51 protein-coding genes (2 of these 51 cut by a window edge) are annotated in these 57,671 nt (G+C 58.1%); all 51 read left to right on the forward strand.

Going from position 1 to position 57,671, the window contains the following annotated elements:
• Positions 1–293 carry the final stretch of a translation elongation factor 4 gene (gene lepA, locus NSND_RS02810; RefSeq protein ID WP_080877514.1) on the forward strand. It extends 1,519 nt beyond the left edge of the window, so 293 of the gene's 1,812 nt are visible here — the last part of the coding sequence; the start codon falls outside the window, past its left edge; it ends in the stop codon at positions 291–293.
• Positions 290–1,069 (forward strand): signal peptidase I, encoded by a 780-nt coding sequence (gene lepB / locus NSND_RS02815; RefSeq protein WP_080877844.1) that lies wholly within the window; start codon positions 290–292, stop codon positions 1,067–1,069. Before lepA ends, lepB begins: the two co-directional genes overlap by 4 nt.
• Complete coding sequence (gene rfaE1, locus NSND_RS02820) at positions 1,030–2,103, forward strand: D-glycero-beta-D-manno-heptose-7-phosphate kinase (protein WP_200810464.1); 1,074 nt, start codon at positions 1,030–1,032, stop codon at positions 2,101–2,103. The genes lepB and rfaE1 overlap by 40 nt, the downstream gene beginning before the upstream one ends.
• Positions 2,084–2,875: a 3-deoxy-manno-octulosonate cytidylyltransferase gene (gene kdsB, locus NSND_RS02825; protein ID WP_080877515.1), complete on the forward strand. Its 792-nt coding sequence runs from the start codon at positions 2,084–2,086 to the stop codon at positions 2,873–2,875. Before rfaE1 ends, kdsB begins: the two co-directional genes overlap by 20 nt.
• 17 nt (positions 2,876–2,892) lie before the next feature.
• On the forward strand, positions 2,893–4,494 hold the full coding sequence (locus tag NSND_RS02830; RefSeq protein ID WP_143833363.1) for a CTP synthase: 1,602 nt from the start codon (positions 2,893–2,895) through the stop codon (positions 4,492–4,494).
• A gap of 305 nt (positions 4,495–4,799) precedes the next feature.
• Positions 4,800–5,621 carry a 3-deoxy-8-phosphooctulonate synthase gene (gene kdsA / locus NSND_RS02835; protein ID WP_080877517.1) on the forward strand — a complete coding sequence of 274 codons (822 nt, stop codon included), beginning with the start codon at positions 4,800–4,802 and terminating at the stop codon, positions 5,619–5,621.
• The gene (locus NSND_RS02840; RefSeq protein WP_143833364.1) at positions 5,600–6,637 is read left to right on the forward strand and encodes a KpsF/GutQ family sugar-phosphate isomerase; all 1,038 of its coding nucleotides are present in this window, start codon (positions 5,600–5,602) and stop codon (positions 6,635–6,637) included. Before kdsA ends, NSND_RS02840 begins: the two co-directional genes overlap by 22 nt.
• Before the next feature lie 45 nt (positions 6,638–6,682).
• Positions 6,683–7,297 carry a CDP-diacylglycerol--glycerol-3-phosphate 3-phosphatidyltransferase gene (gene pgsA / locus NSND_RS02845; RefSeq protein WP_013249088.1) on the forward strand — a complete coding sequence of 205 codons (615 nt, stop codon included), beginning with the start codon at positions 6,683–6,685 and terminating at the stop codon, positions 7,295–7,297.
• A gap of 48 nt (positions 7,298–7,345) precedes the next feature.
• Positions 7,346–7,960 carry a glycerol-3-phosphate 1-O-acyltransferase PlsY gene (gene plsY, locus NSND_RS02850; RefSeq protein ID WP_080877518.1) on the forward strand — a complete coding sequence of 205 codons (615 nt, stop codon included), beginning with the start codon at positions 7,346–7,348 and terminating at the stop codon, positions 7,958–7,960.
• A 352-nt stretch (positions 7,961–8,312) separates the two neighbouring features.
• Positions 8,313–8,918 (forward strand): glycerol-3-phosphate 1-O-acyltransferase PlsY, encoded by a 606-nt coding sequence (plsY, locus tag NSND_RS02855; RefSeq protein WP_235000167.1) that lies wholly within the window; start codon positions 8,313–8,315, stop codon positions 8,916–8,918.
• Between the two features lie 127 nt (positions 8,919–9,045).
• Positions 9,046–10,578 carry a DDE-type integrase/transposase/recombinase gene (locus tag NSND_RS02860; protein ID WP_080877520.1) on the forward strand — a complete coding sequence of 511 codons (1,533 nt, stop codon included), beginning with the start codon at positions 9,046–9,048 and terminating at the stop codon, positions 10,576–10,578.
• A 1,364-nt stretch (positions 10,579–11,942) separates the two neighbouring features.
• The gene (locus NSND_RS02870) at positions 11,943–13,097 is read left to right on the forward strand and encodes a hypothetical protein (protein ID WP_080877522.1); all 1,155 of its coding nucleotides are present in this window, start codon (positions 11,943–11,945) and stop codon (positions 13,095–13,097) included.
• The gene (locus tag NSND_RS02875; RefSeq protein WP_200810466.1) at positions 13,094–15,370 is read left to right on the forward strand and encodes a ThiF family adenylyltransferase; all 2,277 of its coding nucleotides are present in this window, start codon (positions 13,094–13,096) and stop codon (positions 15,368–15,370) included. Before NSND_RS02870 ends, NSND_RS02875 begins: the two co-directional genes overlap by 4 nt.
• Positions 15,367–16,470, forward strand: coding sequence for a patatin-like phospholipase family protein (locus NSND_RS02880; protein ID WP_080877524.1), 1,104 nt, complete (start codon positions 15,367–15,369; stop codon positions 16,468–16,470). Before NSND_RS02875 ends, NSND_RS02880 begins: the two co-directional genes overlap by 4 nt.
• Positions 16,471–16,860: 390 nt before the next feature.
• Entirely contained in the window at positions 16,861–17,220 is a 360-nt protein-coding gene (locus NSND_RS02885; RefSeq protein ID WP_080877525.1) for a hypothetical protein, read from the forward strand.
• A gap of 151 nt (positions 17,221–17,371) precedes the next feature.
• A complete protein-coding gene (locus NSND_RS02890) occupies positions 17,372–18,649 on the forward strand; it encodes a TolC family protein (RefSeq protein ID WP_080877526.1) in 1,278 nt (425 codons plus the stop codon).
• Positions 18,650–18,664: 15 nt separating this feature from the next.
• Positions 18,665–20,347 (forward strand): efflux RND transporter periplasmic adaptor subunit, encoded by a 1,683-nt coding sequence (locus NSND_RS02895; protein WP_080877527.1) that lies wholly within the window; start codon positions 18,665–18,667, stop codon positions 20,345–20,347.
• A 13-nt stretch (positions 20,348–20,360) separates the two neighbouring features.
• Positions 20,361–20,717: a hypothetical protein gene (locus NSND_RS02900; protein WP_080877528.1), complete on the forward strand. Its 357-nt coding sequence runs from the start codon at positions 20,361–20,363 to the stop codon at positions 20,715–20,717.
• Between the two features lie 67 nt (positions 20,718–20,784).
• The gene (locus NSND_RS02905) at positions 20,785–23,955 is read left to right on the forward strand and encodes an efflux RND transporter permease subunit (RefSeq protein WP_080877529.1); all 3,171 of its coding nucleotides are present in this window, start codon (positions 20,785–20,787) and stop codon (positions 23,953–23,955) included.
• 29 nt (positions 23,956–23,984) lie between these two features.
• Positions 23,985–24,473 carry a FixH family protein gene (locus NSND_RS02910; RefSeq protein ID WP_080877530.1) on the forward strand — a complete coding sequence of 163 codons (489 nt, stop codon included), beginning with the start codon at positions 23,985–23,987 and terminating at the stop codon, positions 24,471–24,473.
• A gap of 344 nt (positions 24,474–24,817) precedes the next feature.
• A complete protein-coding gene (locus NSND_RS02915; RefSeq protein WP_080877531.1) occupies positions 24,818–25,111 on the forward strand; it encodes a hypothetical protein in 294 nt (97 codons plus the stop codon).
• A 115-nt stretch (positions 25,112–25,226) separates the two neighbouring features.
• Positions 25,227–25,868, forward strand: coding sequence for a TIGR04283 family arsenosugar biosynthesis glycosyltransferase (locus NSND_RS02920; RefSeq protein WP_235000146.1), 642 nt, complete (start codon positions 25,227–25,229; stop codon positions 25,866–25,868).
• Positions 25,869–26,101: 233 nt separating this feature from the next.
• Entirely contained in the window at positions 26,102–26,380 is a 279-nt protein-coding gene (locus NSND_RS02925; RefSeq protein WP_143833366.1) for a hypothetical protein, read from the forward strand.
• A 124-nt stretch (positions 26,381–26,504) separates the two neighbouring features.
• Positions 26,505–26,807 carry a metal-sensitive transcriptional regulator gene (locus tag NSND_RS02930; protein WP_080877534.1) on the forward strand — a complete coding sequence of 101 codons (303 nt, stop codon included), beginning with the start codon at positions 26,505–26,507 and terminating at the stop codon, positions 26,805–26,807.
• Positions 26,808–26,873: 66 nt separating this feature from the next.
• Positions 26,874–27,068 (forward strand): mercury resistance system transport protein MerF, encoded by a 195-nt coding sequence (gene merF / locus NSND_RS02935; RefSeq protein WP_080877535.1) that lies wholly within the window; start codon positions 26,874–26,876, stop codon positions 27,066–27,068.
• 64 nt (positions 27,069–27,132) lie between these two features.
• On the forward strand, positions 27,133–27,819 hold the full coding sequence (locus NSND_RS02940; RefSeq protein WP_080877536.1) for a cytochrome c biogenesis CcdA family protein: 687 nt from the start codon (positions 27,133–27,135) through the stop codon (positions 27,817–27,819).
• A gap of 16 nt (positions 27,820–27,835) precedes the next feature.
• Positions 27,836–30,241: a heavy metal translocating P-type ATPase gene (locus tag NSND_RS02945; protein ID WP_080877537.1), complete on the forward strand. Its 2,406-nt coding sequence runs from the start codon at positions 27,836–27,838 to the stop codon at positions 30,239–30,241.
• Positions 30,242–30,502: 261 nt separating this feature from the next.
• The gene (locus NSND_RS02950) at positions 30,503–30,943 is read left to right on the forward strand and encodes a heavy metal-responsive transcriptional regulator (protein ID WP_080877538.1); all 441 of its coding nucleotides are present in this window, start codon (positions 30,503–30,505) and stop codon (positions 30,941–30,943) included.
• Complete coding sequence (locus NSND_RS02955; RefSeq protein ID WP_080877539.1) at positions 30,940–31,314, forward strand: carboxymuconolactone decarboxylase family protein; 375 nt, start codon at positions 30,940–30,942, stop codon at positions 31,312–31,314. The genes NSND_RS02950 and NSND_RS02955 overlap by 4 nt, the downstream gene beginning before the upstream one ends.
• Before the next feature lie 96 nt (positions 31,315–31,410).
• Positions 31,411–32,028 carry a sigma-70 family RNA polymerase sigma factor gene (locus NSND_RS02960; RefSeq protein ID WP_159450600.1) on the forward strand — a complete coding sequence of 206 codons (618 nt, stop codon included), beginning with the start codon at positions 31,411–31,413 and terminating at the stop codon, positions 32,026–32,028.
• Positions 32,029–32,199: 171 nt separating this feature from the next.
• Positions 32,200–32,418, forward strand: coding sequence for a cation transporter (locus NSND_RS02965; protein WP_080877541.1), 219 nt, complete (start codon positions 32,200–32,202; stop codon positions 32,416–32,418).
• On the forward strand, positions 32,415–32,795 hold the full coding sequence (locus NSND_RS02970) for a cupredoxin domain-containing protein (RefSeq protein ID WP_080877542.1): 381 nt from the start codon (positions 32,415–32,417) through the stop codon (positions 32,793–32,795). The genes NSND_RS02965 and NSND_RS02970 overlap by 4 nt, the downstream gene beginning before the upstream one ends.
• 13 nt (positions 32,796–32,808) lie before the next feature.
• Positions 32,809–35,238, forward strand: a complete 2,430-nt coding sequence (locus tag NSND_RS02975) for a heavy metal translocating P-type ATPase (RefSeq protein ID WP_080877543.1) — start codon at positions 32,809–32,811, stop codon at positions 35,236–35,238.
• Positions 35,239–35,980: 742 nt separating this feature from the next.
• Positions 35,981–37,324 (forward strand): TolC family protein, encoded by a 1,344-nt coding sequence (locus tag NSND_RS02980; protein WP_200810468.1) that lies wholly within the window; start codon positions 35,981–35,983, stop codon positions 37,322–37,324.
• Entirely contained in the window at positions 37,321–38,577 is a 1,257-nt protein-coding gene (locus tag NSND_RS02985) for an efflux RND transporter periplasmic adaptor subunit (protein ID WP_200810469.1), read from the forward strand. The genes NSND_RS02980 and NSND_RS02985 overlap by 4 nt, the downstream gene beginning before the upstream one ends.
• A gap of 6 nt (positions 38,578–38,583) precedes the next feature.
• Entirely contained in the window at positions 38,584–42,162 is a 3,579-nt protein-coding gene (locus NSND_RS02990; RefSeq protein WP_080877544.1) for a CusA/CzcA family heavy metal efflux RND transporter, read from the forward strand.
• A 96-nt stretch (positions 42,163–42,258) separates the two neighbouring features.
• Positions 42,259–42,603, forward strand: coding sequence for a hypothetical protein (locus tag NSND_RS02995; RefSeq protein ID WP_080877545.1), 345 nt, complete (start codon positions 42,259–42,261; stop codon positions 42,601–42,603).
• Positions 42,604–42,650: 47 nt separating this feature from the next.
• Complete coding sequence (locus NSND_RS03000; RefSeq protein WP_080877546.1) at positions 42,651–42,995, forward strand: hypothetical protein; 345 nt, start codon at positions 42,651–42,653, stop codon at positions 42,993–42,995.
• Positions 42,996–43,058: 63 nt separating this feature from the next.
• Positions 43,059–43,289: an SHOCT domain-containing protein gene (locus tag NSND_RS21885; protein WP_143833367.1), complete on the forward strand. Its 231-nt coding sequence runs from the start codon at positions 43,059–43,061 to the stop codon at positions 43,287–43,289.
• The gene (locus NSND_RS03010; RefSeq protein WP_200810470.1) at positions 43,276–43,737 is read left to right on the forward strand and encodes a hypothetical protein; all 462 of its coding nucleotides are present in this window, start codon (positions 43,276–43,278) and stop codon (positions 43,735–43,737) included. The genes NSND_RS21885 and NSND_RS03010 overlap by 14 nt, the downstream gene beginning before the upstream one ends.
• A complete protein-coding gene (locus NSND_RS03015) occupies positions 43,728–44,369 on the forward strand; it encodes a class I SAM-dependent methyltransferase (protein ID WP_080877548.1) in 642 nt (213 codons plus the stop codon). The genes NSND_RS03010 and NSND_RS03015 overlap by 10 nt, the downstream gene beginning before the upstream one ends.
• A gap of 197 nt (positions 44,370–44,566) precedes the next feature.
• Complete coding sequence (gene glgP, locus NSND_RS03020; RefSeq protein WP_080877549.1) at positions 44,567–46,420, forward strand: alpha-glucan family phosphorylase; 1,854 nt, start codon at positions 44,567–44,569, stop codon at positions 46,418–46,420.
• Positions 46,413–46,667, forward strand: a complete 255-nt coding sequence (locus tag NSND_RS22005) for a DUF2933 domain-containing protein (protein WP_143833368.1) — start codon at positions 46,413–46,415, stop codon at positions 46,665–46,667. Before glgP ends, NSND_RS22005 begins: the two co-directional genes overlap by 8 nt.
• A complete protein-coding gene (locus NSND_RS03030; RefSeq protein ID WP_080877551.1) occupies positions 46,660–47,334 on the forward strand; it encodes a methyltransferase family protein in 675 nt (224 codons plus the stop codon). The genes NSND_RS22005 and NSND_RS03030 overlap by 8 nt, the downstream gene beginning before the upstream one ends.
• A gap of 29 nt (positions 47,335–47,363) precedes the next feature.
• Positions 47,364–50,198: a glycoside hydrolase family 57 protein gene (locus NSND_RS03035; protein ID WP_080877552.1), complete on the forward strand. Its 2,835-nt coding sequence runs from the start codon at positions 47,364–47,366 to the stop codon at positions 50,196–50,198.
• Between the two features lie 137 nt (positions 50,199–50,335).
• On the forward strand, positions 50,336–50,512 hold the full coding sequence (locus NSND_RS03040) for a YHS domain-containing protein (protein ID WP_080877553.1): 177 nt from the start codon (positions 50,336–50,338) through the stop codon (positions 50,510–50,512).
• A gap of 304 nt (positions 50,513–50,816) precedes the next feature.
• Positions 50,817–52,046 carry a heavy metal translocating P-type ATPase gene (locus NSND_RS03045; RefSeq protein ID WP_200810471.1) on the forward strand — a complete coding sequence of 410 codons (1,230 nt, stop codon included), beginning with the start codon at positions 50,817–50,819 and terminating at the stop codon, positions 52,044–52,046.
• 100 nt (positions 52,047–52,146) lie between these two features.
• On the forward strand, positions 52,147–54,852 hold the full coding sequence (locus tag NSND_RS03050) for a calcium-translocating P-type ATPase, SERCA-type (RefSeq protein ID WP_080877555.1): 2,706 nt from the start codon (positions 52,147–52,149) through the stop codon (positions 54,850–54,852).
• Between the two features lie 920 nt (positions 54,853–55,772).
• Positions 55,773–56,783 carry a hypothetical protein gene (locus NSND_RS03055; RefSeq protein ID WP_080877556.1) on the forward strand — a complete coding sequence of 337 codons (1,011 nt, stop codon included), beginning with the start codon at positions 55,773–55,775 and terminating at the stop codon, positions 56,781–56,783.
• On the forward strand, positions 56,780–57,553 hold the full coding sequence (locus NSND_RS03060) for a transporter (RefSeq protein ID WP_080877557.1): 774 nt from the start codon (positions 56,780–56,782) through the stop codon (positions 57,551–57,553). Before NSND_RS03055 ends, NSND_RS03060 begins: the two co-directional genes overlap by 4 nt.
• 14 nt (positions 57,554–57,567) lie before the next feature.
• Positions 57,568–57,671: the start of a tetratricopeptide repeat protein gene (locus NSND_RS03065; protein ID WP_080877558.1), read on the forward strand. 325 nt of this gene lie beyond the right edge of the window; the window shows 104 of its 429 coding nt (coding positions 1–104); it begins with the start codon at positions 57,568–57,570; its stop codon lies off the right edge, out of view.

Raw genomic sequence — 57,671 nt, forward strand, 5'->3', positions numbered from 1 at the left:
AAGAGCGGGCGTATCAGCGCGGGCGGCAGGTCGCGGAAAAAATGAAAGAACTGATTCCCAAGCAGATGTTCGAAATCGCCATCCAGGCGGCGATCGGCAACAAGATCATCGCGCGGGAAACGATCGGCGCCATTAAAAAGAATGTCACCGCAAAGTGTTACGGCGGCGACATCTCGCGCAAGCGAAAACTCTGGGACAAGCAGAAAGAAGGCAAAAAACGCATGAAAGCGGTCGGACGGGTGGAAGTGCCCCAAGAAGCGTTCCTGGCCATCTTGAAGGTGGGCGAGGAATGAGTCTCGACCCCAATCCACGCCCCGACGACAGCTCCTCAACGACGGGACCGGTAACGCCCCCCGCACCCTCGGAACAAGCGACCCATGCCCCCACGGTCGTCGCCGTCGGTCAGCCGGCCCACAAGTCGATCCTGCGAGAATACGCGGAAGCGATCATCATCGCGATGTTGCTGGCCTTTGCCATTCGCGTCTTCGTAGTGCAGGCCTTCAAGATTCCCTCCGGCTCGATGATTCCTACGCTGCTGGTGGGTGATCATATTCTCGTCAGCAAACTGTCTTATGGCCTGCAATGGCCGACCGACTGCAAGATTCAGCCGGGGTTTCCGCCGGTCACCTGCTACTCCTCACGGACGCTCATTCCCTTCGGATCGATCCAGCGCGGCGATATCATCGTATTCCGGTTTCCCGAAGACGAAGATAAGGACTTTATCAAACGCGTCATCGGTCTTCCCGGCGATACCATTCAGGTGCGGAATAAAGTCGTGCACATCAACGGGATGCCGTTCGACGACCATGCCTTCACGCAACACACTGATCCCCCCGTGCACGACGGGCGCATCAGTCCGCGCGACAATTTCGGCCCTGTGACAGTGCCGGAGGACGCGTATTTCGTGATGGGAGACAATCGGGACCATAGTCTCGATAGTCGCTTCTGGGGCTATGTCCGCACGGAAAAAGTGCGCGGCAAAGCATTTCGCATTTACTGGTCGTGGAGCGGCCAAGGATCATGGACGGAATGGGTACGATGGGAAAGGTTAGGAAAAGCCATCCAGTAGGGCGAACCGGACAGACCGGGACGTCGAGCGGGCAACCGGGCGAGGACACGACGCTTGATCACGTCGCACTCAGCGCTTACGTCCAACGTTTCTCCCAAGCCAAAGTGCTGGTGATCGGGGACTTGATCCTCGACCACTACGTCTGGGGACGGGTGAGCCGGATTTCTCCGGAAGCGCCCGTGCCGGTCGTCCACGTTGAATCGGAATCCCTCAAGCTGGGCGGCGCAGCCAACGTCTTCAACAACATTCTCGCACTCGGCGGGCAGGCGGATATCTGCGGCGTGATCGGTGCCGACGAAAGCGGGCGGTTGCTCTTAAAAGAACTGGGCGGGCGCCGGCAGGGCCGCGGCGGCGTGGTCATCGACCAGAGCCGGCCGACGACCAGAAAATCCCGGGTGGTCGCCCACAATCAGCAAATCGTTCGCTATGACGTCGAACGCCGCACGGAACTCTCGGCCCTGCTGCAACGGCGCATTCTCCGGTATGTGGAATCGCGCTTGAAAGAACTCTCCTGCCTGGTCGTCTCGGACTATGCGAAGGGGGTCGTCACCGCGTCGCTCATGACAGAGTTGACTCGACTGGCGGGGCAGCGCAAAATTCCCATCGTGGTCGATCCCAAGGTGGAACATTTCAGCTATTACAAAGGTGTCACCGTCATCACCCCCAATCATCTCGAAGCCACCCAGGCTGCCGGCGTGCAAGGGGAGGACGACAAGGCGATTACAAAAGCCGGTACGATTCTTCGGCAGCGATTGGGATGCCAAACCGTTTTGGTGACGCGGGGTGAACGCGGGATGAGTGTGTACCAGGCTCATGGCGACCATTGGCATATCCCCACGCGCGCCCGACAGGTCTATGATGTCACCGGTGCCGGTGATACCGTCGTCGGAACACTCGCGCTGGCGCTCTCGACGGGCGCAAGCATGCGTGACGCAGCGGTGCTTGCCAACCAAGCCGCCGGGGTCGTCGTCGGCATGATCGGTACCGCTACGGTTACGGCCGCGCAACTCACGGATGCCCTGGGACAGAACTGAAGTGAAACGTTCGGTGACGGTGGTGATTCCAGCCCGGTACGGTTCTTCACGATTCCCGGGCAAACCGCTGGTCGAGTTGCTGGGCAAACCGATGATCCAACATGTCTACGAGCAGGCACAGGCTTGTCGCACGGTCGATGACGTTCTGGTCGCCACGGATGACGAGCGCATCAAAACGGCTGTGCAGCGCTTCGGCGGACAGGTCGTGATGATGACGGAGCCCTATCGCACCGGCACCGACCGCGTCGCCGCCGTCGCCGACAGCCGCACCGGCGACTGTTTCGTCGACCTGCAGGGAGACGAGATCCTGCTCCATCCCGATCTCATCACCGACCTGGTCGAGCCGTTTCTGGCCAGCGAGGCCACGATGGGCACCTTGAAACGACAGATCGATTCCGATCAGGATCTCCACAACCCGGGCGTGGTCAAAGTCACTACCGATCGCGAGGGTTATGCCTTGTATTTTTCCCGCGCGCCGATTCCGTTGGTGCGGGACGATCCTAAGCGGGCTGCGGTGCCGGGACTGCATTTCATTCACCTGGGCGTGTACATCTATACCCGGGAAACATTGCAACGTCTGACGGCCTTGCCGACAGGGACTTTGGAAGAGGCCGAAAAACTCGAACAACTGCGCGCCTTGGAAAACGGAATGCGTATCCGCGTGTGGGAAACCACCCACGGTTCCTTGCGCATCGATAGCCCCGAGGACGTGCCCGGCGCACTGAAACAACTTCACAGCCGTGCAACCGGACTCGGCATCACTCACTCATGACGAGAGAAGGTGCCACGATGAGCAAACTGATTTTTGTGACCGGCGGTGTCGTATCGTCGCTCGGAAAGGGGCTGGCTTCTGCATCCATCGGCAATCTGCTGGAAAGCCGCGGGCTGAAGATCACGTTCCTCAAGCTCGATCCCTACATCAACGTCGATCCGGGCACCATGAATCCGTACCAGCACGGAGAGGTCTACGTCACGGAGGACGGGGCGGAAACCGACCTCGATCTGGGCCACTATGAGCGGTATACCTCCCTGACTCTGACACGCGAGAACAACTACACCACCGGCCGTATTTACCACGCCGTCATCACCAAGGAACGGCGCGGCGATTACCTGGGCGGAACGGTGCAAGTCGTGCCCCATGTCACGGACGAGATCAAGCAATGCATCATGCGCATTTCGCAAGGCATGGACGTCACGATCGTCGAGATCGGCGGGACCGTCGGCGACATCGAGAGCCTGCCGTTCCTGGAAGCCATCCGGCAAATTCCCTACGACGTCGGACGGGACAACGTCCTCTACGTGCACCTTACGCTGGTGCCCTACATCGGAGCCGCCGGCGAATTGAAAACCAAGCCGACGCAGCATTCCGTGAACAAGCTGCGTGAAATCGGTATTCAACCGAACATCCTCCTGTGCCGCACCGACCGCTATCTTCCGGCGGAGCTCAAGGCGAAAATCGCCATGTTCTGCAACGTGGAAAAAGATGCGGTCATCACGGCTAAGGATGTCGAGACCATTTACGAAGTGCCCATCGTGTTTCGCAAAGAGGGCCTGGATGAACTGATCGTCCGACTGCTCAAGCTGGAAACCGGCCCGCCGAATCTCCGCGAGTGGGATGCGATGGTGCAGAAGATCAAGCATCCCAAACACGAGGTGTCGATCGCGTTGGTCGGAAAATATGCCGGCTTGAAGGAATGCTATAAGAGCCTGGCGGAAGCGCTGGTGCACGGCGGCATCGATCATGAAACCCGCGTCAACGTGAACTGGATCGAATCCGAAGAGGTGGAGCGTCAGGGGACCGAGCGTATTCTCCGTGAAGCCGACGGGATTCTCATTCCAGGCGGTTTCGGCGCACGGGGGATCGAAGGCAAGATCGTCACGATCCAATATGCGCGAGAACATCAGATTCCGTTCCTCGGCCTCTGCCTGGGCATGCAATGCGCCACGATCGAATTTGCGCGCAACGTCGCGGGTCTTGTCGGTGCCAACAGTGCGGAATTCGATGAAAAGACCCCGCATCCGGTGATTCACCTGATGTCCGACCAACAGTCGGTCAACGACAAGGGCGGCACCATGCGGCTCGGCGCCTATGCCTGCAAGCTGGGCGAGGGGACGCTGGCGCAGAAGATGTACGGGGTCAGCGAGGTACGCGAACGGCATCGCCATCGATATGAATTCAATAATGCCTATCGCGAGCAATTGACGGCCAAGGGACTCATTTTGAGCGGCCTGTCTCCGGACGGTCGCCTGGTTGAAATCGTCGAGTTGCAGAACCACCCCTGGTTCCTGGCTACGCAGTTTCATCCGGAATATAAGTCACGGCCGCATCACCCGCATCCGTTATTCAGCGGGTTTGTGGGGGCGGCGCTGCGGCGCAAGTGCGGCCACTAACTGGGATGCTGAAACTGCCTTTCGGCGGCGTTCTCGACTCGGCACAATCCTCGACGTAGCTCCGCTACGCCTCCGGTTCTGCCTCGTCTGCGGCCTTGCTGAAAGATCAGTTTGAGCATCCCGTGATTGGCGGACATTCAGCAGACTGGGGCAACGCTTGATTCACGACCCTACGGTGAGAACAGCCCAGGTGGCGGGCTGGTATCAAAATAACTTGCAGGATGCGTAAAATGGCCGTCCAGCAAGGCCGCTAAGCGATGCGAGAGCGCAGCTGGCGGGATTGTTCCGCATCCTGCTAGGAGACTATGGCATACGAAATAGATCTCGGACAATTTAAGATCGGGGCGGGGAATCGGCCGTTTCTCATCGCCGGTCCCTGCGTGATTGAGAACGAACAGCTCGTCATAGACACGGCAGGGCGTATTGCCGACATCGCCAAAGCGATCGGCATGCCCTACGTCTTCAAGTCATCCTTCGACAAGGCCAATCGCACCTCCATCACCTCCTTTCGTGGACCGGGCTTGGAGAAAGGCTTGGCCGTGCTCGCCAGGGTTAAGCAACACATCGGCGTGCCGGTGTTGACCGATGTCCATTCGGAAGAGCAGGCCACAGAGGCCGGTCGCGTCGTGGATATCCTACAGATTCCGGCCTTTCTCTGTCGCCAGACCGACCTCTTGATCGCCGCTGCCAAGACCGGCAAGGTCGTCAATATCAAGAAGGGACAGTTTCTGTCCCCGCCGGAAATGGGCAACGCGGTGAAGAAAGTGGAAGACAGCGGGAACCGACGCATCGTGTTGACCGAACGTGGCTCCTCCTTCGGCTACAATAATCTGGTCGTGGACATGCGCTCCTTTCCCATCATGCGCCGGTTCGGCTATCCGGTGGTCTTCGACGCGACCCACAGCGTGCAACTCCCCGGCGGAGGCGGCACGAAATCCAGCGGTCAGCGCGAATTCGTGGAACCATTGGCCTGTGCGGCGGCAGGCGCCGGCTGCGACGGGTTCTTCATGGAAGTGCACCCCGACCCGGATTCCGCGTTGTCTGACGGACCGAACATGGTCCCGCTGCATACGCTCCAATCACTTCTCGAACGGGTACTACGTATATGGGACGCAGCCGCAAAATAACCGGGTCCGCCACATCACCCACACCCAAGCGCGCCGCTCGACGCCCTCAACAGGATGCCAGCGTGCAGGAGGGGAGACGTGTCTTGGAGATCGAAGCGCGAGCCGTTCAGGAATTGATGGCTCGCCTCGACGACCGATTCGCCTCGGCCGTCAACTTTCTCTATGAATGCCAGGGCAAGGTGGTCATTTCCGGGATGGGCAAGTCCGGACTGATCGGCCAGAAAATCGCGGCGACATTGGCCAGCACCGGCACCCCCTCCTTCTTCCTGCATCCGGCGGAAGGCGTCCATGGCGACCTCGGCATGCTGGCTCGACGGGATGTGTTGATCGCCATCTCCAATAGCGGCGAGACACAGGAAGTCCTCCAATTGCTACCCTTCGTGAAACGCATGAACATTCCGGTCGTGGGAATGACGGGGAAAATGGCCTCGACGCTGGCGAAAAACAGCGATGTCACGTTGGATGTATCGGTCGATGAGGAAGCCTGCCCACTGGGATTGGCCCCGACGGCCAGCACCACCGCGACCCTGGCCATGGGTGATGCCCTGGCAGTCGCGCTGCTTCAAAAGCGCGGTTTCAAACAGGACGATTTCGCGCAGTTTCACCCCGGCGGCACCTTAGGGCGACGGCTACTGGTGAAAGTGCGGGACCTCATGCAGCATGGCGATCACCTGCCGCGTGTGCGCGACACTGTGTCCGGCGCGGATACGATCCTGGAGATGACGTCGAAGAAACTCGGGATGACGACGGTGGTCAACGCCAAGGGGGCACTGTACGGAATCGTGACCGACGGAGATTTGCGACGCTTTATTCAAGCAGGCGGGGACTTCAGTAAAGTGACCGCCGGGGATCTCGCCAGCCGCCAACCGAAAACCATCGGACCGGACGAACTGGCCACGACGGCCGTCGCGTTGATGGAACGGTTTTCCATCACGGCGCTGGTGGTCCTGGAGGGGCCGAATCGTTTGGCCGGTGTCATTCACTTGCATGACCTGCTAAAACACGGCATTGTGTAGGGGAGCCATCACGCGCTGCGCGTCGAAGGGTTTGTCGAAGGATTTATGGCAGAAAACTGGAAACAAGCCGGGCTGGTACTGATGCGGTCGGCAGGGCAGGAAAGCAACATCAATCTGCCCAACGTGCTGACGCTCGTCCGGATTCTCTTGATCCCGGTCTTCGTCATGCTGCTCATCGACCCGACGCCGGATCGAGCCTTGGCCGCGGCCATCGTATTCGTCGTCGCGGCCGTGACGGACCTACTGGACGGATACGTCGCGCGCAAGACCGGCCAGATCACCAAACTCGGACGACTGTTAGACCCGATTGCCGACAAACTGCTCGTGTTGTCCGCATTGATCCTGCTGGTACAGGTCGATCGGGTCAGCGCGCTGGTGGCGATTCTGATCATTGCGCGTGAAGTCGCCGTCACCGGCCTCCGGGCCATCGCGGCCTCCGAAGGTTTGATCATGTCCGCCGAGGTCACCGGCAAATACAAAATGGCCCTGCAGGTCATTGCCATCGTCCTCCTGGTGCTCGAAGGGACCGTGGTGGAAGCGATCGGTAATCTGCATCTGGCCGGCATTGTCACCTTGTATCTGTCACTCATCCTGGGCTATGTGTCAGGCGCACAATATGTCTGGAGCTTCTGGCGTCAGGTCGGAGCGAAAGGTCTCTAACCGGACGATTCGGCCGACGCTCGTATCCGGCTATCCGGGCAACGATTGATGGACAGTCCCTGGCTCATCGGGTTCCTCATCCTTTCCAGCTATCTCCTTGGATCGATTCCTTTTGGAGTCGTGGTGTCACGCCTTCTGGGCGCTGTGGACCCACGCAGCGCCGGCAGCAAGAACGTGGGCTTCACCAACGTCCTGCGCGTGAGCGGAAAAAAGGCAGGAATCCTGACGCTGCTGGGCGATATCGGAAAAGGCTGGCTGGCCGGCTGGGTCGGCACGATGTTGTTGCACCAGGAGTCGGCCATTCTCTGGGTCGCGCTGGCCTCGGTCATCGGTCATCTGCACTCGGCGTTTCTGGGATTCAAGGGTGGAAAGGGTGTGGCTACCGCATTAGGCGCTGTCCTGGGAGTCGCTCCGTGGATCGGACTGACCCTGATGGGTTTGTGGGTCGGCGCCGTATTCCTGTGGAAATATTCGTCAGGCGGCGCACTGTTCGCCTTTGCCATGTTTCCAATTGTGGCGTTGCTGTTTCACCGGTCTTGGACTTTCATCGGGTTTGCCTGTGTCGTCAGCCTATTAATCTGGGTAAGGCACAAAGACAATCTGGTCCGGTTGTGGTGTCCGAAGATGCAAAATCCTTACATGTCGAATCTCGCAAGATCTTGATTATCCAAGAATGTATGAAAACTTTGCCCAGACAGTAACAGGTAATTGGGCGAACTAAATCTGTTGACAGAGGCGCGGTCGGAAGTAATTTTATTTACAAAGATGCGGCAGGATAAGGCCATGATTTTTCTATGAAAAAGCGACGAATGAGTTGGACGTTCTCTGCTGTTCCGGTCACGCTCTCTGTCCAAGAGCGTATCGAACCCATCATCCTTAGAGAAAACAGATTTGCCAGAATGTTTCTCTCAATTACGAGGAAACAGGATCGATACCTTCGAGTCTTTAGCCAACAGGCTAGTAAATCCTTAGAATATTTCGAATCGTGTTTGGAGAGAGCTCTTTGATTTGGTTGGTGTTCTTGGCAAGTATTGGAGGGTATCTTTTAGGATCGATTCCTTTCGGCGTCGTCGTATCACGATGGTTGGGCTCACCTGATCCCAGGCTGGCGGGGAGCCGGAATGTGGGATTCACCAATGTCTTGCGGGTCGGTGGGAAAAAGGCCGGGATCCTGACGTTGATCGGTGACATTGGGAAGGGATGGCTCGTCGGATGGATAGGTACTCTACTGTTCCACCAAGAATCCGCTATTCTGCTCGTGGCTCTGGCGTCTATCGTTGGGCATCTCCATTCCGTCTTTCTGAATTTCAAAGGAGGGAAGGGCGTGGCCACGGCGTTAGGAGCTGTACTGGGAGTCGCCCCCTGGGTCGGGCTCACCCTCATGGTTATTTGGATAGGAGTGGTCTTATTGTGGAAATATTCTTCCGGGGGTGCACTTATGGCCTTTGGATTGTTTCCAATTGTGGCGCTGCTGTTTCATCAATCCTGGCTCTTCGTGTTATTCGCCTTTCTAGTGGCTATCCTCATCTGGTCCAAGCACACCGATAATCTTGTCCGTCTCTGGATGGGTACAGAACGGCGCATTGGTGATCGCCCCTCTGATCAAGTCGCTCCTCGTTGAGGAGTAGGTTGTTAAACGTCAACTAGATTTGCGGGTCGCATTGCCGCGGCTGAAATGTTACCGAGAAGGAACCGTTGCCTCATCTACAATGCTACCGGCCGTCGAGGACGACCGGAAAGGAGCATCGATGAAGAGGCAACTGAGTGTAACGAGTCGTCAGGAATTGATGGATTCGCTGCGGGCGCGCTACCGTTCAGGGTCACGAGTGGAAAAATGTCGGATCTTGGACGAATTCGTGGCGGTAACGGGATACCACCGCAAACACTCGATCCGTCTGCTGACACTGGGCAGGGTGGCGCGACCAGCGGTGGCGCGGGCGCGTCCACGTCGCTACGGCAACGCGGTCGCCGAGGCACTGGTGGTGCTGTGGGAGGCCTCCGATCGGGTCTGCGGCAAGCGGCTCAAGGCACTTATCCCGACCCTGCTTGGCGCGCTGGAACGACATGGACATCTGCAGCTCGACCGGGATGTCCGGGTGAAGGTGCTCTCGGCAAGTGCGGCGACGATTGACCGACTCCTCGTCCTGCCCAGAAGCGGGAGTGCTCCCCGTCGGCGCCACCGCTCGGGGCCCACGACGGCCATTCGACGGCGTGTCCCGCTGCGGACCTTCGCCGATTGGGGCGATCCCATTCCCGGGTTCGTCGAAGCGGATCTGGTCGCCCACTCCGGTGAACGCGCCAGTGGCAGCTTCGCGCAGACACTCACACTCACGGACGTGGCGAGTGGCTGGACTGAATGTGTGGCGCTCATCGTACGAGATGGATCGCTTGTCACGGAAGCGCTCACGAAGCTGCGCAGGATCATGCCCTTCCAGCTGCGTGGCGTTGATACGGACAACGGCAGCGAATTTCTGAATGACATCGTCATCGCGTACTGTCACGACCATGCGATCGAGTTCACGCGTTCGCGGCCCTATCGCAAGAACGATCAAGCATGGGTCGAACAAAAGAACGGCTCGGTCGTCCGACGGTTGGTCGGATACCGACGGCTTGAAGGTCTCGCGGCGGTTGGGATCCTGGCTCGGCTCTATGAGGCGGCCAGGCTCTTCGTGAACTTCTTCCAACCCTCGTTCAAACTGGCTTCGAAGACCCGGGTCGGCGCCCGGGTGACGAAACGCTATTACCTGCCGGCTACCCCGAGCGCCAGGCTCTTGGCATCGGAGGCCGTTCCAGAAGAGGTGAAAGACAAACTGCGCGCAGTGGCCTCCTCCTTGGATCCGCTGCGGCTGCTCGATGAGATTCGGACGATGCAGGGCCACCTCGCAGAGATCGCCGCCGGCGAGGTCCCGGCACTGCCTGCGAGCCGAGATCCGGAGCTGGAGACGTTTCTCAAAAGTCTGAGGACGGCCTGGCAGAGGGGCGAAGTGAGGCCAACCCACGCCGTGCAGCCGAAGTCATTGCGGGACTGGCGGACCCGCGTCGATCCCTTCGAGCAGGCCTGGCCCCTAGTTCGCCACTGGCTGGAGGCTGAGCCCGATCGAACAGCCAAGGAGCTCTTCCACCGTCTCCAGGTCGCACAACCCGATACATTCTCAGACGGGCAGCTTCGAACACTCCAGCGGCGGGTCCAGGCGTGGCGGACGGCGGAGGCTCGGCGGCTCATTCTTGCCAATCCCAGCGCGCACGAATGGGCCCGTGATTTCTCCCCCACGCTCGGGTAACATTCTATTGTGAGGCAACACGCCCATCAATCCTAATTGTCGCTGAACAGTAGGTACCATTCCAACCTATAAACCGCTAAGGATACCAGGCAGGCCTACGCTTCGATGCGTGCTGCCCCACCAATGGCTGGATAGTCCGGAAATGGATGTATCCGCAGCGCAGACCTGTTTCATTCCTTCTTCCGGATACGAAATGGGACCTCTGGGGTAGATGAATAGACACATGCCCAGTCTAGTGATTGGCTCTGGCTCTTAGAGCTTTCTGACTTGAGTAAGGAGCTACGCTACAACCTCGCTATTTAGCACATCGCTGGGCGTATCCGCGGCTGTTCCCGCTCGTTGAAATTTCCCTGCCAATGGCGCCTTCAGCCTGGCAGGAATCCCTGGCAACTCACAACTCTCAGTCACACTATTCTTCATTGAAGATCAACTGGGAGGTGAATATGTTGCAGTCTATAACTTCGTTACTTCAAGTAGAACGACCACTGAAATCCTATGCCACCATCGAGCCAGGCATTGTTCAATTGGTAGCAGCCATGAACCGTACCGGTCTCATGCGTACGTACGCGTCGTGTGAGGGTCATTGGTATAGAGCCATGCGCCCATATGTGGCGTTTGAAGCCTCGATCCAGATTGGCAGGGAATTTGCTCGCCTGCTTCGCGAAGACCCAATTGCTCAACCATCACAATTATTGTACGAGTGGTGTCTCGAACCCTGTTTCAATCAGGATTATGACCTCCGATTTAGGCTTTCGTGTTCGCAGTTGGAGTTCCAGTATTACTGGCGGCCGGCACGATTGCGGCATGATATTGAGGCGCTTGCTTCAATGGTCCAGACATTGGGTATTCAAGGTCGGTAAAGGACCATCCACCCATACAACACACCTCCCAAGAATAGAAGTCCAGGGATAACATAGCGAACAAGTAAATACCGTTGATACTTTTGGGTATTCGGGTGTTTTTCCCCACAACCAGGACACTGTTCAGCAGTTTTGCTTAAAAGCCGTTCGCATATTCGACAGGGGAAAAGCGACATACCTTGGTCCTCCATACAACATGCCCGGACTCTCTATCGACAAGCTGAAGAACATCTTGAGCATTCAAGTGACTCGCTGAACAGAGTAGTGACAAAAGCCTTCGATAAAGGCTGGGCATATGACAAAATGTCGTCAAACCACAATATATTGTTGACAAACATATTTCATGCCTATATGTAGACATTCGGCACAGACGTTGAACGAACAATCCGAGTGTACCAGTAACACCGGATGACAGGTTATGTCTCGACCTGCAGAATTTACTTTTGGGGGATTTCTGACTTTGTCAGCACCTCTCATGCATTGAGGTTAACGCGAAAGGACGCCATGAGCGATACCCATCAAGTCATCTGCTACCCCGTTGGCAACGGAGATACAACTCAAATCGTCTTATCAAACGGGCGGCGCATACTGCTGGACTACTGTCACCGGCAGAATGGAGAAGATTCTGAAACGCCAGAGATTGATCTGAACGCGCGACTCAAAGAAGAACTCCAACAGGCCGAACGCGACTATTTCGACATAGTGGGATTCACACATGCGGACCGCGACCATATTCAGGGCAGCACTGAATTCTTTGAACTCCAGCACGCTGAAAAATATCGTGGTCAGGGGCGTATCAAAATTCGCTGTTTATGGGTACCTGCCGCCATCTTGCTTGAGGAGGCCGAAAGGGATGAACAGAGTGAGGAGTTTTGCATTCTACGCCAGGAAGCACGGTATCGGTTGCTGGAGGGAAAGGACATCCTGGTGTTCTCAAAACCGATGGCACTCGCTGAATGGTTAGAACCAAAGCTCAAAGAGCGTGGCGAATCGGCGAACGCACGCGATCATTTGTTCATCGATGCGGGCACGATCGTTCCCGGATTCTCACTGACGAAAGATGGAGTCGAGTTCTTCTGCCATTCACCGTTCATCAAGCATTGCGATGAAGGGGATATCATTCGGAACTCCGCAGCGCTTATTTTCAACATCCGGTTTCACTCAGATCACTCACACTATGACTACCTTCATATTGGTGATGCCGCGTGGGAAGACATTGAAGACATTGTCAATACGACTCGATATCACAAGAACGATGATCGACTCGAATGGAATCTCTACAACATCCCCCATCATTGCAGCTATCTCGCGTTAAGCGATGACAAAGGAACCCAAGAAACGGAACCCAAGCCTCTTGTCAAAGACTTGCTCCTGCAAGGGAGGAACGAAGCGTACATCATCAGCTCCAGTAAACCGATCCTCGACTTGAAGGAGTCTTACCTTGAAATACAGCCACCGCACATACAGGCGCGCAAAACCTATGAGCGACATTTAAAAGAAGTGGGTGGCCGCAAATTTGTGGTAACGATGGAGGAGCCCACCGCCAAGAAACCGGAACCACTTATCTTCGAAGTTACAACTGCCGGGATTACCTGGCAACGTTCTTCATCTATCGGCGCTGCAGCGATCGTAACTTCTAAACCTCTCCGAGCTGGATGATGGGCGACACCTACTACGAACTGACAGAGTTTTCCCCTGTTGCCGACGTCAACGAATTCACCTTTGACCGCACACGGAGCATATTTGCCGCCCTCCAACAGCAGCGCGATTACTCCGTCCAGGGATTACTGAAGCGTGCGGATCGAAAGGTCGAGTGTATCGTAGTCGATGTCGAATCAGACGGAGTACCCCCACGTAACATTCACGGTATCAAGTACAGGGAACGCCTGGCGTTGTGCATTCTGGAAAACGAAAAACAGTTGGTGGAGGTGTATGCACTTCGCAAAGACTTTCCGATCCTGATGCATCAAAATTTAAGTCCACCAGATGCTCCACGAAGCCTATGTCTATATTTTGAACCGCCGGCCTCGGTCACCCGTTCTTGGACACCGCAGAAGTTTTTGCGCCGAATCCAGTCGTGGCTTGAAAAGAGTGCCAAAGGAGAAATTCATCCTGCGGATCAGCCGGTCGAACAACTGTTTTTTGCGAGCAAGTACGAACTCGTCTTGCCATGGAATTTCGATGAGCTCAAAGAGGGCAAGGACAATCACACGGTGATTGTAGCGGGGCCAGAACGCCCCGGAGAAGGACTGACCTGCTTTCTCAAACCTCTTCAGGTACATACCAAGCCACCAAAAGGGACCGTCAAGCATATCGAATTCACACTACCCCCGATCGTGCATGGCCACATTGAGTACGATCCAACCACACTAGGTGCACTTGCGGACATTCTGACGCGCCATGGAATCGACATTCTGCCCGACCTGCAGAAAGCGTTGCGAGATGGGGTGGATGAGAAGGGAGTGCCTGAGTCCGCCGATAACTCGTTGACAGCCATCTTACTTCATATCCCGATGGCCAGGACGGAGGCCACCCTTCCCGAAAAGTTCTTCCATCGAGCTTTCATGGTTCCGTGTGGGGTCCGCCATCTTGGTCTCCTTACCGGCGCCATCGTTTTGGTAGAAGTTCCTGAGGGTCGCAGGTCGCTGAAGAAGTATTTTAGTGGCGAAGGCGTGTTAGGGGACCAACGGCCCACTCAATGGCGTGATGAGGCTATTTACCCGATGGAGGTTCTTCGACAAAACGACACGTCATCTGCAAGAAGGCAATCAGGTATCTCGGGCAATGGCCCCGCCGGCGTGTTGGTCGGCGCTGGCTCACTCGGTAGCGCCTTACTCAATATCTGGGGACGCAGTGGCTGGGGCCGGTGGACCGTCATCGACAATGACCACATTAAACCTCACAACCTATCGAGACATACGGCCTTGGCAATACACATAGGCCAGCCAAAGGCCACGGTTGTCGCAGAGCTGCATGACGCCGTAATGGAAGGTGCCAGTGGAATTACTCCCTTGTATGCAGATGCATGCGATTTATCACAGGAATCGGTTACCAATGCATTGACATCGGCACAGTTGACTATCGACGCGTCGACGACACTGGAATACCCTCGTATCATGAGTGGTACAGAGAAAGTAGGGAGACATATTTCAGTGTTCATAACCCCGAGAGGAACTGATGCGGTTTTGCTTGCTGAAGATGAACAACGACACATTCGATTGCGCACCCTAGAGGCTCAGTACTACCGCGCTTTGATTCACGAATCATGGGGCCAGAACCATCTGGACGACAACCTAGGGTCCTTTTGGAGTGGAGCCAGTTGTCGTGACATGTCAACCGTTCTTCCCTATTCGAAAGTTTTGAGTCATGCCAGCATATTGGCAGAACAGATTCCAATCATGGCAGCCTCTCCGAGAGCGCTAATTCGAGTATGGCAGCGCGATCCTGAGCGCAGTTCACTAGCGGTGCATGATGTTACGCCTGCACAAGAAATACACATGGACATCGGGAAAATGGCGTTGTTCATTGACAGTGGAATAGTCCAGCAACTTTGCACATGGAGAAACGGGAGCCTTCCGAACGAAACTGGGGGGGTGCTATTGGGTTATTATGATTTCAACGTCTCTTCCGTAACTATCGTTACAGCTCTTCCTGCACCGACGGATAGTAAGTCGAGTCCAGGAGGGTTCGAGCGCGGTATTGTCGGTTTGGAAGAAGCCGTCCGCGAAGCTTCAAGACGAACCGCGGGAATCGTTGGCTACATCGGCGAATGGCACAGCCATCCACCAAGACATTCTGCCTCACCGAGTAAGGCAGATTTGATCCAGCTCTGTGACCTCGCCCGAGGAATGGCAGAAGACGGTTTGCCTGCTGTCCAACTGATAGTTGGAGAGAACGATGTTCGGATCCTGCACGGCGCAGTAGATCAATGAGGTCAGGCTCATGTCCAAGCATTGCCCTGGCTCTATCAGGTGGTGGCATTCGAGCGATGGTCTTCCACCTTGGAGTCATGCGACTTCTTGCTGAACGATGTTTGTTAGAGCAGGTCCATCGGATTTCAACTGTCTCAGGTGGCAGCTTGCTGGTAGGCCTTATACTTCAGGAAAATCAAACCCAGTGGCCATCTTCTGAACACTTCCTGACAGCGGTGTACTCCAGCCTCCGCGAGAAGTTGTGCCAAAGAAGTTTTCAGTGGGGAGCATTGAGACAGCTTCTCAATCCGGCAAACTTTCCATTCATCTTGTCTCGTGCAAACCTGTTAGCGTTGGCGATCGAAAAGGAATGGAATATTCGGTTCAAACTGTCTGAATTACCGCGTACACCGGAGTGGTCCATTAACGCTACAACGGCTGAGAACGGCAAACGCTTTCGGTTCAAGCGCAGCGACATCGGAGATTATCAGTTAGGCTACGCTCTCCCTGGAAACTTTCCTCTTGCTCATGCGATGGCGGTCTCCGCAGCCTTTCCTGGCGGCTTCGGACCACTGCAACTGAATGCCAAGCTTTTTGACTGGCAAAAAAAGGAATGGAATGCCCCATCAGGCAGTGAGCGATCCATCGATATTGGCTACAACGCTCTGCACCTATACGATGGCGGCGTCTATGACAACCTCGGGCTGGAGCCGTTCTTCGATGCGGGACGTGGAAAGTCCAAACATCCTGAGAACGTTATAATCGTGTCAGATGCCGGACGGCCTTTACCATCTGGTTTTTCATGTTTCGCACTGAACCCATTCCGGCTTAAGCGCGTCGCTGACATTATGTCAGATCAGTCCCATGCACTGCGTGTTCGAACCTTTTCGAACTACCTCCAAGAAAGCCATGGGCGAGGTGCGTTCATTTATATTGGTACACCGGTAGAGGCTCAGTTGCCGTGCAAGTCGGCTACGTTTGCGGCAAACTTTCCGACCACTTTGCGCCGAATCGATTTGGCCGAGTTCGACATGCTCGCCGACCACGGGTATCGGGTAACGAAGCATGTTGAGCAGGTCTATGGCTTGTGTGGCCCACCAGGCAAGACGCAAACCTTGTAACAGGGTCTCACCTTGAGGAGTTCTCCGTTCCGGTCAGAGTATCAGACTGCTGAGACCGGCTGTCACTCCGCTGGCGGCAATCCTATGACTATGGCAGTAGTGTAGGAACCATCAGCCTGACCGAGGCACTTATACGGGGGACTTCATCCCCTGTGTGTGAATCACGCTCAAGAATTGGTCAGCCTGAGAGGATCGAATCGAATGTGCCTCACAGCGCAACGCCTGTTCCCGTTTGACTTCAAATCAGAACATTAGGCGCGCTGGTTCAACTTAGCGAGAGGGTAGGGTGTCGACTTCGTGAAGTCAATCAGTGGAGTCACAGTCCAAGGCAAGCCACTCTTGCGAGCAGACTGAAAGAGTGGTAAGGTTCCCTTGTTCAGGAGATGCTCCATGCGCCGCTTCCGTCCCTTCCTCTCAACGACCTTGGTGCTGCTTCTTCTCGTGTTGAGCTTCAACGCCTATGCCTGCCTCTTGCCGGTGAGCAGCAGTTCAAGCACGGAGATGGGCAATGGCTGCTCAACACCTGCAGAGCAACCGGCACGGCAGGTGTGCGACGCCTTTAAGACGTTCAATGTCGAGGCGTCCGGTCAGAGCCAGCCCACGTTCGATAGCCAGATGGTCTCGTTCGGAGAAACAGTCTCGGGTGTTCTTCTCTCGTTACCCTTCACAAACGGTATCCTCAAGTATCCTTTCCCCTCAGACAGTTCGTCTCAACTGCTTCGGACGAGCACCATCGTGCTTCGCATTTGATCCTCCCATCCTGAGTTTTCTCAACCTGTTCTAAATCCAATTGATCATTCTTCGTGCTGAACGACTTAGGCCGTTCTGCTCGGTCGTTCGCACCGAGAGCCGGTTGTTCGGTTGGGGTGCTGAGCCCAAGAGTATACAAAGGAGGATTCTCATGAGATGGAATCCAGTACATCAGTGCCTCACGATGGCCATGGCCGGAGTGCTGTGTGTCGGTGGACTCCCATACCGTGCCGATGCGGATGAACGCGTTCAGCCAGCGACGTTGGGCTTGTCAGGGTTGATCCAGGAAGTCTTGGCGCGGAATCCTGAAATCCAGGCGGCGCGGCAGCAAGTTGAAGCGGCCACGCAACGGGTGCCGCAAGCGCGGTCGCTGGATGATCCGACACTATCGGTTCAGCTCTGGAATTTCCCCCAGACCTTCAACGTGACACAAACGCAGAATGCGATCTTTGGTGTGTCGCAAACCTTTCCGTTCCCAGGCAAGCTGGCCCTCAAGGGGGAAGTGGCCAGTCGCTCGGCCGACATGACTGAGCAGGCCTTGCGCGCGAAGGAACGGGACCTAATCGCCCGCCTCAAGCAGGCTTACTACGACTTGTTTTTTGCACACAAGGCGCTCCAAATCCACCACGAACAAATCGACCTGCTCAAACAGTTGTTTGAGATCGCGACTGCGAAGTTCCGCACTGGGAAGGGCAGTCAGGTCGATGTATTGAAAGCCCAGGTCGAGCTCTCCACTCTGTATCAGCAACTCCCCGTTCTGGAACAGCGTCGCGACAGCGCCCAGGGTGGACTGAACACATTGTTGGATCGGGATCCACGGTTTCCGTTGGGGCCTCCACAGGAGCCGCGTGAGGGGCGGTTCGAGAAAGACCTTGAGGACCTGTATCCGATGGCGGTGCAGGCCAGACCGGAACTGAAGGCTGCCGAATTGTCCATTCAGCGGAGTGAACAGTCTCATGCGCTGGCCCAGCGCCAGTATTACCCGGATGTCAGTGTGGCGTTCCAGCGTTTCCAGAACTTTCATGCGAACGACGGGTTCGGCGCCGTGGTGTCCATCAACATGCCGTTCGCCTTCTGGACCAAGCCGAAGTACGACGCCAGAGTGCGAGAGGCTGGGGCGGCGGTCGTGGCGGCACGCGCAGACCTCCACACAGCGGAAAACCTGACCCGCTTCCAGATCCGGGACCTGCTGGCAAAAGTCCGGGCGAGTTGGGAAGTGGCGGTGCTGTACCGGACCACGGTGCTGCCGCAGGCCGAGCAGGGCGTGGAAGCCGCGCGGGCCGGCTATCGCACAGGAAGGACGTCCTTTCTAGATCTTATCGACGCAGACCGGGCCTTGCGGGAGTTTCAACTGGCGTACTGGCGAGTGCTGGTCGATCGCGAATCCCGCGTAGCTGAGCTCGAACAGGTCGTCGGCACGGAATTGTAAAGAGTGAGGGATGTCATGATGACGAAAATGTGGAGTCAAAGACGAACCATGTGGATCGCGACCGGAGCTGGAATCGTGATGCTGACGCTCGGGTCATGGTTCATGACCGGATGGGAGCGACACCAAGTCCTTCCCCCTGACGAGAAGACGTCCGATCAAAGCCAGACGGAGCAGAAGGAGCGCAGCCTGCAGGGGATGCCGATGTCTCCCAGCCAGGAAACTGGTCCTCCCCAGGCCTATGCCATGGTGACGCCGACGAAACAGCAGTTGATTGGGGTCAAGACAGCCGTGGTCGAGACACGTCCGCTGGAGACCACCGTCCGGGCGGTCGGCAGAGTGGACTACAACGAAGAACGCATTACGCATATCAACCTGCGGGTCTCGGGATGGGTGGAAGAGCTCTTTGTGGACTATACGGGACAGGTCGTGCACAAGGGTCAGCCGCTGTTCACGCTGTATAGCCCTGACTTGGTCGCCAGCCAGGATGAGTACCTGCTGGCGCTGCGAACGCAAGCCAAGGTGAAAGACAGTCCTCTTGCCGAAGTTCACGAGCAGGCGGAGCACATGGTGGACGCGGCACGCGACCGGTTACGCCTATGGACGGTCTCGGATCAACAGCTCGACGAGTTGGCTCGGAGGGGCAAGGCCAAGACCGCGATACCGATCTATTCGCCCTTCAGCGGCTACGTCACGGAGAAAAAAGTCTTCAGGGGGATGTTTGTGGAGCCCGGGATGAGGCTCTACACGATCGCGGACTTGTCGACGGTCTGGGTGAATGCCGAGATCTACGAGTTCGAGGTCCCGTTTGTCAAGGTCGGGCAGCAAGCTGCTCTCACGTTCTCCTCGTATCCAGGACAACCGTTTTATGGACGGGTCTCGTACATCTACCCCTACCTGAACGAGCAAGCTCGTACCGTCAAAGTCCGCGTGGAATTACCGAACCCGGGTTTACGACTCAAGCCGGAGATGTACGGAGACGTGCTGCTCAAGATCAATCGCGGAAACCAAGTCGCGGTTCCCGAACAGGCGGTGCTGGACTCTGGAACGCGGAAGCAGGTCTTTCTGGTTCGCGGGGAAGGGCTTTTTGAACCACGGGAAGTCAAGGTGGGACCAAAAATCGGAGCCTTTTATGAGGTTCAGGAGGGGATCGAGGCAGGTGACCGGGTGGTGACATCCGGAAACTTTCTGATCGATTCGGAGAGCAAGCTCATGGCCGCCATGGACATGATGGGTTCGCTGGGGATGGGCGGCATCAAAATGGAACAGGCGCAGATGGGCCAGATGGACATGGGTGGCATGCCAATGGGAGAAACACAGCCGGAGAAGACGACGCAAATGGCGAAGGCGTCGGGAGACAAGAAGGCAGGGGGGCTGACTCTTGCGCTCTCGACAGAACCCGCCTCACCGCGGATTGGCGAAAATCTCATCCGAGTCACCCTGAAAGGTGAGGGAGGCAATCTGGTGGTCAACGCAACAGTTCAGCTCACCTACACGATGCCGATGCCGGGTATGATGCCGGCCAGGGTGCCGATGAAACCCGGTAAGGACGGGGCCTATGAGGCGAAGGTCAATCTTGGCATGGGTGGCCGGTGGGACCTGACCGTCACCGTGCAGCGTGCTGGCGAGGCCGATGTGAAGGAAACGTTTCCCGTGACCGCAGGCGGCGGCGGGGGTATGTCTGGCATGCCGGGAATGTGAGAAGGAGACGATCATGGAAAGCATCTGGCGAACGAGACTGATCAACATGTTCGTATTGCTGGTCGCGATGGGATTGTCAGCCTGCTCATTCCTCGCCACTCCTCCTGCTGAGCTGTTAGCCAGGAATGATCATGTGGCGTTGGCCGCTTGGTATGAGAATGAAGCAGCCAGGCTCCGCCAGAAGGCAACGGAGATGGACCAGATGGTGGAGGAATACCGGAGGGATCCAGAACGAGCACAGCGGATGATGTCCCACGGCAGTCCTAAGGTTGATTTTGTCCAGCAATGTCACATCCTCGCCGCGGCCTATAGGAATGCAGAAAAAGAAGCTGAGACCTTGGCCAAATCTCATCGTGAGTTCATCCCGTGATGCGACAGAGAGAAGGGCATCCGGCCTTCGGTCTTACCAGAGGCATTCGGAACGAGATGGGTGAAAAGTGATCGAACGGGTCATCGAGTGGAGTACAAAAAATACATTTCTGGTCTCGCTCGCGCTGCTCTTCCTGATGGGTTGGGGGGGATGGGCCGTCTATCACACGCCATTAGATGCGATTCCGGATCTGTCTGATGTGCAGGTGATCATCTTCACCGAGTGGCCGGGACGCAGCCCAGACCTCGTGGAGGACCAAATCACCTATCCGATTATTACCTCGATGCTGGGGGCGCCCCGGGTCAAAAATGTCCGGGGCCAGTCCTTTCTTGGGCTGTCGTTTGTCTACATCATTTTCCAGGACGGAACGGACATCTACTGGGCCAGAAGCCGAGTCGTGGAGTACATGCAAGGGGTCAAGGGAAAGCTGCCGGAGGGCGTCTCGCCGACGCTTGGCCCTGATGCGACCGGTGTCGGCTGGGTCTTTCAGTATGCCCTCGTCGACAAGTCCGGCCAGCACGACCTTGCCGACCTGCGGACCTTTCAGGACTGGTATCTGCGTTACTGGTTGCAAAGCGTGCCGGGTGTGGCACAGGTCGCGTCCATAGGCGGGTTCGTGAAGCAGTATCAGGTGCAGGTGGACCCCACGAAGCTGCTCGGGTATCACATTCCGCTCAAGAAGGTCATCGAGGCGATTCAGCGGAGTAACAATGATGTCGGAGGGCGTGTCCTGGAAGTCACGGAGCGCGAATATATGGTGCGCGGGCGAGGGTATATTCGGTCGTTGGATGATATCCGCAAGATCGCCGTTGGGACGGATCAGCGGGGCACACCGATTACGGTGCAGGATCTTGCCCAGGTCGTGCTGGGGCCCGACATGCGCCGCGGGGTGGCCGAACTGGATGGTCAAGGCGAGACGGTCGGCGGCATCATCGTGATGCGGTATGGGGAGAATGCGCTGGCGGTGATCGAGCGGGTCAAAGAGAAGTTGGCCGAAATCGGCCCGTCGCTCCCACCGGGCATGGAGATCATTCCGGTCTACGACCGGTCGGAATTGATCCGTCGAGCCATCGCCACGCTGAAGGAAAAACTGATTGAAGTGAGCGTGGTCGTCAGTCTGATTAGTCTACTGTTTCTCTTTCATCTGCGCTCGGCCCTCGTGGCCATCCTGACGTTGCCGGTCGCGATCCTGCTGTCGTTTCTCGCCATGTACTACCTCGGGATTACCTCCAACATCATGTCCTTGGCCGGTATTGCGATTGCCATCGGTGCGATGGTCGATGCCGTGATCGTGATGATCGAGAATGCCCACAAACGCCTGGAGCAATGGGAGCGCGGCGGTCGCTCAGGCTCTCGGGCCGCCATCATCGTGCAGGCCGCGCAGGAGGTCGGCAAGCCGCTGTTCTTCTCGCTCCTCATCATCACGATCTCCTTTTTGCCGGTCTTCACTCTCGAAGCTCAGGAGGGGCGTCTCTTCAAGCCGCTCGCGTTCACCAAGACGGCGGCCATGTTCTTTGCGGCCCTTGTCTCGATCACAGTTGCGCCGCTCTTGATGGTATGGCTGCTGAAGGGAAAGATCCGTCCAGAAGAGAGCAATCCGATCAATCGGGTCTTGCTACGACTGTACCGGCCCATCGTCTCCGGTGCGTTGCGCGTCAGGTGGCTCGTCATCATCCTTGCCGTCCTGGCGGTGGCCGTCACCGTTCCTTTGTACGCACGGCTGGGCTCCGAATTCATGCCGCCGCTCAACGAAGGGACGATCCTCTTCATGCCGACGGCGTTGCCGGGGATTTCAGTGACCGAGGCGACACGGCTCTTGCAGCGACAAGATCAGCTTCTAAAGCAATTTCCGGAGGTAGACCATGTGTTTGGAAAAGTCGGCCGGGCGGAAACGCCGACGGATCCGGCCCATTTCAGCATGGCAGAGACCACGGTGACCTTGAAGCCCGAAGAGCAGTGGCGGCCAGGCGTCACCTGGGATTCGCTGATTGCTGAGCTAGACCCGCTGCTGAAATTCCCTGGGATGCCGAACATCTGGTGGATGCCGATTCAGACTCGGACGGAGATGCTGGCCACCGGGATCCGCAGCAATCTCGGCATTAAAATCCTGGGCCCGGACCTCGCTGAGATCGAGCGCATTGGGCTCACGATCGAAAGTCTGCTGCAAGGACTTCGCGGGACACGCAGCGCCTATTCCGAACGGGTCACAGGGGGCTACTACCTGGATGTTCAAGTCGATCGTGATGCGATCGCCCGGTACGGGTTGACCATCGAGGATGTCGAGGACGTCATCGAATCGGCCATCGGGGGGAAAAACATTTCGCAGACGGTCGAGGGTCGGGAACGGTATCCCATTAACGTCCGGTATGCTCGGGCCCTGCGGGACGATCCGGAATCCCTAAGACGTGTCCTGGTGGAGACGCCGAGTGGAGCGACGATCCCCATGGCTCAGCTCGCCCAGATTTCGATGGTGACCGGACCCCCAACGGTTCGCGATGAACGAGGCTCGCTGTCCGGCATTGTGTTCGTGGACGTGACGGGACGGGATCTGGCCGGGTATGTCGCCGAGGCGCAGCGGGTGGTGCGCGAGCAAGTCCGCCTGAAGCCCGGCTATCGACTGGAGTGGGGGGGACAGTTCCAATATCTGGAGCGGGCCAAGGCCCGCCTCAGGATCGTGGTGCCGGTGACGATTTTTCTGATCTTCGTCTTGCTCTACATGAATTTTCGGTCCGTCACCCGGAGTCTGATCGTGCTGCTGTCGGTGCCATTTGGGGTGATCGGGGCGATTGTGTATCTGTACCTGCTCAATTATCACCTGAGCGTGGCCGTCTGGGTGGGGATCATTGCCTTGGCCGGCGTCGCGGCTGAGACGGGGGTGATCATGATTATCTTCCTAGACGAAGCCTATGAACGCTGGCATCGGGAGGGGCGGCTCCATTCCATGGCGGATCTTCACCTGGCGATTATCGAAGGCGCGGTACAGCGTGTGCGGCCGAAGGTGATGACGGCGTCGGCCATCTTGATCGGGCTGTTGCCGATCATGTGGAGCCATGGATCCGGCGCGGATGTGATGAAGCGGATCGCGGCACCGATGATCGGCGGCATGGTGTCGTCAACCCTGTTAACGTTGGTCGTCATTCCGGTGTTGTATGCCTTGTGGCGAGGCAGGTCTCTGCCGGCCGAGGCACCTGCCGAGGCCGGAGCGGAGAAACGTCTCGTGCCATTAGAAAATCCCTGAGTAATGAGAACTCCAAGGAGGGAAGTACTATGAAATCTTTAACCCAATTTGTTGCAGTGTCCCTGATGCCTGCTATGGTCTCGGGCTGTATGAGCATGATGCCGATGGAGAAGATGGATATGGAGAAGGACAACATGGGACAGATGAACATGGGAGACAAAGGCCGGAATCATGAGATGACTGGAACGAAGGGTGACAACACGAAGGTCGAAAAACGGGTGGGGGACCTGATCGTGGCCTTCTCGACCATTCCTGCGAAACCGACAGTGGGCGAGAATGTGTTGCGCGTGAAGCTGACCGATGCTTCCGGAGGAACCGTCAGAGACGCCGTGGTGACATTTGATGTGACAATGACGATGCCAGGGATGACTGTGATGGAAGAGAACGCGGTCGTGACTAAAGACGTGTATCTGGCAAACACCAACTTCGGCATGGCAGGAGAATGGCAAATCACCGTCAAAATCCAGCGGGCGGGGGCAGCCGAACGGCGTGAACACTTCACTGTCTCCGTGACCTGAGAAGTAGGGGCTCTTTAGAGCAACACTCTGACGGTGCGGTCCCCTGGCTGTGTCGCGACAGGTGGTCGGGCGGATGGGGAAATAAGTACACCTAGACAGGTGAAGAGCATGGAGGCCTTCCTGCTCTTCTCCAATCGAGGAAGGTAAACAAAGCGAGCGACCGTGATAGGCGCCGGAGGACGATGAGCCGGTTGTGGGATGACGCTTCAAGGACCCCATTAGCCACGACTCTAGCACGCATCTTTATCGCGACGGTTGTCTTCAATTATCCCTGAGAACGCGCTCAGTCCACGCTTTACGTTGCAAGGGATGGAACTCCTATTCCCTGGTGGCAGTGCTTCTCGATGAGTCTCGGCGACGGCTTGCTCGTCCTGCTCATTTTCTGGATCGGATGGATCTGGTTTGATCAGCCAGGATGGTTTCAGCATCCTGGGCTGCGAGGGTATGCGCTCATGGCCGTTACCGGGCTTGTCATGATCATTCCGCTTGAATGGATCATGATTTACGGGGCGAAGTGGTGGAGCTATACCACACAGATGCCCCTCATTCCGGGAGTTGCCGTGGGCGTCAGCCCGGTGGCCCAGATGTTACTGCTCCCGCCGTTGATCCTCCGGGTCGTCGCGATGTGGCATCGCTGAAGAACGAAGGAGCGCGCCGCATGGCGCAACAGCACTCACGATCCCAAGCAGAGTCGCTTCCGGACCTTCAATTATCATCCCGGCTTTAAATGAAGCGGATGAGCTTGACGCGACCTTGCACGCCATAGCTCGCTTGCGAGGCCACAAAGAAGTGATCGTCGTTAATGGCGGGAGTCAGGACACGACGGTCCAGATTGCCCGACAGCATGGCGCATGCCTCATTCGGGAGCAAGGCGGCCGAGGAAGGCAGTTGCACGCGGGCGCCAGTCTGGCTATGGCGGATATCTTATGGTTTCTGCATGCCGACACGATTCCACCTGCCAACGCTGTTGAGCATATCAAAGAGGCATTACAAGGTCCCGACATCGTTGGTGGGTGCTTCGCGGTCACGTTCGCCGGCTCAACATTCAGTGCACGCTTCCTGACTTGGCTATTTCGTCGTTTGCATAAGGTAGGACTGTGTTATGGAGACGCGGCGATTTTTGTGAAACGCCATTACTACACCTCTATGGGCGGCTTCCCGCCGTTTCCAATTTTCGAGGATGTTGCGCTTCTGCAATCCCTGAAGGCCATGGGCCGTCTCGTCGAATGTCCGGCTGCCGTCACGACCTCTTCACGCCGAATCAAACGATGTGGCTTGGTGAGGACCCTAGGACTGTGGACGGCCTTGCAAGTGCTGTACTGGCTCGGTGTCTCTCCATATACTCTCGGTCGCTTCTATCGTCCGGTCAAAGGCCAGATGCAAACTCCGCCATGAACAATGCATGTGCGAGAAGAAGAGAACTTCAGCTGTCGTGCGTTAAAACGGACTCTCTTTCTGCTATGTGCTGAGCGTCAGTCTCACGAAATGTGAAGAATGTTCGATGATGCAGGGAAGCGAACCTTCTAGCCGACTATGCACAACAATGGTGTTGGTCCTCAGTGGTGCAAGCTTGTTTTTGATGGGTGCCGTTGTGTCCTGCATGATGCCCATGATGGGGGATGATGAGGATGGACGACAAGAAAGGCCATGGCATAATGGACCAGGGGCACATGAAGGAGATGATGCAGCAGATGATGGGCGGGATGTTGCCGCCTGGCATCAGGCCCCAAGATCTTCCGGAACCAGAAAGCCTCGGAGCGACATTGCTGAGCACCTACTGCTCTCAATGTCACAATCTTCCCAGCGCCAGGAACTTGTCTCGGCTCCTGAATGGTGAGCGTTCGCGCAAGCAGGTTTCCATCCTCGATCACTTCTGTCCGCTTCATCTTCAGCAAGCCGAGATCTGACCTTCCTGAATCCTGTTACAGCCTGGGACGACATAATGGTAAAAGTTGGCCCTCTTGACAGGTATACCCGGTATGGCTATTGTACAGGGGTACCAGGTACTCCTATTTAACTTGGAGGGACACGATGAAAATTCCATTTCTAGGCGAGAAAACCCAGATCATTACTGAGGAGCGCAAAGCCGACGCCACACTGCGACTCAATCGCATCGAGGGGCAAATCAAGGGTATCAAAAAAATGGTCGCCGAAGGACGTCCGTGTGTCGAAATCCTCACACAATTGGCCTCAACCCAGGAGGCGCTTCGGGGGCTCACCAAGTTGATGATGCGCAACTATCTGGAGAACTGTGCGACGGAGGCGATCCGCTCTAAGAGCGGCGACGAAATCTACGATGAGCTCATGAATGTGATTTTTAAGTTCGCCAAGTAGCACGGATTGCGGTAGCTGGTCGCTGCCCGATCCTGAAGAACTTGGTCGGGAAGAGGAGGTTGCACCATGGTCGCGAAGATCGCCAAGCACCTGTTTGACTGTCCGCTCTACGATGAAACCGGGCTCTGTGGTTTCACTCCGTTACTTCTAGTGACGCTCGGAGCCATAGGACTGGGCTGGGTAACCGGGTACTTCGATGTCATATTGTTTCCAGCTCTGGCCGTGCTATTTACCCTGACCCTGTACAGGATTTTAAAGTGAACCTGGGTGCAAGCACGTTCTACCAGTGATCCAAGGCTGACGAGTCTACAAAGACGGAGCGCAAATGATCGTCGAGGAATTTCTCAAGACCTATGCCGAGGTGCTCCTTCATGGCTCTTGGTTGGTCGTCGGGATTGCCCTTGTGGCCGGCCTGCTCAGTAGCGCCATTTGTCCCTTCACAGTGCCCGTTGGCCTCGGCGTCGTCGGCGTGGTCGGCACGGCGGAAAGTCGAGCTCGTGGCAGCGGCTTCCCGATTGCCATGGCCTTTTTTGCTGGCCTCGTCCTCAGTCTGACCGCGCTCGGCGCACTTGCGGGAGTCTTGGGCTTTGTCGCCACGCAAGCCATTGGCCAGTGGTGGATGCTGATCATGGCGGCGCTGGCGTTCGTCGCCGCGTTGGCGGTCCTTGCAGGGCCGTCGGTCACGCTGCCCGATGTGACGGCTCTGCGGCGGCCCGGGCTTCTTGGTGCCTTCTTCTATGGATTCGTCTTCAGTCTCGGCACGCCAGCCGTCTCCCTGCTCCTGGTGCTCACCGTCGCCGCCGCTGAACACCGACCGGCCTATGGTGTCCTGTTGGCGTTGGGGTATGGCATAGGGCGCGGTCTCCCCTTCCTGCTGTTTGGACTGTGTTCGGGCGCGGCGATACGGCTGCGCTGTCAGCCATCGTGGTCCCGCGCGGTTCAAGTCACCACCGGCAGCCTGCTGCTGGTGATCACGGGCTATTACCTCTGGATCTTTCTGCGACTCAGCTAAGTAAATGGAGGCTCACATGGCAAACAATACGTTCGAACCCATCCAGATGAAAGTCTCAGGGATGATGTGTTCCTTCTGCACGATGAGCATCGAGCGCGCGCTGAAGCGCTATCCCGGCGTCAAGAGCGTACTCGTCAATCTGGTCCACGGGATTGTCTTGGTGGAAGCCGATACCATGCACATCAGCCGAGGGGAATTGGCTACCGCGGTCGAAAAGCTTGGGTACAACGTGTCCTCCACCGAGGTGCAGCAGTACGCCACGGATGAGGCGATTTTTTCGGTGATCAAGCAGCGGGGACGGATCGGCATGGCTCTCGCCCTGCTGGATCTGATCGTGGACCCCTTCAATCTCTTCAGCTTGCCGGCGTACCCGCGGGCTCTGTTCAGCTTCGCGGTGGCCGCCGTCATGCTGCTGTGGGTCGGCTATCCCATCCTGCGCAAGACGCTGCTCGCCATCGGTCAACGCGTGATCAACGCGAACGTGCTCCTCTCCGCCGCGGCCTGGGGCTCGTTCATCGTTGGCAGCCTGTCGCTGGTGGATCCGCGCTGGCCGAACTTTCTGCCCGTGGCGGGGTGGTTGATGGCGCTGCATCTGTTCTTTGGCTACTTCAAGCTCGACGTGCGCAAGAAGGCCTCCGAAGCTGTCCGGAAGCTGCTGTCGTTGCAACCACCGAAAGCCCGGGTTCGTCGAGGCGAGCAGTTCATCGAAGCGCTCACCAGTGACGTGACGGCCGGCGAGATCGTGGAGGTCCGGCCAGGGGAACGGATTCCGCTCGATGGTGAGGTCATCGAGGGGATGGCTAGTGTCGATGAATCCAGCTTCACCGGGGAATCGATCCCCTCCGCCAAGGAGATTGGGACGAAGGTGATCGGGGGGACGCTGAATTTGGATGGGCGGCTCATCGTGCGAGTGACCAAAGTCGGCAGTGAGACCTTCCTGAGCCAGATTGTCCGGCTCATGACCCAAATAGCCGAGCGCAAGCCGCCGATTGAACTGTTGGCCGATCGGTTGATGAACTACTACGGGCCCGTCGTCTTTCTCATCGCCGGCCTGGCCTTTGCGGTCTGGGCCTTCGGAACCGGTGATTACACCCAGGCCACCCTCGTGCTGCTGACGACGGTCATTATGGGCTATCCCTGTGCCTTGGGGATCACGACGCCCATGCTGGCCGCGATTGCCGGCGGCAAGGGCATTGCGATCGGGCTGTTGGTCAAGGCCAGCGAGGTCTTCCATGGACTGTCGATCGTGAATACGGTGGTCTTCGACAAGACGGGGACGCTTACCTACGGTCGGCCAACGGTTACGGATCTGGTCCCGATGGGCACGGACCGTGTGGAATTGTTGAAGGTGGCGGGGGCGGTGGAGGCCTCCTCCGAACATCCCCTGGGTCAGGCCATCCACTTCTTTGCGGAACGGGAGGATGTCCACACCGCTGCGATCGAGCAATTCCGGGCTTGGCCAGGCAAAGGGGTGTCAGGCATGGTTCAAGGTGTAGAGGTGTTTGCTGGCAAGCCGTCATTTATCGAGGAGCGCGGCGTAAAGCTCGCTCAGGACGTCCGCACTCAGATTGACCGGCTCCATGGAGCAGGGAAAACGGTGGTGGTGATCGTTCGCGGAGGCACACTGCTGGGACTCGTGGGCCTGCAAGATACGCCTCGGCCCGGCACGAAACGGCTGATCGAGAAGCTCCGTGAGCGCGGATTGAAGACGGTGATGTTGACCGGGGATGCCTGCCGCGTGGCAGAAGCCATCGGCCAGACGCTCATGATGGATGAGGTCCGAGCGGAATTGCTCCCGCGAGAGAAGGTCGAGGCCATTGAAGCGCTGCAACGCGAGGGGCGGAAGGTCGCGATGGTGGGAGACGGCATTAACGACGCCCCCGCCCTGGCGCAAGCAGATGTCGGTATCGCAATCGGGGCCGGAACGGATGTCGCGATTGAATCGGCCGGCGTCATTCTGGTCGGCGACCGACCAGATGACGTCCTGAACGCCTTGACGTTGGGCAAGGCGAGTTACCGCACGTTGACCGGCAACGTGGTCGTGGCCGTCTTCTTCAACATCGTGGGGATGCTCTTCGCCGCGTTCGGGTATGTCACCCCCCTGTTTGCGGTCGTCTTTATGGTCGTGAGTATCTTTGCCATCCTCCTCAACACGCTCAGGATCCGTTGGATGAAACTAGAGCGCGAGGCGGTGCCGGAGCACGCCCCACTGGCAGAGCGGGAATTCCTGATCCCCAACATGGTCTGCGAGGGCTGCGCCACGAAGATTCAGCAGAGCCTGCAAGCAGTCCCTGGAGTCCGCGAGGTGAAACCCAAAGTGGCCCAGAAACATGTCCAGGTCACCTATGAGCCCGCAAAGGTCCAGGCAGAACGTCTGAAGGAAGTCATTGGGCAGGCGGGGTTTACAGCGCTCGAAGCGTAAAGGCGGTGATCGCCATGTGTCCATGGGTCGACACGCTCGGCTTCTGCCCGTATGAGGTGGCATCCCGCGTCTGGCAGTGGGTGCAAGGCCTCTTTGCGTAATCAGAAAAGGGCAATAAACGGGCGACCGGTCTACTGTGCGCCGGTCGCCAATTTATTGCGTCAGTCATGAGCAAGTTTGATCCTATCCAAGTCGGCGCGTCCTAAATCCCTTGACTCGGTACTATGGTACAGGGGGTATTGTTCGCAATGGGGTGATGGCATGGCCACTGAACTGACGATCGGACGGCTCGCCAAGCAAGTTGGCGTCAATGTTCAGACGGTCCGATACTATGAACGGCGGAAGCTGCTCCCGCCGACCTCCCGCATGCCATCAGGCTACCGCCTCTACGGCAATGAGGCACTTAGGCGCTTACAGTTCATTCGAAACGCCCAAGCGCTCGGTTTCACGCTCCGCGAGATCGCTGAGTTGCTCGCCCTCCGGGTTGCCTCAACGGCTCGTTGTGGTGAGGTGCTGGAGAAAGCTCGGGCGAAACTCGTGCAGGTGGAATCCAAAGTTGACGACTTGCAGGCACTGGCCCGCGCGCTGAAAAGTTTGATCCGGGCTTGCAGAGTTGGCCGGCCCACCGGTCACTGTCCGATTTTGATGAGCCTCGAAGACGAAACACAAGCCGGTGCGAAGAAAGGAGTGGCAAAAGGATGACAACAGACCGCGAGAGTTTGTTCGCGGAATTACGTCGCTTAAGTCCACAGGTCACCGGCGGCTTACTACGCATGCGCCAGGAAACCTATCGGGATGCGGCTGTCGCAGCCAAATATAAACTGCTGGCAGCAATGGTCGTCTCCATCACCATTCGTTGCGAACCCTGTATCAGGGCGTATGTGAGGATGGCCTATGATAAGGGTGTCTCACAGGAGGAACTGATTGAATTCCTCGAAGTGGCCATGACGATGCAAGGCTGTCCGGGGGAAGAGTGGGCGCTCAAGGCCTATCGCGTCTACAAGGAATGTCTGATGGGTGGGCCCATAGGCACGACCGCGCTGTGTTGCGAGCACGGAGGTTCTGACGCATGAGAGAAGACGACTGGTCTGGCGTGGTATTTCTGAACGTCTAGAATCTGTTGCGCGACTGTGTGGCGAGACGGTAGGCTACGAATCATGAGGCACTCCATGAATAAGAGGAACCCATCAGAACCACAAGGCGAGGGTTTCTTCACCGCCTCGAACGCGACTCCGGAGCCTCACCTGAACGACATGATCCAACGGCTTCTAGAGCATGAGTTTGCGTTCCGAGTGTTTTTACGCCGTCGTGTCGGTGACGAGACTCTGGCGGAGGACTTATTGCAACAAAGCCTCATCCGAGCCGTTCAAAGTCACCATTCCGTACGAAATGATGAAAGTGTGGTGGCCTGGTTCTATAAAATCATTCGCCACACACTCATCGACTATTATCGGTCGAAAGGCGCAGAAGCTCGCCGCAATGAAGCCTTTCTCCAAGAACTGACTCTCTCCGGAGACGATAAGGAGCCTCCACTCGATGAGGTAAAGGCCACCGTCTGCACCTGCCTCCAACGTCTGCTTCCAAAGCTGCCTTCGAACTATGCCGCGCTCATCCGGAGAATCGATCTCGAGGACGAATCTCCGAAATGCGTCGCAGAGGAGTTAAAGATTTCTCAAAACAATCTCACGGTTCGTTTGCACCGAGCCCGTCAAGCCTTGCGCGCCAGCCTGGAACAGTCCTGCGGCGTCTGCAGCAAGCACGGCTGCCTGAATTGCACCTGCGAATAACCCAGCCTGTCGGCACTATCCGCAACGACGAGTCCTAGCCTGATCCCCACGCCAGCTCAATTGTATCGACAGACACTGTAATAATTGGCGCCCTCTTCCGTCTGAAGGGGTGAAGGATGCGCGTTTCTTGATTGTGAGACGCGCGAAACCCACTCACTGAGGAGGTTCGCCATGGACGAATTGACCCTGAAGATCACCGGGATGAGCTGCGGGCATTGCGTCGGACAGGTCACGAAGGCGCTGACCCGGCTCGACGGCGTGCAGGTGCACAGCGTGAAGGTCGGCGAGGCCATCGTCGTGTATGACCCGAGGGAAATCGTTCCCACGGAGATTATCCTGGCTATGAACGAGGCGGGATATGAGGCCCAGTTGGTCAGGAGGGTGGCATGAGCATGATGGAATGGATCGTCATCATCGGCGGCATCTCCTCAATCGCCTGGATCAATTGGTATTTCTTTCTGGCCCGACAGCCGGTGTCGAACGCCGGGATCGACGGGGAGGGAGTCCAGGAGGTTGCCATTGTGGTTGAAGGCGGCTATCACCCAGCCGTCGTAAGCGTCAAGAGGGACAGGCCGGTCCGGCTCGTCTTCGACCGCCGAGAACGGTCAGGTTGTTCTGAAGAGATCGTCTTTCCGGATTTCGGGGTCCGCAAGTTCTTGCCCGCCTTCCGAAAGACCACGCTCGAGCTGACGCCGGCACAGACAGGCAATTTCGAGTTCACCTGCGGGATGAGCATGCTGCGCGGTCGGCTCATCGTGCAAGACTGACGAGGAGGAAACCATGCCGACCACGACTCCCTTGGTGCTGATAGAGAAACGGAACCGGACAGATACGGACGAAACCGGAACCAATGCAGCGACCACCCGTGAGAAGGTCACGATTCCCGTGAAGGGCATGACCTGCGCCGCCTGTCAGGCGCGGGTACAACGGGCGCTACAAGCAAAACCTGGCGTCCTCGACGCCTCAGTGAACCTCATGCTGAAGAGCGCCGTCGTCACGTACGATCCCACGGCGACCTCCCCCATGGTCCTGGTCGAGGCGATTCGCGAGACCGGGTATGGCGCAGAACTTGCCGCGCAGGATCAGACCGCGTTCGATGAACAGGAGGCCCAGGATCGGGCGCAGGAGGAAGAGTATCGGGAACTCAGGCACAAGGCGTTAGTGAGTGGAAGTATCGGTGTGTTGGCCATGACACTGTCCATGCCGCTCATGGGGGCTGCCGAGGCGGATGTCCATGGACCGGTTGCCGATCCGTTCATGCGATGGGCGATGGAATCAATGACCCCCGTCATACGTGCCGGCGCTCCCTGGCTCTATACGTTCACCCCATGGGTGTTATCCTACGCGCTGCTGACGCTGACCCTGCTCGTCATGGGGTGGGCGGGGCGGCACTTCTACGTGCGCGCCTGGTCCGCCTTCCGACATCACTCGGCAGACATGAACACACTCATCGCCGTGGGCACAGGGGCAGCCTTCCTCTACTCCGTATTGGCGACTGTGGTGCCGGAGTTCTTCCTGAGTCGAGGCGTGCTGCCGGACCTCTATTACGAGGCGGTGATCATGATCATTGCGCTGATCCTGACCGGCAATGCGCTGGAGGCGCGGGCCAAACGACAGACTTCTGCGGCCTTGAGGCGTCTGATGGAACTCCAACCGAACACCGCGCGGGTGGTACGGGCCGGCGCTGAGGTCGACATCCCCGTGAACGAGGTCCAGGGGGATGAAATCGTGGTCGTGCGACCGGGAGAACGCATTCCTGTAGATGGAGCCATCATTTCGGGGACGAGCGCGGTCGATGAATCGATGGTGACGGGCGAATCATTGCCGGTCGAGAAACAGCCCGGGGATCGCCTCATTGGTGGCACGATCAATCGGACCGGCGCCTTCCAGTATCGCGCGACGACGCTGGGGGCGGACAGCGTCCTGGCCCACATCGTCAAGCTGATGCGTGAGGCTCAGGGTTCACGGGCACCGATCCAGAAGCTCGCCGATCAGGTCAGCGGGATCTTCGTGCCGATCGTGCTGTCACTCGCGATCGCGACGTTTGTGATCTGGTTTGTTACCGCTGGCCAGGCGCCGGCCGTACGCGCGTTTGCCGCAGCAGTCGCGGTCTTGATCATTGCCTGCCCCTGCGCGATGGGACTTGCCGTGCCGACTGCCGTCATGGTGGCGACCGGCAAGGGAGCCGAAGGGGGTATTTTGATCAAGGGCGGCGAGGCGTTGCAGCGGGCCGGCCAGATCAACACCGTCGTGTTGGATAAGACCGGCACGATCACCGAGGGGCGACCGACCGTCACGGACGTGGTACCGGTTTTGGGCACGGAGTGGTCCGAAAAAGATCTCGTACGGCTTGTCGCCTCGATCGAGACCTCCTCTGAACATCCGCTGGCTGAGGCGATCGTGCGCTATGCAAACGAGCAGTCGCTGCCCCTGGCGACGGCAGACTCCTTCCAATCGGTCACGGGACGGGGAGCAACTGGCGTGGTAGATGGTGCCGCGCTTGCCGTCGGCAATGAGGCGCTCATGGCCGATTACGCGGTGGATCTCATCGCAACGAAAGAGGAGGCGGAACGTCTAGCCGGCGAGGGGAAAACGCCGATGTATATCGCGATCAACGGGAAGTTGGCGGGGGTGATCGCCGTAGCCGATCCGATCAAGCCCACATCCCGTGAGGCCATTCAAAGGCTGAACCGACTGGGGCTCACGGTGGTGATGCTGACCGGGGATCATCAACGCACCGCAGAGGCCATCGCACGGCAGGCCGGGATCGACCGCGTGGTCGCTGGGGTATTGCCGGAGGGCAAAGTGGCCGAAGTCCGACGCCGTCAGCAGGCGGGAGAGGTCGTCGCGATGGTGGGCGATGGCATCAACGATGCTCCAGCCCTGGCGCAGGCCGATGTCGGGTTCGCGATCGGCACCGGCACCGGCACCGATATCGCCCTAGAAGCGAGCGATGTGACGTTGATGCGGAACGATCTCCACGGCGTCGCGTCGGCTATTCTTCTGGCCAGGCGAACGATGCGGACGATGAAACAGAATTTGTTCTGGGCATTTGTCTATAACGTCGTCGGCATTCCAGTAGCGGCCGGCATTCTCTACCCGGCCTTCGGTATTCTGCTCAGCCCCATTCTCGCCAGTGCGGCCATGGCGTTCAGTTCAGTCAGCGTGGTGACGAACAGCCTGCGGCTCCGGCGTGCGCGGGTGGCGTGAGGAGTTCGGAGAGACGAAAGGAGAAGTTGTGAGGCGCTTTGCTACGGTATGACATGGACGATTGACCCGAAATGCGTCAAGAGAATCCATCTATGAGGTTCATGGTTTGCGGTGAAGGTTTGCGTAAGTTGCTAAAAACACATGCAATAACTAAATGCTGCCGTTCTCATTGGCTGGGCACCGCTCATGCTTATCTACAGGCGAGTGAGTCGACAGACTTGACGTGATGGCTACAAATTGGCAAAGGCTGTGCACAAAGTCGGGGGAGCCGTGCTCCAGGGAGTGCTTGGTTCAATGATTCCGCGGATGAATAGGCAGTGTATCGTGCTGGTACTCGCCTTCGCCCTCTGCCAGGTGATCGGTATGATGTGTGCCGTACCCGATCTGTCGGTCCCGAAAGGAACCGCCATCTTGCTGGAAGAAGGTGTGACATGCCCGATGGATGGGACAGTCATGTGTCCGCCGTCACTCACTTCGTCTCCCGAACGCCAGATAAAGAACAACATGGTCACAGACATTGATCATGCGCCGATCCTACTCAGCGTTGCCGTAGCTCTTAGAAGTTCTTCAGTCCCGACGCCGCGGTTTTGGAGCAGTGTGTTGTCCATTGTTTCCGTCTCCATAGGTTCTTCCCCGGTCCTCAGGATCTGATCCCACACCGCCAATTCGTTCACGTACCGCTCAATGTCCAACATTGAGTGGTACGGATTCCATTACTCAACGTCCTCCTGGAGGTGCTGTCGTGAAACGATCACTCGTTCATAGCCTGTCGTGGGTCTTTTCTGCCCTCACACTCTCCATCTTGGGTCTCACCTCACTGAGTGTCAGTGGCGCACAAGAGACTGGTGGGGTTATACGCTCGGATAGCGCGGTCCACACGGCACCCGGTGACGACCGGGTTCATCTCCAGAGTCTCATCGAGGAACTCGCTCGGCAGAACCCGGAGATTCAGGCAGCGCGAGAGCGGTGGGAGGCAGCCAAAGCCGTCGTTCCCCAGGTGCAAACGCTCCCGGATCCCAAGCTTCAGGTCGGCTATCAACGGATGCCAATGGTGGAGCCGCTTCAAGGGGCCATGTACGGTCTTGCGCAGGAAATTCCATTCCCTGGCAAGCTGCGCCTCCGAGGCGAAGTCGCCACGAGAGAGGCGGAGCGGTTCGAGCAGGAGTATCTTGCGACGCGGCTCCGGTTGATCGCCCGGCTGAAGCAGGCTTATTTCGATCTCCATTTCATCCACAAAGGGATTGAGATCGTCGAGCGAAACAAGCAACTGCTGCTGCAGTTCGAGAAGACGGCCAAAGCCCGCTACAGTGTGGGGCAAGCAGCCCAGCAGGACATCTTTCGTGCCCAGGTAGAGATTTCCCGTGTCCTCGACCGTCTCGCCGTGCTCGAACAGCAAAAAGAAAGTCTGCACGCGGAGATCAATCGTCTCTTGAATCGTCCGCCTGCTGGGCCCCTCGGTACTCCCGAGGAGATCCATGTCACACTCCTGACTGTGCCGTTGCCGGACCTGAGTCAACGGGCCGAGGACTTCTCGCCTATCCTGAGAGCCTCCGTAAAGGGCGTGGAACGGGGCGAGCAAGCAGTTTCGCTCGCGCGGCGACAGTACTTTCCTGATTTTGACATCAATGCATTAGGACTGCGGAACGATCGCATTAACGACAACGGTTACCAGGTGATGCTCGGAATTAAGATTCCTCTCTGGTACGAAACGAAGCAGCGTCAAGGTGTGAGGGAGGCGGCTGCCGGTTTAAACAGTGCGCGCGAAGAGTTTACGGCCACGCGTCAGGAGGTCCTGTTCCAAGTGAAGGATTCATTCGTCCAGGCCCAGCGGGCGGAGCGGCTCGTGATGATCCTGCGTGATGCCATCATTCCACAGGCCGCCCTTGCTTTGCGAGCTGCGCAATCGAGCTATGCAGTCGGTAAAGTAGATTTCCTCACGCTCTTAAATAGTCTCTTGACGTTACAGGACAGTGAACTCGAGCTCCATGGTGAGATGGTCTCACATGAGAAAGCCTTTGCGAGGTTGGAAGCCATAACCGGTGGACCTTTGACTGGGGGAGTCCAGGAGGGAACTCAGGGCCAATGAGTCGTCGGCCACTATATATCGGCCTGGCGCTGCTGCTGACTGTGTGGCTTGCTATTACGTGGTGGTGGACCACCCGGGATTCCCTGCCGGCCCCTCCCAAGACGCAACCTGAGGCCGTGCCGACCCATGAGGCCATGCCTGGTATGGAACATCCAGGGGACAAGCCGGCGTCGAAAGCACAGGGGGGAGAGGACCTGCTCTCGCAGTCACCGGATCTGACGTCACGCCCCGTGACGATTGCCCCTGAGCGGTTACAGACGATCGGCGTAAAATTTGAGGAGGCCGCACGGCGCCCGCTCGAAACAATCATTCGCACCGTCGGCCGGGTAGAGATCGATGAGCGGCGCCTCGCACGTGTGAACCTTAAATTCGCCGGCTGGATCGACGAACTCTTCGTGAGCGCTATCGGGGACCACGTGAAGAAGGGGCAGAGCCTCTTTACCATCTACAGCCCGGATATCGTCGCCACCCAAGAGGAGTATCTGTTGGCCCTGCAGAGCATCAAGGAGCTCGGTCAAAGCGAGTTCCCTGAAGTGTCCCGCGGAGCCAAAGATCTGCTCGAAGCGACGCGGCGGCGGTTCCAATTGTGGGACATCACGCCGGATCATATCCGGGACCTCGAGCAAACGGGAAAAGTTCTCCGAACCCTGCCGATGCATTCTCCGATTACGGGGACGGTCATTCGCATGGAAGCTCGAAAGGGCACCTACGTCAGTCCCGGAACAGAGTTGTATATGATTGCCGATCTCACTCACATCTGGATCTTAGGCGACATCTATGAGTACGAGCTGCCCTTCATCACCATCGGCCAGGGAGCTACGGTCACGCTCTCCTACGATCCCCGCACCAAACTCCATGGCCGTGTGGAATTCATCTATCCGACGCTCGATCCCAAGACGCGAACGGCCAAGGTTCGATTCGAATTGGAGAATCCCGGTGAAAAGCTCAAGCCCGACATGTACGCCAACGTGGAGTTGAAGGTCCCGCTGGGGACACGCCTGGCGGTCCCACGCGACGCGGTCATTGAATCGGGGGAGCGCGAGCTGATTTTCATCCATCACGGAGGCGGCAAACTGGAATGGCGGTCCGTCAAGCTGGGCGTGAGTGCCGGGGACTGGGTGGAGGTGGTGGAGGGACTCAAGGAAGGCGACCACATCATCACGTCGGCGAACTTTCTGATCGACTCGGAGAGCCAGTTGAAAGCGGCTGTCGGCGGGATGGCGGGAATGCCGGGCATGAAGATGAAGGATTGAACGCCCATGGTTGCACAGATCATCGAGTTCAGCGCGAGAAACCGCTTCATTGTCTTTCTGCTGGTCTCTGCATTCTCAGTGGTCGGACTCTGGGCGATGTGGCAAACACCGATCGATGCGTTGCCGGATATTTCCGACACGCAAGTCATCGTTTATACCACCTGGCCGGGGCGCTCGCCCGATCTCGTGGAAGATCAAATCACCTATCCGATCGTCACGGCGCTGCTGTCCACGCCCAAAGTCACCGTCGTCCGGGGCTTCTCGGATTTCGGCTATTCCTACGTCTACATTCTGTTCAAAGACGGCACGGATATTTATTGGGCCAGGTCGCGCATCCTCGAACGGTTGAGCCAACTCTCTGGCCGCATGCCGGAGGGGGTCACGCCGCAGCTCGGCCCAGACGCGACGGGCGTGGGATGGGTCTTTCAGTACGCCCTAGTCGATGAGACCGGCCAGCATGATCTCGCCGCCCTGCGCAGTTTCCAGGATTGGTATTTGCGGTACTGGATACGCGCCGTGGAAGGCGTGGCCGAGGTGGCCAGTATCGGCGGCTTTGTCCGGCAGTACCAAGTGAATCTCGATCCGACCAAAGTCTTGGCCTATCGCCTTTCTCTTCCTTCTATTGTCGAAACGATTCGACAAAGCAACAACGACGTGGGCGGCCGCGTCGTGGAGTTCTCCGGAATTGAATACTTGGTCCGTGGGAGAGGTTATATCAAGAAAGTCGAGGACATTGAGAAGATCGCTGTGGGGGTCAACGAAAACGGCACACCAATTCTGTTGCGCGACGTCGCGACGGTGCGACTAGGCCCCGACATGCGACGAGGACTGGCGGAGCTCAACGGCCAAGGCGAGGTCGCGGGCGGCATCGTCGTCATGCGGTTTGGCGAGAACGCCCTCACGGTGATCGAACGAGTCAAGGCGAAGCTCAAGGAGATCGAACCCTCCATGCCGAAAGGCATGAAGGTCGTCACGGTCTATGACCGGAGCGACTTGATCCATGAATCGATCGCCACGGCCAACGAAAGCCTGCTGGAAGAACTGATTGTGACCGGCGTGTTCATTATCGCCTTCTTGCTGCATGTCCGCTCCGCGATCGTGCCCATTCTCACCCTGCCGCTTGCGGTGCTGATCGCGTTCATTCCCATGTATCTACTGGAGATCGGCATCAACATCATGTCACTGGGCGGCATCATCGTCGCGATCGGCGACATGGTGGATGCCGCGATCGTGATGGTGGATAACGCACACAAGCGTTTAGAGGACTGGGAGCGAGACGGACGCAAGGGCGAGCGGCTCCAGGTCCTGATTGATTCGGCCAAGGAAGTGGGACCGCCGATTTTTGCCTCCGTCCTCGTCATTGCCATTTCGTTCATCCCGATCTTTGCCCTCGAAGCCCAGGAAGGGCGCATGTTCAAGCCCCTGGCCTGGACGAATAATCTCGCGATCGCCATGTGCGCGGTGCTGGCCATTACCCTGGTGCCCGCCTGCCTGCCGACCTTCATTCGTGGAAAGATCTTTCCGGAACAGAAGCACCCGGTGAGCAGGAGCCTCCAGCGCCTCTATGCGCCGCTGTTGCGATGGACACTGGTGCATCGCGGAACCGTGGTGGCCCTCGCCATCGGACTCCTGCTGAGTATCGTCCCGGTCTATCAGCGTATGGGCTCCGAGTTCATGCCGCCTCTGTACGAAGGTACGATCCTCTATATGCCCACGACGCTGCCAGGGCTCTCGGTCACGGAGGCCAGTCGGCTGCTCCAGATGATGGACCAGAAGCTTCGTTCGTTCCCCGAGGTCGAGCATGTCTTCGGCAAAGCGGGACGGGCGGAGACCTCCACCGACCCGGCGCCCTTCAGCATGATGGAAGTGGTCGTCGAGCTGAAATCGAAGGAGCAGTGGCGACCAGGGGTGAGCTATGAGGGACTCGTGGATGAGATGGACCGGGCACTTCAAATTCCGGGAGTGACGAATGCCTGGACCATGCCAATCAAGGCGCGGATCGACATGTTGACCACCGGCGTCCGTACGCCGGTGGGGATCAAAATCTTCGGTCCCGACCTCAAACAGATCGAACAGATCGGCGAACATCTAGAGATGGTGCTCAAAGAGGTCCCAGGCACACGCAGTGTGTATGCAGAGCGGGTGTCCGGCGGCTACTTCCTCGATTTCGATATCAACCGTGACGAGATCGCGCGCTATGGGCTGAAGCTGATGGATGTCGGCAAGATCATCGAAACGGCCATCGGGGGTGAAAATATCGCCACCACGATCGAGGGCCGTGAGCGCTATCCCATCAACGTCCGTTATCTCCGTGAGTTGCGGGATGATCCTGAAAAGCTGAAGCGCGTGCTCGTGGATACGCCGACCGGTGCGCAAGTGCCGCTCGCGCAACTCGCGACGCTCCAATTCCTCAAAGGCCCACCCATGGTCCGGGATGAAAACGGCATGTTGGCTGGCTACGTCTTTCTCGACATGACGGGGCGTGATGTCGGCGGATATGTGGAGGATCTCAAACGGGTTGTGGCGGCAAAAGTCGAACTGCCGCCGGGTTATACGATTGCCTGGTCCGGCCAATATGAGTTCATGGAGCGGGCGAAAGCTCGGTTGAAGTTCGTCGTGCCGTTGACGCTCATCATCATCTTCGTCATCTTCTATTTCACGTTCCAATCGGTAGCAGAAACCTGCATGGTGATGGTGGGGGTGCCGCTCTCGCTGGTGGGCGCCGTTTGGTACCTGTCGATTCTGGGCTACAACATGAGCATTGCGGTGTGGGTGGGACTCATCACGGTCGTGGGCACGGCCGCGGAGACCAGCGCCGTGATGTTGGCCTATCTCGACGAGGCCTGTAAGCGGCGAAAAGAGGCCGGGGGACTCCGAACACTTCACGACCTCATCGAGACCGTCCATCGTGGGGCGGTGGAACGCATACGACCCATGGCCATGATCGGCCTAGTCGATGTGATTGGGCTCTTCCCAGTGATGTGGGCCACCGGCACTGGCGCCGATGTGATGAAACGAATTGCGGCTCCACAAGTCGGCGGGGTGTTCTCCGCCATGATCCTCACGCTGTTTGTCATTCCGCCCGTCTATGTCATGTGGCGGTGGTGGAAGGAACGGACAGTGACTCAGATGAGTGATGCGGCATTACCAAGAACGGAGGAGAAGGAAATGACAGGAAGAGGAGTGATCACGGTCGTGGTGCTGGTAGGAGCGATGGTGGGTCTTGGGTGTCAGGCGACACCGAAGCAGACGGTCTTGGCTGCGCCAGCCGGCACGAATGCCGCTGCGACGCGTCACAATGACGAAGGGCTCCAGGCTTATCAACAGCAACAGTGGGAGAGTGCGAAACAACATTTCGACGCGGCGATCGCCGCGTCTCCGGAGTTCGCCGAAGCCCATTACAACTTAGGCATGACCTTATATCGACTGAAGGCGATGCAAGAGGGTGACGCGCATTTCATCAAGGCAGCGAATCTAGCGCCGGGGAACAAAGTAATTTGGGATGCGCCGCCTCTCAGAGGCGTGAAGGTTCCGGACAAGGAAGTTCCGGGAATGTCGTCGGATGGACATATGCACAGCCACTAGGCCGGAAGGGTATGCGTTCGCGAAGCACGCGAGTACAGCGTCACGACTACTTACCCACATAGCGAATTGGTTCACTGCCAACAAGGGAGGGTTGTCATGTTAAACGGTCGATGGGTGTTCATGGTTGTCGCGGCTGGCTTGGTAGTGGTTCTTAACGGCTGTGCGGAGACATCTGCTCAGCGGATGATCAATGCAAACGATCATGTGGGTCTGGCCAATTACTATGCTCAGCAGGCACAGGAGCTGAGGGAAAAGGCGAAGGCGTGGGAGATGACAGCCGAATTTTATGAGAAGCATTCGGAGCCGCACGGGAAGACAGAACCCAAGCAACATGCCGCGCATTGCCGGACCATTGCGCAAAACTACATGAAAGCGGCGGACGAAGCGGATGCGCTGGCCCAAGAACACCGCGCGATGCGTCCGCACGGCATGATTCAGTAAATGACTCCGCAAAGCCGTTTTATGGGATCTGGCCCAAGGAGGACAGCATGCGGTGCCTGACGAGATGGCTAGGGATTGGTGTAGCGCTCGGACTCTCGGCCTGTGCGCATACGATACCGGTGGATGCGCCGGTGGTGGATCGGGTCCTGGTGGATCAAGCCTTGCGAGAGCAACTGGTGGCACGAGGCACGCAGGACGAGCACTTTGTGCACGAGGTGCTCCATCAACTCGGACAAGGACCTGACGGGGATCGGAAGCTCGCTCGGCTCCTGGCCGAACATCTCCGCCACCACCCGACGCTCGAGCGAGCCATGTTCCAGGAACTGGCGACGCACCGCGAGTTTCAGGAGTGGCTCATCGAGCGACTGCGGACGCAGACGCAGGAGCCATAGCGGTGCAGTGCTCAGGTAACGTGCTGCGCGTGGAGAAAGGCCTCGCAGGCGACAAGGGGTGACATGAATGGCATGATGGGTGGCAACATGGAGACGTGGCTTCTGTTGAAGATGGTCGCCTCGTTTCTTTTCATCCTGGCGCTGGTGCTGGTCATCGCTTGGGGGGTCCAGTGGGCGGTGAGGGGTGGGCTTGGCAGAACGGAGGACGCGGCCCTTGAAATTCTTAAGAAGCGGTACGCCAGGGGCGAACTCAGCAAGGAAGAGTTTGAGGAAAAGAAACGTGACATCGCGTAGCCCGAGCGTGACACGATCGGCGAGGACACCAGAACCGCTGTATTTTTGCATCGGCGATTATCTCGCCGGTCTCTTCACCGGTCTTCTCACGGCCTTCGCGGTGCGTGCGATCGTTGGCCCTCAGTGGGATATGGTGCTGGCCATGCTCGTCGGTATGGCGGTAGGCATGCTCCTTCACCTGACGCTGCTGCTTCTGGTCATTCCGTTCCTTGGCACCTTTGAGGCGATGATGCCCAGCGCAGTCATCGGGATGTACGGGGGCATGCTGTTCGGCATGCGAGATTCGATGCAACAGGCATATGTCTCCCGTGATATGGCACTGGCGGTAGGGGCGCTCTTTGGGTTGGTGGTCGTGTTTGGGATTCGTTGGTGGGATCGACAGCTCAAAGGAGTGGTGTTTGCGAAGCCTGAGAGCGTACTTCCTCCTGAGGAACGCCGATGCCTTTGACGGCCAGAGAAAAATGGGATTGGCTCAGCCTGACGTATGACTGGATGACGTTCGGGGAGGACCGGCGGCAGGGCGCGGAGAAGCGGCGACTGTTTGCGAAGATCCAAGGCAGAACACTCCTAGTGGCCATCGGTACGGGTAACGATCTCAAGTACCTGCCCTCGGACTGCAACCTGATCGCGATCGACATCAGCCCGCGGATGATCCAGAGGGGGCGCACGAAAGCTCGTCGTGAGGGTGGCAATATCAGGATGGTGCTCACCGATGCCCAGCGATTGGCGTTTGGAGATCAGACGTTTGATACGGTCCTCACGGTCTGCACCTTCTGTTCGATCCCTGATCCGGTACAAGGCCTTCAGGAAGTGTATCGCGTCCTGAAGCCTGCTGGACAGTTGCTCATGTTCGAGCATGTCCGCAGCAAGATCAGCCCGTTCGCGCTCATCCTGGATGTCATGACGTTCCTCACACGCAAGTTTGGTCCAGACTTGAATCGTGACACGGTCGGCAACGTCCTCCAAGCTGGGTTTCGGTTGGAGCGCGAGGAGAATGTCTATCTGGATATTGTGAAAATAATCGAGGCGGTGAAGTACCAAACCCCGTCAGAGGCTCGTGAAGGTATGAGAGAGGCATAGTCGAGTAATAATCGTTGTCTTGCTATCTGCGCTGGGCTTCTCATTTGGCTGCATGCTGCTGATGATGATGGGGATGCACAGTGCGCACCAGGAAGAGGACGGGAAAACTACTGTGGAGAAGCACTAAGTCGAGGTAGCGTGATGTTCAATGTCGTGACTAATCGAGAACAGCGGGGAGTGTCCTGGGTGGGTCAGCGATGAGCACCATAAAAGATCCAGTCTGCGGAATGATGGTTCCAGTCGGGGAAGGACTCTCTGTCGTCTATCAGGGACAAGAGTTCCGGTTCTGCTCTGATCTCTGCAAACGAACCTTCCTGGCTACCCCGGAACGCTACGCGACTGGATCGACAGGGTTGGCCCCCGGCACTCTAGGCGTGACCAGGCGCATCGCCTATTTTTCAATGGAAGTCGCGGCAGACCCGGGCATGCCGACCTACAGCGGCGGTCTGGGCGTCCTGGCCGGTGATACGTTGCGATCCTGCGCCGATCTCAAGATCCCCATTGTGGGCGTCAGTCTTCTCTATAGGCGCGGCTATTTCGAGCAACACCTGGATGAATGGGGCAATCAGCATGAACGACCCGTGCAGTGGGATCCCTCGAGGCTCGCCCGGCTGCTCCCAACGACAGTCCGCATGTCCATTGAAGGCCGCCCCGTCGTTGTCCGGGCCTGGCAGCACGACATCACCGGCCTCACGGGCTATGTGGTGCCCTTGCTGCTCTTAGATACCAATGTCGAGGAGAACGCAGCCGTCGATCGGGAGCTGACCAGTGACCTCTACGGTGGCGATGAACGGTACCGTCTGGCTCAGGAAATCGTGCTGGGCATCGGCGGTGTCAGAATGCTCCGAGCTCTGGGCTACACCCAGGTTGAACGGCTCCACATGAATGAAGGCCATGCAGCCTTACTCGCCATTGAGCTCCTGCGCGAGCGCAAAGAGCGAGAGTCGCCGGCGTGGGATTTTGATGAAGTGAGGCGGGCTTGCATCTTCACCACCCACACCCCTGTGCCGGCCGGCCATGATCAGTTTTCATATGAGCTGGTGAAGCAGATGCTCGGCGATGCCGCGCCGCTAGAAGTTCTGCAGATGCTGGGGGGCAGAGACCGACTGAACATGACACTCCTGGCCTTGAATATGAGCACCTATGTCAACGGTGTCGCCAAGCGCCACGGGGAGGTCTCGCAGGAAATGTTCCCGGGGTATGCCATCGACTCCATTACAAACGGGATTCATTCGGCCACCTGGACCTCGCCAAGCTTCCAGCAGCTCTTTGACCGGCATATTCCTGGCTGGCGGGCTGATTCCTTTGCCCTACGCCATGCCATCAGCATCCCCGTTCAGGACATCTGGGCGGCGCATGCCCAGGCGAAGGCACGATTGTTTGAGGAGGTCCGGAAACGAACGTCGTTGTCCTTTCGCGATGACGCGCTGACCATTGGATTCGCACGCCGGGCCACCCAGTATAAGCGGGCGGAGCTGGTCTTTTCGGAGCCGAGCCAGTTGCTCGACATGGCCCGCACGGTGGGCCCGATCCAATTCATTTTTGCGGGGAAGGCCCATCCCAAGGACGAGCCTGGGAAGGAGATCATTCGGCGCATCATCCACATCGCCGGGCAGCTCAACCCGGAGATCCCGATCGCGTACCTGGAGAACTACGACCTCCTCTTGGCCAAGCTCCTCACCTCCGGCGTCGATCTCTGGTTGAACACACCCCTGCGCCCGCTGGAGGCCTCTGGGACATCCGGGATGAAGGCCGCGCACAACGGCGTGCCCAGCTTGAGCGTCCTCGACGGCTGGTGGGTGGAAGGCTGTATCGAGGGCGTGACGGGGTGGGCTATTGGGCGCGGGTCCTCTGATGCCGCCTCACAGGAAGGGAGCGGAGCCCGGGATGCCCGCGAGTTGTACGACAAGCTGCGCGGGGTGATTGCGCCCTTGTTCTATCAGGACCGAGAGCGATGGAGCGGGATCATGCGGTCGACCATTGCCTTCAATGCCTCGTTCTTCAACACGCACCGCATGGTGCAACAGTATACGGCGAATGCCTATGTCTGATCGTCGATCGAGCCTGCTAACTCGTTCCTGGATCGCGCTCTGCGCCTTTCTGGCGATTGCTGGGTTTTTCCTGCTGACCGAACATCGGGCCCATCTCTTTGGCCTGCTGCCGTATCTGTTGCTGCTCGCATGCCCGCTGCTCCATCTCTTCTTACATGGCAGGCATCGTCCCCATGAAGCACCGAGCCGACCGGGCTCAGAGCCGGTCCATCACGCTGACCATGCGGGAGGACACAGAGATGACTAGCGAATCCGCCTACGGCCTGTGGTCGTTGGTCCTCATCAATTCCTTGGTCTTCATCATCTTCGCGTTCAGTTTCACCAGGCCGCGTACGGCGCGTGATTGGCGGTCGCTGGGCGCCTTCGCCGCCTTTATCGTGGCGCTGTTCACCGAGATGTACGGGTTCCCATTGACGGTGTATTTGCTGTCCGGTTGGCTGCTCAGCCGGCATCCGGGGCTTGATGTCTTTTCTCACGAAGCCGGCCATCTGTGGCCGACGCTGCTCGGCATCAAGGCCCACTCCCATTTTGATCTGTTCCATCTCCTGAGCAGCGCCCTCATTGTCGGCGGCTTTGCGCTCCTGGCTTCGGCCTGGAGAGTGCTACATGAAGCCCAGCGCACTCACGCGCTCGCTATGACAGGCCCATACGCGCGCATCCGTCACCCGCAGTATGCGGGGTTTATCCTGATCATGCTCGGCTTCTTGGTCCAGTGGCCCACACTCCCGACGCTGCTGATGTTTCCCGTGCTCGTGAGGATGTATGTCCGGTTGGCCCAGACCGAGGAGCGGACAATGCGGCAAGAGTTCGGGGAGGCGTACGGCCGCTATGCGGCGGTGACTCCCGGCTTCCTGTCTGCCCGCCGCCGCCAGCCGCATGCGCCTGAGGAAGGAGAAAAACCGGTCGCGCCTTGACCGAGGCGCCTCGGTAAGAGGCCAACAGGATGACGATGGTTATCTGGCATCTCACACCTGACACCCCGCGCTTCCCATTCTTCGTGAGTGCGGGGCAGAACGTCAATCTCCAGGTCGGCACTTGGCCGATTGAGGCTGGTCAGCGGATCTGGATCGACTATCGAGTCGAGCACCCGGACAGGACCGAAGATGCGGGGCACGTCGAAGGAACCTGGAATGTCAATCGGAAGGCCAACAGCTACTGGTTTCTGAACTTCGGCACGTTTGCCGACGGGGATCGCGTGGAGTACCGGCTGCGGGGAAGCTCTCCGGCTGGGGCCAGCGACGGGGGGACTTTCTCATTTCTCGTAGCCCCGAAGATTCACCTCGCGATCCTCTGGCACCAGCACCAGCCGGTCTACAAAGATCTGCAGGCCAAGCGGCCACAGGGGTCGTATCGGTTCCCCTGGGTGCGACTGCACGCTATTCGCGATTACTACGCCATGGCTGCGCTCCTGGAGCAGCATCCCGAGGTGCATCTTACGATCAATCTCACGCCCGTCCTTCTCCAACAGCTCGAGGACTATGCCGAGCGCGGCGCCACAGACCGCGCCCTGGAATTAACCCTGACCCCGGCGGCCCGTCTCTCCGCCGCCCAACGAGAGGAACTCCTCGCCACGTTCTACGAAGCCGAATGGCACACGCAGATCTTCCCCTGGCCCCGGTATCGCGCCTTGTTCGAGCAGCGCCAGAACAGTCGCTCGTTCACGGTCCAGGATCTCGCGGATCTCCAGATGTGGTTCAACCTGTCCTGGTTCGGCCCGGAGTTCCAGGAGGGGCCCGTGGCACTCCCGGACGGGGAGGTGGCCTCCGTGGCGAGCTTCGTGACGCAAGGCAGCGAATACAGCTCGGACCAAATCGCCCAGATGGTCGGCGAACAACTCAAGATCATGCGCAACGTGGTCGCGATTCATCGCCGGCTTCAGGATCGCGGCCAAATCGAGATCTCCACCACACCCTTTTACCATCCAATCCTGCCCCTGCTCGTGGACACCGATCAGGCCACGATCGACCGAGAAGGCGCCACGCATCCCAGGCGCTTCCACCGCCCGGAGGATGCGAAGGCTCAGGTGCAGCAGGCCGTCACCTTCTACGAGGAACGGTTCGGCCATCCGCCAGCGGGGATGTGGCCCGCCGAGGGCGCGGTCGGTCAGTCGGTGGTCTCGCTGTTTGCCGAGGCCGGCCTTCACTGGATCGCCACGGATCGGGGCGTGCTGGAGCGGTCAGGGCGGTACGGGTACAACATCCAGGACCCGAACGTGCTCTGTCGGGCCTACCGGGCGGAAGATGAAGCCGGCCGTGCGGTGGCGATCTTCTTCCGGGACACCGTCCTGTCGGACAAGATCGGGTTTCACTACCAGTACAATTCGGACCCTCGCCAGGTCGCGGAAGAGTTTGTGCGGGAAGTCAAAGTGCGCTTTGCCTGGCAGGTCAAGGATCCGCCGAATCGCATCGTCTCGGTGATTCTGGATGGCGAAAACGCCTGGGGCGCCTATCCGCACCAGGCCCGCCCGTTCCTGCATGCCTTGTATACGGCGCTTGCCGCTGATCCGGAGATTCGCACGGTCACGTTTCGCGAGTACTTGGAAGGCCGTGCTGCTCGGCGAGTGCCGCCGCATCCGCTCCCAGAGCTGACCAAAGTCCATGAGTTGTTTCGCGCGAGCTGGATCGACGAGAGCGGCTCGAAGCCCGGCAATGATCTTGGCACCTGGATCGGTGAGGCCGAGGAAAATCAGGCCTGGGACTTGTTGCGGGAGACCCGTGATCTCGTGGACCGCGTGAAGGCCAACCCCGAGCGTCATCGCAAGGCCTTTGACGCACTCTACGCAGCCGAGGGCAGCGACTGGTTCTGGTGGTTTGGCGAGGACCAGGCTTCCGACTCCGATGCGGAGTTCGATGACCTGTTTCGCGATCATCTGAAGACGGTCTACCGTGCCATTGGCCGGAATCCACCGGTGACACTCGATCAATCAATCGTGCCCCATACGCTGATCTGGACCTTCGTGCGACCGCTCACCTCGATCCGGCCCGAGGACCGGCTGACCATCCGGACCAATTGTCCGGGCCGGGTGAGCTGGAGAACCGAGCCCGATGACCAATGGCGAACGCTCGAGATGATTCCGGCTGGCGGGGTAATGGCCGCGATCCATCGCTACGGGGTGACGCTGGGGCCGTTTGCTCCGGCGACGCGCCAGATCGAGTTCCGATTCCAATGCGCACATCCGGCCTGCTGCGGGACCGATCCGTGCTGCCGATTCGAACTTCGGCGGATCGAGGTCACCGGGGCGCAGGCGCCGAGAGGGCGCTCGGGAAGATCTGGCGGACGCGCGCGTCAGTCTGCCTCGACTGCGGAATGGCCTGTAAGTAAGGTCTTGGAGAAAAACAGCGAGAGGCAACCTGTGCCGCAAGATGAGCAGCAAAGAGAGCAGGCAACCGGGACGGCCGCCATGGCGGGGCTTAACGCGTTCGTGCGTGAACACCGTGTGTGCTGGGAGGTGTTACCGGAACTACTTCCGGTTTCGGAGACACAGCCGCTGCAGATCGGCTTCAATCTGGAGCTCTACGGCGCCCATGCGCACGGAACCGAACCGCCGCGACCCGGCTGCGGACAATGCCGAACCATTCTGGGTCATCTGCGCGAGATCGCAGAGTGGATCCTGCCGAAGGCGGGACGGCCCTCGCGGTACGACCTGTCCGTCTCGGACAATGTCATTCTCTATGACCCCGTCCGACGCAATCGGTCGGAGGACGGTCACGATCAAGATTCTCCATCGAGCCCAACTGGATGCCCCAGTGGATGCCTGCGAAGTCTTCTGCCTCCATGAGATGGAAGGCAAGCTCAAAGAGATCGGCGCTCGATATCGGAACTGGGAAGAGACCTAGAGAAAGTAGAGTGGTTCTTCAGAGCTCGACCCTGTGCCGGTCCGCGGCGCGCCGTCAATAACCGAAGATCAGGAGGGCCATGACACACCAAAAAGAAATGGATCGCGCGTGCGGGATGTGGATCGAGAAGGAAACGGCTCCCTTCCGCAGCACCTGGCAAGGGCAGACGTATTATTTCTGCTCGAAGCCCTGCAAAGAGCAATTCGACCAGAATCCCGAGCGGTACATGAAGGGATTTGAAGGTCGCAAACCCTGAGGGAGGCGCCTTAGGAGCGCCTTGTCTCTTGTGAGGGATGCCGGCTGACTTCTTGTTAACGAGCCAACGGCCGGGCACTACAGATCGGGAGAAACTACGACACTGCAATCCATCGCCGTTTGCGGAGCGAATGTAAGCATGCTGTCCTCAAGGGAGAGTAGCATCTGGATGATTGCTCAAGGTTTAGTGAAACTCCCGCTCCGTCTTACCGTGGGCCAGTAACTGGGCGCGTGGTAAAGGGAACTGCCGTTCGGAACGATCGGATTTCAACATGGACCCTATGACACATAAAGATCACGGACAGATGTCTCACCCACATGCTGGTCACAAGATGTCGCACGACCATCGGAGCCACGATCGCCACGCGGGCCATTCCGTGGCGATGTTTCGCGACAGATTCTGGTTGAGTTTTGCCCTCACACTTCCCACGGTCTTCTTGTCGCCCGAAGTCCAACACTGGCTTGGTTACACGGCGCCCTCCTTCCCTGGCTCCACATTGATTCCGGCCATTCTCGGAACCGCCGTCTTCCTATACGGCGGCCTCGTGTTCCTGCGGGGGGCGCAGAGTGAGCTTGCCGACCGTAAGCCAGGCACGCTGACTCGCGGTGCGCCCGCAGTATCTGGAATTGCGGCTGTGCCTGGCACGTCGGAATCAGAATTGCTTGCGCTTGCCGCTGCAGTTGAAGCCAACTCCGAACATCCGCTGGCAAGGGCCATCGTCGGAGAGGCCACACGCCAAGGCGTGCGCCAAGTGCACGCGGCCAATTTTGAGGCCCTCGCAGGACGAGGGGCGCGCGCCCTCGTGGAGGGCAAGAACATTGCCGTCGGCGGACCGCGTTTATTGGCCGAGAGCAAGACGGCGGTGCCTCCGGAGCTTGAAAAAGTAATGAGCAGCTGGGCGTCGGAAGGACGGACCGTGCTGTCTGTCGTGACCGAAGGACGATTGCTTGGAGCGCTTGCTGTAGAAGACGAGATCCGCCCCGAATCCCGTGAAGCCGTCACCGACCTGCATCGGTTGGGTATCCGAGTCGCGATGATCACGGGAGATTCGAAAACCGTGGCGGACTCCGTCGCGCGGCGCCTCGGGATCGATGAGGTCGCCGCGGAGGTGCTCCCAGGCGACAAGGCTGCAGCCGTCAAGCGGTTTCAAGCGGGTGGCAAGCGAGTTGCCATGGTGGGAGACGGAGTGAACGATGCGCCGGCATTGGCCACGGCCGATGTCGGCATTGCGATTGGCGCGGGCACTGATGTGGCCATCGAATCCGCGGGCATCGTGCTTGTGCATAGTGATCCGCGTGACGTGGTCGGAGCCATTGAGCTCTCTCATGCAACCTATCGGAAGATGATTCAAAACCTTGTGTGGGCGACCGCCTACAACCTTGTTGCGATCCCCGTCGCCGGGGGACTGTTCGTCCGCTGGGGCTTCGATCTCCCGATGAGTGTGGGGGCCGTCGCGATGAGCGCGTCCACGATCATTGTGGCAGTCAATGCGCAGTTGCTGCGTCACCTGAAACTGCGGCGCGATGTCCTTTGATGAACTGCACGGGGATAATCGGGGCGAACGGCTCAGAACGGCTCAGAACGGCTTGCCAGTGGAGAGGCTGACTGGTGACGCTCTTCATACCGGAGGCGACATGAACTCGCGTGATTGGCATACCCACACGCCGGATGAACTTGAGACGACCTTACAGTCCAATCTGGACGGAGGATTGTCTGAGCGGGAGGCCCAGCAGCGTCTGGCTGAGCACGGCCCGAATGAACTGCCTGCGGCCCCTCCAGTCTCGGCCCTGACTCTCCTCATCGGACAGTTCACAAGCGTCATCATCTGGGTGCTGATCGGTGCCGCCGTCGTATCCGGCCTCCTGCAGGAGTGGGTGGATGCAGCCGCGATCCTCGCCATCGTGCTGCTCAACGCGTTCCTGGGCTTTGTGCAGGAGTATCGGGCCGAGCGGTCGATCGCGGCGTTGAAAAAGCTCTCGATCACCATGGCGCGCGTGATCCGAGATGGGGTGATCCGGTCAATTCCCGCGCGTGAGCTCGTGCCAGGCGATCTCATTCAGGTCGAAGCGGGCGATCGTGTTCCGGCGGACAGCCGCTTGGTCTATGCCACGGGGCTCCAGACCCAGGAAGCCTCGCTGACTGGCGAATCGACCCCAGTCGCCAAATCAGCCGAGCCGATTCTCCACACAGAGGTGCCCTTGGGTGACCGCCATAACATGTTCTTCATGGGGACCATTGTCGTCTCCGGCAAAGGGCGCGCGCTGGTGACGGCCACCGGAGCCCAGACGGAACTCGGAAAGATTGCCGCGCTGATTCACCGAGAAACCCAGGCCGAGCAAGAGGAAACGCCGCTTCAGCGTCGTCTGGAGCACCTCGGCCACACATTACTCTGGCTCTCGCTGGGCATCGTGGTGGTGGTGTTTCTGCTCGGGGCCTTGCGCGGCATTCCGCTGGTGACGATGTTTCTCACGGCCGTGAGCCTGGCCGTGGCGGCGATCCCTGAGGGGCTGCCCGCCGTGGTCACCATCACGCTCGCTCTTGGCGTCACAAGGATGGTGAGACGGCATGCGTTAATCCGCCGCCTTCCCGCCGTCGAAACCTTGGGCTCGACAACCGTGATTTGCTCCGACAAGACGGGGACGCTCACGAAGAACGAGATGACAGTGACGATCCTGTACCAAGGTGGAGAGATCTTCACCGTGACCGGTGAAGGGTATGCGCCAGACGGGGAAATCCGGTCGGACAGTGAGCCCACGACACCGGCTCTGAAACCAGGACTCATGACGCTTTTGCGCGCCTCGGTCTTATGTAATGGAGCTGAGCTGCGGCTGGAGAACTTTCTCTGGCAAATCGTGGGTGATCCGACGGAGGGCGCCTTGCTGGTCGCGGCGGCCAAGGGCGGACTGACAAAGAATGACCTGGAACAGGAAAACCCCTGGCTGGGCGAAGTGCCGTTTGACTCAGAGCGAAAGAAGATGACCGTGGTGCGCCGCACGGCATCCGGGCCTGCGGCCTTTGTTAAAGGCGCCCCGGATGTCTTGCTGCGCGACTGCCACGCCTGGCTCACGCGAGGCGGCGACATCCAGCCGCTCACGGATGCGCTCCGCCAGGAGATCACGGCTACCAACCAACGCCTTGCGTCACACGCGCTCAGGGTCCTCGGGGTGGCCATGCGTCCGCTGGACCAGATCTCGGACGTCTATGACGCTAAGAATCTGGAGTGCGATCTTGTCTTCTTAGGATTGGTCGGCATGAAAGATCCGATCAGGCCGGAAGCGAAGGCGGCGGTTCAGGCCTGCCAGACGGCCGGAATCCGGACCGTCATGATCACCGGAGATCATAAGGACACGGCGGTCGCCATTGCGAAAGAGCTAGGGATCATGGAGCCGGGCAAGCAAGCCATCTCAGGGGCGGAGCTGAACCAACTCTCGGATGAGGAGTTGCGTGATCGAGTGAAGGCAGCGGCGGTCTATGCGCGGGTAACAGCAGAACACAAACTACGAGTCGTCCACGCGTGGAAGCAACAGGGGGCCGTCGTGGCGATGACGGGCGATGGCGTGAACGACGCGCCGGCTCTGAAGGCGGCGGACATCGGGGTGGCGATGGGCATTAGCGGCACGGACGTGACGAAAGAAGCCGCCGACATGGTGGTGACCGATGATAACTTCGCCTCCATTGCGGCGGCCGTCGAGGAAGGCCGGGCAATTTATGACAACATTCGTAAAAGTGTTTACTATCTGCTCTCCTGCAACATCAGCGAAATCCTATTGATGTTGCTGGCGACGCTGTTTGGTCTCCCACTCCCACTGCTTCCGGTGCAAATCCTTTGGATCAACCTGGTTACGGATGGTCTGCCTGCCTTGGCCTTAGCGGTTGACCCGGCGGACGAGGGTCTCATGAGACGGCCCCCTCGCCCGCCGCAGGAGCCGTTCCTCACACGGGCACGCCTGCTGAGACTGTTTGTTCAGGGAACATTCATCGCTATGATCACGCTCCTGGCTTTCTTGTATTGCCTTTACGGCATGGACCTCAGTCTGGACCGAGCCCGCACCCTCACGTTTACGGTAATGGTTACGGCGCAGCTCTTCCATGCCCTGAATAACCGGAGCGAGGACCGATCGATCTTTGCTCTCGGCCTCTGGACGAACAAGCCATTGCTGGCCACAGTGGGGCTGTCCGCGCTGTTGCAGGTCGGCATTGTGTCGTGGCCTCCAATTCAAGGTATCTTTAAAGTCGTCCCCTTCGATCCCGAACATTGGGTTCTGGCAATTGGCATAGGGACACTGCCGCTCGTCGCCATGGAAATCTGGAAGCGAGCAAAAAAGAACGCTGACAGATAGAGCCGGACAGACATCGAGGTCATTCCGTTCGGATTGAGAGCGTGGAAGACCATGATCATCTGGCATCTTACGCCTGACGCCCTGCGTTTTCCGTGCTTCGTGAGTGCAGGGCAGCAGGTCAATCTTCCGTTTGGCACGTCGAGGGGCGCCAACGGACTTTGATCAATGATCTGATCCGGCACCAAGGCGGTGTGGGAATGCAGGTCAGCGCAGAAGCACATTCAAGCAGCCGACAAGTCGAATCGAATTGTCAGCTTGAACGACTCGGATATCGGCTAACCATGTTGAAACGGGGGCTCATCGGCCGTCATTGAGGGCATCAGGTCTTGTCGAACGCAATATTCAGATCGCAAGTGGTTCCGTAACCATGGAATCGGTTAGGTGGTGACATTTGTCCACACAATAGGCCAAAACGGCGTGCTCTTGTGTGCAGGTGAAACCCAGCGGATCGTCGTGCTGCAATGATGATTTCAGATCTGGGAAGGCTCACGCTCTGAGGCGGGCGCCGTTCATTTGACCAAGCACGCGGGCTGATGTACTATCAGAAACGTTATGACTAAACTCTTCCTTCTCCTTCTGCTGTGCCTGTCCGTGTTGTGCATGACCCCGCTCATGGAGAGCCATCACCTGGCCTCAGACCATCTGCACCATGATGCGTCCACCTCCTGCTCGACCTGCATGGGCTCGGCAGCCATGAGTACGGGCGGGATGCTCTTCATCGTACTGGGCCTTTTGAGTCTCATCGTTTCCGCTGCACCTCCTCTCACACTGGTTGCGGATCAGTTCCATCCTCCTCGAACGCGCTGACGCGCCGTTTCCTTTTCCAGACAGTGTGATCAGAGCACCACCTGACAGGTTCGCTTGTCTGCTCCGTTGTGTGTGAACAGCGGATCTATACAGGCGTTCAGAGGAGCACACCCATGCGTATGCAACAGCTAGTTGCTTTGTTTGGCGCCACGATTCTCATCGTCGGCTTCACGGAGGCCTGTGCCCAGATCGAGCAACGGGATAAGCGGTTCTATTACCGAGCGCTCTGGAACTTTGCGCTACGGGAAAATTTACAAGCGCTCGACATCGAATTCAACGGGGTCGACTTTGGACATTCCAATCTCTATGAAAACCTGCTGCTTACCGGCGCCAAGGATGTCCCTGCGATCGAGGACCGGGCTCGAAAGGAGACGCTCCGGTTTATTGACTCTCGACCAGTTCTCAATCCGAACGAGGAAGCGATCGCGCCGACCTATATGAAATTGGCCTGGAAGGCACAGAACACCTTTGATGAAGCGCATGCCTTGCATCGGGCCACCTACGACATCTACAGCTCTGACCTGGTGGACAAAGAGACCGCTATCCGTAAAGTGCTGGCGTTTTATCGAGACAGCACGTATGCGATTACGGCCAAGCGGCTGGATCATCAGCGTCTGGATACCTTTCCCTATTCAAAATCGTTTCGCCGAACGTTCCCGCTCTTCAATGCGACGATCTGGGCCTATCACTACCTGCAAGTGGCGGTGTATGACCCGCTGGACGCAGCGCCGAGTTTGGATGCCAAACAGAAGGTCGTGGAACCGATCCTGCGCACCTATCACGGCTACCTCGACAAGCCACCGGTGGAATGGACCTTCATGCCCATGACGGAGGAATTGAGCCCGAAGTTCGCCGCGGAGTATCCCGAGATTGCGAACATCTTCGATAACCTCCACATGATGCATGACAACATCAGTGACATCCTGACCACCGATCTCCTCCCGACCTGGGAGGAAAAGCGTCAGGAAATCTATCGCGTGACCCAGGCGTACTACTGGGCCAGTGCGGATCCCACGAATCCTTTCATTGTGCGTGACGGACAACTCCACCACTCGGACTCGGGGCCAACTGTAGAACCTGGAGCGCCAGGCGAACAGTCCGGGCACTCAGGAGGTCACCAGTGACAAGGAAGACTTCCAGGGTTGTCGTACTGTTCCTGCTGATAGTGCCGACCGTCGTCTGGGCGTTGGACCACGACAATCTGGACCCCAACCGTCCCATTGCCATTGAAGATGCCTATGTGGTGCCGAAAGGCGAGATCGGGGTCGAGGGAGGCATCCTGTTTAGTGACCGTAAGCGAGGGGACAGCCGGCTTGTGTTCCAGCCACAGTTGATCATCGGGGCATTTAACAATACCCAATTGGAGTTGAGTAGCGATGTGTCGACGGACCCGAGGTCGGTCGTGGGGGATGATAAATCCGGCAATCTCACGGTCGGCGCGCTGTATAACTTCAATACCGAGACCCTGAGCCTGCCGGCCTTTGCAGCCCGCGTGCAACTAGGGTTTCCCACCGGTGTGAATGCGAAGGGCGTGGATACCGCGGTGACCGGGGTCATGACGCGCTCGTTCGGGCAATGGCGAACCCATCTCAATGTGGGATATACGTTTCTAGGATCACCGCAGGGCCAGGAACGGACTGGAACGTACCGGGTTGTGGCGGCGGTGAGTTATCCCCTTGGGTATCCGACCAGTTTTCGCGATACCATCATTGCCAACGTCTTTACCCGTCAATCTGATCTGATGGGCCAACGGAATCCGACAGGGATCGGGATCGGTCTTCGGCATCAAGTCAGTTCGCGAATCGTCGCCGATATAGGCATCGGGAGTGAGTTATTCGGACCGGCGGATCGATCGGTGTTTTTCAGCACCATTGGCCTGTCGGTTGGATTCTGAAAAAGGAGAAGTCTATGGCATTCAACATGTTCAGGCTCCGAATCGCCCTGGTCGCGGTGGCCCTGTTGGGAAGCGCGGGCTGCCAGTCCTCGCCAAAAATACAGCAGACCGTGTTACC

Origin of the sequence: Nitrospira sp. ND1 (assembly GCF_900170025.1) — a bacterium.
Lineage (GTDB): Bacteria > Nitrospirota > Nitrospiria > Nitrospirales > Nitrospiraceae > Nitrospira_A.

Bases quoted from the DNA above. Each gene is read 5' to 3' on its own strand.
- lepB (WP_080877844.1), top strand. From the start codon at position 290: ATGAGTCTCGACCCCAATCCACGCCCCGACGACAGCTCCTCAACGACG.
- rfaE1 (WP_200810464.1), top strand. From the start codon at position 1,030: ATGGGTACGATGGGAAAGGTTAGGAAAAGCCATCCAGTAGGGCGAACC.
- kdsB (WP_080877515.1), top strand. From the start codon at position 2,084: ATGCCCTGGGACAGAACTGAAGTGAAACGTTCGGTGACGGTGGTGATT.
- NSND_RS02830 (WP_143833363.1), top strand. From the start codon at position 2,893: ATGAGCAAACTGATTTTTGTGACCGGCGGTGTCGTATCGTCGCTCGGA.
- kdsA (WP_080877517.1), top strand. From the start codon at position 4,800: ATGGCATACGAAATAGATCTCGGACAATTTAAGATCGGGGCGGGGAAT.
- NSND_RS02840 (WP_143833364.1), top strand. From the start codon at position 5,600: ATGGGACGCAGCCGCAAAATAACCGGGTCCGCCACATCACCCACACCC.
- pgsA (WP_013249088.1), top strand. From the start codon at position 6,683: ATGGCAGAAAACTGGAAACAAGCCGGGCTGGTACTGATGCGGTCGGCA.
- plsY (WP_080877518.1), top strand. From the start codon at position 7,346: ATGGACAGTCCCTGGCTCATCGGGTTCCTCATCCTTTCCAGCTATCTC.
- NSND_RS02860 (WP_080877520.1), top strand. From the start codon at position 9,046: ATGAAGAGGCAACTGAGTGTAACGAGTCGTCAGGAATTGATGGATTCG.
- NSND_RS02870 (WP_080877522.1), top strand. From the start codon at position 11,943: ATGAGCGATACCCATCAAGTCATCTGCTACCCCGTTGGCAACGGAGAT.
- NSND_RS02875 (WP_200810466.1), top strand. From the start codon at position 13,094: ATGATGGGCGACACCTACTACGAACTGACAGAGTTTTCCCCTGTTGCC.
- NSND_RS02880 (WP_080877524.1), top strand. From the start codon at position 15,367: ATGAGGTCAGGCTCATGTCCAAGCATTGCCCTGGCTCTATCAGGTGGT.
- NSND_RS02885 (WP_080877525.1), top strand. From the start codon at position 16,861: ATGCGCCGCTTCCGTCCCTTCCTCTCAACGACCTTGGTGCTGCTTCTT.
- NSND_RS02890 (WP_080877526.1), top strand. From the start codon at position 17,372: ATGAGATGGAATCCAGTACATCAGTGCCTCACGATGGCCATGGCCGGA.
- NSND_RS02895 (WP_080877527.1), top strand. From the start codon at position 18,665: ATGATGACGAAAATGTGGAGTCAAAGACGAACCATGTGGATCGCGACC.
- NSND_RS02900 (WP_080877528.1), top strand. From the start codon at position 20,361: ATGGAAAGCATCTGGCGAACGAGACTGATCAACATGTTCGTATTGCTG.
- NSND_RS02910 (WP_080877530.1), top strand. From the start codon at position 23,985: ATGAAATCTTTAACCCAATTTGTTGCAGTGTCCCTGATGCCTGCTATG.
- NSND_RS02915 (WP_080877531.1), top strand. From the start codon at position 24,818: ATGAGTCTCGGCGACGGCTTGCTCGTCCTGCTCATTTTCTGGATCGGA.
- NSND_RS02925 (WP_143833366.1), top strand. From the start codon at position 26,102: ATGGACGACAAGAAAGGCCATGGCATAATGGACCAGGGGCACATGAAG.
- NSND_RS02930 (WP_080877534.1), top strand. From the start codon at position 26,505: ATGAAAATTCCATTTCTAGGCGAGAAAACCCAGATCATTACTGAGGAG.
- merF (WP_080877535.1), top strand. From the start codon at position 26,874: ATGGTCGCGAAGATCGCCAAGCACCTGTTTGACTGTCCGCTCTACGAT.
- NSND_RS02940 (WP_080877536.1), top strand. From the start codon at position 27,133: ATGATCGTCGAGGAATTTCTCAAGACCTATGCCGAGGTGCTCCTTCAT.
- NSND_RS02945 (WP_080877537.1), top strand. From the start codon at position 27,836: ATGGCAAACAATACGTTCGAACCCATCCAGATGAAAGTCTCAGGGATG.
- NSND_RS02950 (WP_080877538.1), top strand. From the start codon at position 30,503: ATGGCCACTGAACTGACGATCGGACGGCTCGCCAAGCAAGTTGGCGTC.
- NSND_RS02955 (WP_080877539.1), top strand. From the start codon at position 30,940: ATGACAACAGACCGCGAGAGTTTGTTCGCGGAATTACGTCGCTTAAGT.
- NSND_RS02960 (WP_159450600.1), top strand. From the start codon at position 31,411: ATGAATAAGAGGAACCCATCAGAACCACAAGGCGAGGGTTTCTTCACC.
- NSND_RS02965 (WP_080877541.1), top strand. From the start codon at position 32,200: ATGGACGAATTGACCCTGAAGATCACCGGGATGAGCTGCGGGCATTGC.
- NSND_RS02970 (WP_080877542.1), top strand. From the start codon at position 32,415: ATGAGCATGATGGAATGGATCGTCATCATCGGCGGCATCTCCTCAATC.
- NSND_RS02975 (WP_080877543.1), top strand. From the start codon at position 32,809: ATGCCGACCACGACTCCCTTGGTGCTGATAGAGAAACGGAACCGGACA.
- NSND_RS02985 (WP_200810469.1), top strand. From the start codon at position 37,321: ATGAGTCGTCGGCCACTATATATCGGCCTGGCGCTGCTGCTGACTGTG.
- NSND_RS02990 (WP_080877544.1), top strand. From the start codon at position 38,584: ATGGTTGCACAGATCATCGAGTTCAGCGCGAGAAACCGCTTCATTGTC.
- NSND_RS02995 (WP_080877545.1), top strand. From the start codon at position 42,259: ATGTTAAACGGTCGATGGGTGTTCATGGTTGTCGCGGCTGGCTTGGTA.
- NSND_RS03000 (WP_080877546.1), top strand. From the start codon at position 42,651: ATGCGGTGCCTGACGAGATGGCTAGGGATTGGTGTAGCGCTCGGACTC.
- NSND_RS21885 (WP_143833367.1), top strand. From the start codon at position 43,059: ATGAATGGCATGATGGGTGGCAACATGGAGACGTGGCTTCTGTTGAAG.
- NSND_RS03015 (WP_080877548.1), top strand. From the start codon at position 43,728: ATGCCTTTGACGGCCAGAGAAAAATGGGATTGGCTCAGCCTGACGTAT.
- glgP (WP_080877549.1), top strand. From the start codon at position 44,567: ATGAGCACCATAAAAGATCCAGTCTGCGGAATGATGGTTCCAGTCGGG.
- NSND_RS22005 (WP_143833368.1), top strand. From the start codon at position 46,413: ATGTCTGATCGTCGATCGAGCCTGCTAACTCGTTCCTGGATCGCGCTC.
- NSND_RS03030 (WP_080877551.1), top strand. From the start codon at position 46,660: ATGACTAGCGAATCCGCCTACGGCCTGTGGTCGTTGGTCCTCATCAAT.
- NSND_RS03035 (WP_080877552.1), top strand. From the start codon at position 47,364: ATGACGATGGTTATCTGGCATCTCACACCTGACACCCCGCGCTTCCCA.
- NSND_RS03040 (WP_080877553.1), top strand. From the start codon at position 50,336: ATGACACACCAAAAAGAAATGGATCGCGCGTGCGGGATGTGGATCGAG.
- NSND_RS03045 (WP_200810471.1), top strand. From the start codon at position 50,817: ATGTCTCACCCACATGCTGGTCACAAGATGTCGCACGACCATCGGAGC.
- NSND_RS03050 (WP_080877555.1), top strand. From the start codon at position 52,147: ATGAACTCGCGTGATTGGCATACCCACACGCCGGATGAACTTGAGACG.
- NSND_RS03055 (WP_080877556.1), top strand. From the start codon at position 55,773: ATGCGTATGCAACAGCTAGTTGCTTTGTTTGGCGCCACGATTCTCATC.